The sequence below is a fragment of the Stenoxybacter acetivorans DSM 19021 genome (assembly GCF_000745895.1).
GTDB lineage: Bacteria > Pseudomonadota > Gammaproteobacteria > Burkholderiales > Neisseriaceae > Stenoxybacter > Stenoxybacter acetivorans.
Genome location: NZ_JQKE01000021.1, coordinates 1 through 42,999 on the forward strand (window position 1 = coordinate 1; position 42,999 = coordinate 42,999).

Below are 42,999 nucleotides of genomic sequence, written 5' to 3' on the forward strand. Positions count from 1 at the left end.
ATATATCAGCAGCTTATCAAACAATGCCGAATTGTTGAATCACGTCATACGCCTGCATTGGCGCATTGAAAACAGTTTGCATTGGTGCATGGATATTGCTTTTAAAGATGATCAAATGCGAGCCAGAAATGGCTTCGCTGCTCATAACTTAGCCATATTACACCGCATATCTCTTAACCTAATCCGCCTATCACCTGTGAAGCGCAAAGGTGGCATTAAAGTACAGCGATTACTGGCGGCTACCTCTGATAATTACCGTGAGCAACTACTGAAATTGAGTTAAATTTTTCATGCGATTGCCCTGATTGCCTTAGCGGGAATTTATCTTATTACCGTGCTTTCTTTCATCAGCGAACCGCCATGCTGTTGAACTTCCTTATACCACCTTCACGGTAATCGGGCTTAAACCGTCGATTTCAGCGTGCATCACATCACCTTTCACTACTGCGCCCACGCCTTCAGGTGTACCGGTAAAAACCAAATCCCCCGCTTTAAGTTCAAACAATTCAGACAATTTCGCGATGGTTTCTGCCACACACCAAGTTAAATGACTGATATTGCTGTGCTGGCGCGTTGTGCCGTTCACCATTAAAACAATATCGGCTGCCTGAATATTCTGTGAATCAGCAACCGTGTGCAATTCTCCAATCGGGGCGGAAAAATCAAAGGCTTTGGCAATCTCCCAAGGGCGTCCCATTTCTTTCATGCTGGTTTGCAAATCACGCCGAGTCATGTCTAAGCCAACGGCATAGCCGAAAATGTGCTTATCGGCATCGGCAACCACAATGTTTTTACCACCCAACCCAATCGCAACCACCAACTCTACTTCATGGTGATAGTTTTGGGTTGCCGTCGGATACGGAATTTCAGCGATTTCATCGGCTTTAATCGGCACAATTGACTGCGCATCATTGGCTTTACAGAAGAAAAACGGCGGCTCTCTATTGGGATCAAAGCCCATTTCCCGCGCATGCGCCGCATAATTGCGCCCGACACAATAAACTCGGCGCACCGGATACAAATCATCGCTGCCGTGAATCGGCAAACCCACAATCTTCATGGGTTCAAAAACATAAGGCATTTCTTTTTTCCTTTAACAATTGAGCAATAAACGATATATTACCTGTAAAAACATTGTTTTTGCGCATCAAATAATCTGTATTTCAAACCCGCGCCGCATCACTCATGGTGTTGATTAAATACGGCTTGCTGTTACCAATCGGTTTGATTGGCAGAAAAATAACATGAAATTAAAAATATCCTATTTTACTGTTTTATTTTCTCTTCAAAAAAATTCCGTAATATTACTTAGCATGCTTTCCTTTCGGCGGCTTAAGTCAATAGTAAACCTCAGTAGAAATTTTTTTCACACATCAACCATCGACAGTTGTTTTTGCGCTATTCTTTCGCGATTCAAAACCGAACCGATAATAAACTGCCATGTCTGATTTTTTTGCGCCCGCCGCTTTAAGCGTTTCTGAATTAAATGCCCTTGCCAAACAATTATTGGAAGATAATTTATTCGGTTTGTGGGTAACGGGTGAAGTATCCAATTTCACTCGCGCTGCCAGCGGGCACTATTATTTTTCGCTGAAAGACAACCAAGCTCAAGTACGGTGTGTGCTGTTTAAAGGAATTGCGGCACAACTGACTTCGCCCTTAAAAGAAGGCGATCACATTGAGGTATGCGGAAAAATCAGTTTGTATGAAGCGCGCGGAGAGTTCCAGATTACTGTGAACGCAGTGCGTCAAAAAGGTTTGGGGCAGCTTTATGAGGCTTATGAACGATTAAAGCAACAATTACAAACTAAAGGTTTATTTGCGCCGGAAAAAAAACGCAGGCTGCCTGAATATCCCGCGGCAGTGGGCATTGTTACCAGTTTGGCGGCGGCCGCTTTGCGTGATGTAATCAGCACTTTACGGCGGCGGCACAGCGGTTTACAGGTGATTGTGTATCCGACAGCGGTACAAGGTGCAGGCAGTGAACATCAAATTGCCAAAGCAATTCAAACCGCCTCGGCGCGCTCGGAAGTTGACGTGTTGATCGTGTGCCGAGGCGGCGGCAGTATTGAAGACTTATGGGCATTTAATGAAGAAGCCGTGGTGCGCGCCGTTGCCGAATGCCGCATACCAACCATCAGCGGTGTGGGACACGAAACCGATTTCACCCTTACTGATTTTGCTGCCGATGTGCGCGCACCCACACCCACCGCCGCCGCCGAGTTGGTCAGCCCCGATGCTGCACGCTTGCGGCAAAAAATTAATCAGCAGCAACACGTTTTGAAACAAAGCCTGCATCAGCGTTATGCCAATGCCAGCCAAAAACTGGACTGGCTGACACAGCAACTGCGGCATCCGCGCCAAAACCAAATTTTACAGCAGCAAAAATTGACTCAATGCAGCCAACAGTTACAGCACGGCTTTTATCAAAAATGCCGTCAATACCGCCAGAATCTGACGCTTGCCTTGTCTGCATTACAATACACACGCCCCAATCTTACTTATTTCAGGGAACATTTACAGCACCAATGCCAACAGCTCAATCAGTTTCGCGTACAGTATTTTCAGGCAGCCGACAATCGTTTACAGCAACAGCAAACCTTGCTTAATGCGGTATCGCCGCAAACCATTTTGGCACGCGGCTACAGCGTAGTCAGCGATGCTCGCGGGCGGATAATACACGATGCCAATCAATTGCGTTTCGGGCAAACCCTGCGCGTTCGCTTTGAACACGGCGAAGTCGGTGTACAAGTGAATACCCATGCGGCTCAATCGGATTTATTTGAATAAGCCGCCAAAAACGCTTCCAATTGTTGCCGCGTGGTCAGTTGTTTGTCTATTTTCAAATAAACACCGCCCTCATCTGCCGCCACCAAGGCTTGGCAAACACCTGCCTGTTGCAGCAGCTGCCGTTGTAAATCTTCCGCATCAACCCATTCGTTTGGCAATGCCAAACGAACATTTGCCAAATACGGCGGCTCTCGCATGGATACACAGACAACACCCCACAGCACGCACAAAAACGCACCTGCCAAAAACACAGCAGATACTGCCAAATGTTCAGCCAACCAACCGGAAATAATACCGCCCGCCGCAACACCCAAAAACTGGCTGGTGGAATACACACCCATTGCGGTGCCCTTATAACCTGCGGGTGATTCTTTGCTCACCAGTGACGGCAATAAAGCCTCTACCAAATTAAAGGCAATAAAAAATAACTGCACCCCCGCCACCAAAAACCACAATCGCGCACTCGCCTGCCACAGCACGCACTCAGCCAGCAACAAAACGCCCACGCTGCCAATCAATACCCGCCGCATTCGGTGTGCTTTTTCTGCATAAATAATCAGCGGAATAATGGCAATAAAACCAGCCAGCATGGTAATAGAATACACCAGCCAATGTTTTGATACAGGCAATCCACTCGCTTGCAGTTCAATGGGTAAAGCCACAAAAGTTGCCATCAGCAATACGTGCATACAAAAAATACACACATTTAACTTTAATAATTGCGGATTGGTCAGCACCAGCCGAAAACCGCCGCTCACCATACCGGATTCACGATTTAAAACATGCTGACTGCTGTTTGGCACCAAAAACAAAGTAATCGCAATACCCACCAAAGAAAGCAATGCAATCAGCCAAAACAAACCGTTTAACCCAAAAGCATGAGTGATAACAGGACCCAAACCCATGGCAACCGCAAACGTAATACCAAAGCTCACCCCAATAAAAGCCATGGCTTTGGTGCGGTTTTGTTCACGGGTTAAATCCGATAATAATGCCATCACTGCCGCCGCAATTGCCCCGCTTCCCTGCAATGCCCGTCCCAAAATCACGCCCCAAATGGAATGGCTCACAGCAGCCAATACACTGCCCAGTGCAAATAAAATCAAGCCAATAACAATCAAAGGTTTACGACCAATTTTATCCGACCATAACCCAAATGGAATTTGAAAAACGGCTTGCATCAGCCCGTAGATACCAATTGCCAAGCCGATTAAAGTTTCAGAAGCACCTTGCAAAGCCATGCCGTAAGTCGTGATAACCGGCAAAACCATGAACATACCCAGCATACGCAAAGAATAAACGCTGCCCAAACCCAAAGTGGCGCGGCGTTCAAGCGGGGTCATGCGTTCATCGGCGGCTTGAGAAAAAGAAGAAGATGTGTTCACGTTTTATGGTACTTACCAATTTGGAATAACAAAGAATAAAATCGAAAAAAATAATATCTCTTAATCGCCGTCTATTTTTCTGGATACTTTAATTTTGCATAAAGAACCGGATCGTTTTCCCGCCAGCACAGATGTTTGATATAGCTCGGGAATTTCCGAATCAATACAATCATTGATTCTCAAATCATTATAAGCGGTCAAACCACTCATTACTAAGTGAACTTAAGCAAGTTTGATCTGCACCATGAATAAAACCGGATAAGCAGCAATAAATTGCCTCCATCTCTATATTCAAATCCGAATTTTTGATATTTAACTAAATAAATTAACCCAGTTTCGTTCTGATCAACAGAAAATCTCATTTCTTCACAGCAAAAATGTTTCTTTCTCTACACTCATAACTCACCTCTAAATTTTACGCCTCAGAATAAAACTGGCTGAACCGTTCATAAATGGATACATAACGGGTTAGAAATTCTATTTGCGTAATATCCTTTTGATGTATTTTTATAATTCCCATGTCTTCGCAGAGCGTGGAAACAGTTTTCACAAACAACGATTTCCTTGAAATTCGATTTATACTGCCAACCCATACAGTGTCCAAATATTTAAACTCAGGATGAATTATCACAAAACTCTTTTTATGGTAAAGTTGATTCACAATAGCGTCAAAGCAATCTACATTCAAACCATTGGCTATATTTATCAGTCGTTTTGAAATCCTATTGGCCAAAATTTCCGAGTAGAATTTTTTGTACTTGAAATCAAATTTAAAATTTAACCTCTGCCACATTGGAAGAATTACAAATCCATTTAATACAAAAAACTCCTGATCAAATACGCTGACCAATGCAAAAGTATCTGTTGCCAACCAAAGATGCACGATCACATCAGGCATTTTACCCTCTCTAGTAATACAAACTAAGCGCAGGTTATCGGAATATTGAAAACAGTTTTTCATCTTAAATATAACCTTCTCTATATTTCTGATTATGAACCAGCACACCGTTTTCCTGATGAAGAAGATATAAGAGTTAGCAGCCCTAAGTTAAAGACCTGAATGGTTTTCTGTTCGGTACGAATGTCGGCAATGGTAGCTGTATGCTCACCTAATAGTGCAATTAATACAATTATATCACTAAACTTATTGCTAAAACCGAAGGCTGTTTTCAGGCAATATATTAAGCAGCCTTTTTTCGTCAAACTACCTATCGATTAAATTCGCTGGTCCATTTCCTCTGCCGGAATATGACAGTCACCTGTTTTAATGACGCGGGCAGGAATGCCCACAGCAGTGCTGCCCGCCGGAATGTCTTCCACCACCACGCTGCCCGCGCCGATTTTGGCGCAGGCATGAATGCGAATATTACCCAAAACAGACGCATTCGCTCCAATCATCACGCCATTATCAATTTTTGGGTGGCGATCACCTGTTTCTTTACCCGAACCGCCTAAAGTAACCCCATGCAACATGGAAATATCGTTACCCAAAACGGCGGTTTCCCCAATAACAACGCCGGTAGCATGGTCAATCATAATACCGTATCCCATTCGTGCGGCAGGATGAATGTCTACACCGAATACTTCAGACGCACGGTTCTGCAGAAAATACGCCAAGGTTTTGCGTCCTTGCCGCCACAGCCAATGATTAATCCGATGCGCTTGAATGGCGTGAAACCCTTTGTAATACAACAAGGGAAGGTTGTAGGCATCACATGCGGGGTCGCGTTCGTAATAAGCGATAATATCGGCTTGGGCTGCCTGAATAATATCGGGGTTATTTCCCAGTGCTTCTTCATAGGTTTCAAATAAGGCGCGGGCATCCATCACCGAGCTGGATAATTTACTGGACAAATGAAACGCCAGCACTTGCGCCAAATTGGGATGCCGCAGCACCGTTAAATGCAAGAAACTTGCCAGTGCCGGTTCTTGCAGCACCGCCAATTCGGTTTCCATCCGAATGGTTTGCCACAAATATTCCGGTGAAATGGTTTTATTCATATTGTATTTTGCTGCCTTTGATTAACTGTGGATTGCGGCTGATTTTATTGCTGCGGCCATTCCACTGTATTATTCAGAAGATAACCGTGTCTATTATCAACAAGCAGTTACATCACCCGCCTTCATTTACCGAAGACTTAAACTTTCATCAGCACCACATCATATTGTTCTTGGGTGTAGCAGCTTTCCACCGCCAAAGAAATCGGCTTGCCAATAAAATCAATCAGCATTGCCAGTGATTGTGATTCTTCATCTAAAAACAAATCAATCACTGACGGAGATGCCAGAATGCGAAAGCTGTGTGCATCAAACCGCCGTGCTTCCCGCACAATTTCGCGTTGAATTTCATAGCACACGGTTTGTGCGGTTTTTAAACGCCCGCGCCCTTTACACACAGAACACGGTTCACACAAAATATGACTTAAGCTCTCGCGGGTGCGTTTGCGGGTGAGCTCCACCAATCCCAAGCTGGTAAACCCATTGAGCGTAACGCGGGTGCGGTCATAGCTCAATGCTTTAGCCAGCTCTTGCAGCACCGCATCTTGATGCTCGGTATTGGTCATATCAATAAAATCAATCACGATAATCCCGCCCAAATTGCGCAGCCGCAGTTCTCGGGCAATGGTATAGCACGCTGCCAAGTTGGTTTTAAAAATGGTTTCATCAAAATTACGCGCACCCACAAAACCGCCGGTATTGACGTCAATGGTGGTCATCGCTTCGGTGGCTTCAACAATCAGGTAGCCGCCGGTATTCAAATCAACACGCGGCTGTAAGGCTTGGTTAATCTCACTTTCCACTTCATGCGCTTCAAACAATGGCCGCTCACCCTGATACAACTCGAGTTTATTAACCGCACCTTGAACGTATTGTGCGGCAAAGGCGTGCATACGCTCATAATTTTCTTTGGAATCCACCAACAAACGGCGGGTATTGTCGCTGAACATGTCGCGCAATACCCGCAAACCCAAAGATAAATCCTGATACAACATACTTCCCGCCGGGCTGGTTTTTGCCAAATACTGAATGTTCTTCCACACCTTGCTCAAATAATCAATGTCGGCTTGCAATTCACTGTCGCTGGCGGTTTCCGCACTGGTGCGGATAATATAGCCTCGGCAAGAATCGGGCGGCAGTAATTGCTCAAGACGAGTACGCAAATGGGCGCGGTCTTCTTCACCTTCAATACGCTGCGAAATACCGATGTGCTCGTCTTGCGGCAAATGCACCAAAAAACGCCCTGCCAATGAAATTTGGGTGGAAAGCCGCGCGCCTTTGCTGTTAATCGGGTCTTTAATCACTTGCGCCAAAATGGTTTGCCCCTCAAACAGCATGTGTTCTATTCGCTGATTTTCTTCGGGTTTTTGCCGCTGTTCCAATACATCAACAATGTGCAAAAAAGCCGCTCGCTCCAAGCCAATGTCAATGAACGCACTTTGCATGCCCGGCAACACCCGCCGCACAACACCCAAATAAATATTGCCCACCAAACTGTGTTCGCTGTTACGCTCAATGTGGATTTCACAAACAGTATTTTCCTCCAATACCGCCACGCGGGTTTCCTGCGGGGTAATGTTCACCAACACCGTTTCCGGCGGGCGCACAATGTCTTTGGGCAAAGGAATGCAATTTTCTGCAGATAACATGAAAGGCTCTCTGAAAGATACAAATATTTTTGGCGGATAATCAACACCACTATTGGGCAGTTAACCGACAAAAACACCTGAAAGGCAGACAATATAGCAAAATAAAGCCATAAAGGGTATGCGCAATAACGCACCGCGGATACATATTCCTTAAGCAAATATCGGCTTTTATCGTACAATTCGCACATGGAAAAAGAAACGTGTTTTCACTGCGGGCTTGATGTGCCTGCGAATTTAAATCTGCCCATTGTCCTTGACAACGAACAGCATCACGCTTGCTGCGCCGGCTGCCAAGCGGTGGCGCAGAGCATTATCAATGCGGGGCTGGGTTCGTATTACCGCCGGCGCACTGCCGAAGCACAACAAGCCATCCTGCCGCCGCAGGAAGTGCTGGATCAAATCAAACTGTATGATTTGCCTGAGGTACAAGCGGAATTTGTTACCCGCCGTTCAGAGCACGAGCGTGAAGCGGTATTGATGTTATCGGGCATTACCTGTGCTGCCTGTATTTGGCTGATTGAGCAGCGTTTACTGCGCTTGAAAGGCGTGTTGCGTGCGGACATCAATTACAGCACCGAACGGGCGAGGGTAACATGGGACAGTAGCCAAACCGAATTATCCGCTATTTTGCGGTGCATACGCGATACCGGCTATCAAGCAACTCCTTATGATGCGGAAAAAGTAGAAGTTCACGCTCAAAAAGAACGCAAACAAGCCTTGGTACGCCTGTGGATTGCCGGCTTATCAATGATGCAGGTCATGATGTATGTTGTGCCGACTTATCTTTACGGCGATGAAATTGAAACACCGTTTCTGTGGCTTTTGCATTGGGCAAGCATGGTATTGACTCTGCCCGTAATGCTGTTTTCCGCCGTACCATTTTATAAAGGTGCGTGGCGTGATTGGAAAAACCGCCGTGCGGGCATGGATACACCGGTGGCCATTGCCATTGTAACGGCGTTTGCCGCCAGTTGTTACGCACTCTTCAGCGGGCAAGAACACGGCATTTATTTCGATTCCATTTCCATGTTCGTGTTTTTGTTGCTAGGCGGACGTTATCTCGAACAAATGGCGCGGCGTAAAGCCGCCGGTGCTGCCGAACGTTTGATTAAACTGGTTCCCGCCTTTTGCCACTTATTACCCGATTACCCCAACAACGAACCTGTTCAGGAAGCCGTGGTTGCCAAATTACAAGCGAATGATGTGCTGTTGGTAAAACCCGGCGAAGTCATTCCCGTGGACGGCGAGATTGTCAGCGGCAGCACAACAGTCAACGAAGCCATGCTCACCGGTGAGAGTATGCCGATTGCAAAAAGCACGGGTGCATGGGTTACAGCGGGAACACTCAATCACGACAGCCCCATTTGCGTGCGTACCGCACAAGTGGGTGGCAACACGCGCTTGGCACATATTGTGCGTTTGCTGGATCGTGCGTTGGCACAAAAACCGCGCATGGTTGCCGTTGCCGACCGCTATGCTTCGTGGTTTGTCGCGACTCTGCTGATTTTGGCGGTATTGGTGTTTTCGGTATGGGCCTATCTCGCCGGCAGTGAGCGCGCTTTGTGGGTTACTGTGTCGCTGCTGGTTGCCACCTGTCCGTGCGCCTTATCACTGGCAACACCTGCGGCATTGGCAGCAGCCAGCGGCCATTTGGCAAGCAAAGGCGTGTTAATCAGCAGCGGACACAGTTTGGAAACTTTGGCACAAGTCAATGACGTGGTGTTCGATAAAACCGGCACACTCACCGAAGGGCGGCTCACTGTGTCCTCGGTTATCATCGCCGCGCCTGATGCGGATAAAAACACTTTATGCGCCGTTGCCCGCGCTTTGGAAGCCCAATCCGAACACCCTGCCGCACAAGCGATACTCAGGCTGCCTGAAAAAAATCACCTCACGGTAACTGCCGAACAATACATTCAACGCGCAGGCTACGGCATTCGCGCCGACATCACCTTAAACGGCAAAACCGCTGTATGGGCGATCGGGCGGGCAAATTATGTCGCTGAAATTGCGGGCAAGCTGCCGCCTGAATTGGCAGATATTGCGCACAGCGGCAGTGTGGTGTATTTGGGTAACGAACAAGGTTTTCAGGCAGCCTTCTTGTTGGCAGACACCATCAAAGACGGCGCGGCGGCGTTGTTGTCCCGCTTAAAGCAGGCGGGCGTACAGCGGCATTTACTCAGCGGCGACCGTGAAGTGGCTGTTGCCGATTTATCAGCCCAATTGCAGTTGGATCACTACCGAGCCGAGGCTTCGCCAGAAGACAAATTGCGCTATGTGGGTGATTTGCAGCGGCTGGGTCATAAAGTATTGATGGTGGGCGACGGCATCAACGATGCACCGGTATTGGCGCAGGCCGATGTATCCGTTGCCGTTGCCGAAGGCGCGGACGCGGCACGCGACGGCAGCGATGTGGTATTGCTGAATAAAGACATCGGCACAGTGTCCGTTTTGCTGAACACAGCGCGGCGCACCCGCAACATTATTCGGGAAAACCTGCTGTGGGCAACCGCCTACAACGCCATTGCCGTACCTTTGGCGGCATTCGGTCATGTAACGCCGTGGCTGGCGGCTCTGGGCATGAGTTTGAGTTCACTGTTGGTACTGCTGAACGCGCTGCGTTTGCTGAAATAATGGCTTAAATTTGAAACCGCATCATTTATTAAAAATGGACAATCATTATTGATTTAGCTTAAGTATATTACTTTATGTTATTTAACTGAATTGCCACACAGTATGTACCATACATATCGGCAATGGGCGTGGCTTACTTGAATGAAGTTGCCATGCCTTTATTTTCTTTGACTTAAAATGGAGAAGCAATGCATATTTATTTAATCATCAACATATTGGTATTTATTGCCTTATTATTTTTGCTGCGGCAAACCGGTAAAAAGCAGTGGAGTTTATCGAAAAAAACACTGGCGGGTTTACTTATCGGCGTGATTTTCGGCTTCGGTTTGCAATGGATTTACGGCGTAGATAATGCTGTGATTTCGCAGTCCGTTGCTTGGTTTAATGTTGTCGGCAACGGCTATGTGCAATTGCTGCAGATGATTGTGATGCCTTTGATTTTTGTGTCCATTCTGAGCGCGGTGGCAAAGCTGCATAATGCCGCCTCTTTGGGCAAAATCAGCTTTTTAACGATTGGCACATTGCTGCTGACTACGGCAATCGCCGCTGTTATCGGAATTGTGATGACATTGTTATTTGGCTTGAGTGCGGAAGGCTTAGTGCAAGGCGCAAAAGAAACCGCCCGCTTGGACGCGATTCAATCCAATTATGTCGGCAAAGTGTCTGATTTATCCCTGCCGCAATTTATTTTGTCTTTGATTCCAAAAAATCCTTTTGCCGAATTGGCCGGTGCAAATCCCACTTCTATCATCAGCGTGGTCATTTTTGCCGCTTTTTTGGGTGTGGCGGCATTACGCTTACTCAATGACGATCCGGAAAAAGGAGAACGCGTATTGCGTGCCATTGATGCGGCGCAGGGTTGGATGATGAAATTGGTGCGTTTGGTGATTCAATTAACGCCCTACGGCGTGTTGGCATTGATGACCAAAATGGCAGCATCATCGAATATTCATGATTTGATTCAATTGGGCGGTTTCATCGTGGCATCATACTTAGCGATTGCCTTAATGTTTGCCGTTCATGGGATATTAATTGGCTTCAGCGGTTTAAATCCCTTTCGGTTTTTCAAAAAAATTCTGCCTGTTTTGACCTTTGCATTTACCAGCCGCTCCAGTGCTGCCAGCATTCCCTTCAATGTAGAAACGCAAACACAAAAAATTGGCGTACCCGAAGTGATTGCCGGTTTTTCAGCTTCTTTCGGAGCAACCATCGGTCAAAATGGCTGTGCGGGTATTTATCCGGCAATGTTGGCAGTGATGGTCGCACCGACAGTAGGCATCAATCCATTTGATCCAATGTGGCTGGCAGTATTGGTTGGGGTAGTAACCATTAGCTCTGCCGGTGTTGCCGGCGTGGGCGGCGGTGCCACATTCGCGGCATTGATTGTACTGCCCGCCTTGGGTTTGCCGATTACTTTGGTGGCATTACTGATTTCGATAGAACCTTTAATTGATATGGGCAGAACCGCATTGAATGTAAGCGGTTCAATGACAGCGGGTACTGTAACCAGCCAAATATTAAAAGAAACTGATAAAGCAGTTTTTGAGACAGAATAAACTGGTTTTGTGTGTGTACCAAAAGTTTTCAGGCAGCCTTTAAGGCTGCCTGAAAACGCAAAAAAGCATCTTTAATTCAGTATTAAAGATGCTTTATAAATCAAACAAGCATTTAAGCCATGGCTTTGACGCGTGCAGACAAGCGGCTTTTATGACGAGCCGCTTTGTTTTTGTGAAACACACCTTTATCGGCAATGCGGTCAATCACTTTGCTGGATTCTTGGTAAACGGCAGCGGCAGCTGCTTTATCACCTGCTTCAACGGCTTTAATCACTTTTTTCACCGCTGTGCGAAAAGCAGTTCGCAAGCTGGCGTTGTGAGCACGCTGTTTCAGTGATTGGCGTGCGCGTTTGCGGGCTTGTGCGCTGTTGGCCATACAATATCTCCTACAGAAATCAAAATAATTTGTAAACCGTGTATTCTAAAAGATAACACGTTGTAAAGCAAGCATCATTCCACAGGTATATTCAAAGAATCAGCCGTTTTGGGCGGACCGTTCAAAACCATATTATTCATGCTCATGGCGCAGATTAAGCGTTGATTTTCATCACGCACTTCCATTTCGGTATAGTGCATGGTGCGCCCTTTTCGTTTTAACACCGCCTTGCAAGTTACTTCACCGCTACGTATTGAGCGTAAATGATTGGCTTGAATATTCACGCCCACCGCTATTTTTCCCAAAGGCTTAACCACCCAGTTGGACAGCGATGAAGCCACACTTTCTCCCAAAACCGCACTCGCGCCGCCGTGTAAAATTCCGATTGGCTGATGCACAATGGCATTCACCGGCATTTTCGCCACCAAATAATCTTCTCCAATATCAATAAATTCAATAGACAATACCGCCATTAAAGTATTTTTGGCACGTATATTCAGTGCGTCCAATTCCGCTTGCTTGTCTTCCATTTTGTATTATCCTTGATTTAAAACAATCTATTTGCAGATATTATGCCGAAAATTGATGCCATTGGGTGAAACCCTAACAGAAACTGCCGACTTTGTCGGCAATTTCTGTTAAAACGATGCAGAATGGTTTTAAAAACAATAGGGTTGTTGTGATGTTTTTATAAATACGCTCGCATCACGCCAATCTATTTTCAAAAAACCAAGCCTGATTTCTTCAATATTTTGATAAATATGGCTTATAATTGCTGGGAACAAAGATACTTGATATTCTCAATAACGATTTTATTCATCACACCTTGTACTTTACAATAAAACACCCCTATTTTTCAGGCAACTTTTTAATCAGGCTGCCTGAAATACCCACGGCAATAGGACAACAGCATGGCAACAGCAACAAAAGAAAACGGTAAACGCTTCAGTTTTGAAGGTAAAAATATAGAAACAGAATCAATGGTGCGCGGTGAAATCGTTGCCAAAGATGAAGCCGATGCCCGTGCCAAACTCACACGGCGAAAAATCAAAGTAGTACAAATCACCAAAGTCAAAACCAAACGCCAAAAGAAAATCACCCAAGCCGACATTACGGTATTCACCCGCCAGCTCTCCACCATGATGAAAGCGGGTCTGCCGCTGATGCAGGCCTTTGATATCGTGGCAAAAGGACATTCCAATCCTGGCATGACCAAATTATTGATGACGATACGCAGTGATGTGGAACAAGGCACTTCTCTTGCCAATTCTTTTGCCAAACACCCCAAAGAATTTGACCGCTTTTATTGCAATTTAGTGGCAGCCGGCGAAGCCGGCGGTGTATTAGAAACCCTGCTCGACAAGCTGGCTGTGTATAAAGAAAAAACCCAAGCCATTAAGAAAAAAGTGAAAAGTGCCTTAACTTACCCCATTGCCGTAGTGGTGGTGGCAGTGATTTTGGTGATTGTGATGATGATGTTCGTGCTGCCCGAATTCGGTAAAGTGTATCAAGGTATGGGGGTGGCACTGCCTGCACTCACCCAGGTGATGATGAATATTTCCCAATTTTTTGTCTCCTATGGCTGGATGATTATTTTGGGCTTAGTCGGCAGCGTGATTGTCTTTGTCAAAATGTTAAAAAGCTCTCACAATCTGCAAACCCGTGTTGATGCGCTGCTCTTAAAAATGCCGATTTTCGGCAATATTGTGCGCACTGCCACACTGGCGCGCTGGGCGCGAACCACCGCTACTTTGTTTGCCGCCGGCGTGCCTTTGGTTGAAGTTTTGGATTCGGTTGCTGGTGCATCAGGCAACATTATTTACGAAGAAGCCACCAAAGGCATTCGTACTAAAGTTAATCAAGGCGTATCGCTTACATCCAGCATGATTGCAACCGATTTATTCCCCAATATGATGATTCAAATGACCTCTATTGGTGAAGAATCGGGTGCAGTTGATGACATGCTCAACAAGGTGGCAGAATTTTACGAAGAAGACGTGGATACTGCCGTCGGGCAGCTGTCTTCATTGATGGAGCCGATTATTATGGTGGTGCTGGGCAGTATTATCGGTGTTATTTTGGTGGCAATGTATCTGCCAATCTTCAATATGGGTAATGCTGTCGGCGGATAATGTTGTCTGATTTTTTGCAGGTATTATCGTGGTTTGATTTCGGCAGGTTTCAACAACAACACTGTATCAAGTAAATACGACAATGGTGAAGAGACAGCGCGGTAACCAAAAACCGCAGCCATAATTTAAAAAACACTAAACCAAAAATTTTTAAACAGGGATATGTACATCAATGTTGTTTATTTATGTTGTTTTCGCTGCACTGTTCGGCTTGATGGCCGGCAGTTTTTTAAATGTGGTGATTTACCGTCTGCCGATTATGCTGGAACGCAGTTGGCAGCGTGAAGCACGACAGGTATTGGATATTGAAAACACCGAAGCTGAAACGCCGTTTAATTTATCAATTCCGCGCTCTGCCTGTCCAAAATGCCGTGCGCCGGTTAAAGCGTGGCAAAATATTCCCGTAATCAGTTTTCTGTTGCTACGAGGACGCTGCGCTAACTGCCATACCCCCATTTCTTGGCGTTACCCCTTAGTAGAACTCATCACCGCCGCAGCCTTTGCCACTGTGGTTTGGCGTTTCGGCTGGACACCGACCGCATGGTTCGGCTTGGCATTAACCGCCGCACTGATTGCCTTATTTTTTATTGATGCAGACACTCAGCTCCTGCCAGACAGCATCACCTTGCCTTTATTGTGGCTGGGATTATTATTTAACTTGTTTTTCTCATTTGTTTCATTGCAGCAAGCCGTACTCGGCGCGGCGGCAGGTTACTTGAGTTTATGGCTATTGTTTCAAGCATTCAAACTCATCACCGGCAAAGAAGGCATGGGCTTTGGCGACTTCAAACTTTTAGCCGCGCTGGGCGCGTGGCTGGGCGTCTCTGCTTTACCGCTCATTATATTGATGGCGGCATTGGTGGGCATTGCCGCTTCAATTGCATTAAAAATAGGCCGCGGACAACCCATGGCATTTGGTCCCGCGCTCGCCTTTGCCGGTTGGATTATCTTCCTGTTCCATCAAGAAGCAGGGCAAGCCATTCATTGGTGGTTGGCTTCATCGGGATTCGCAACATGACCCTGTGGGTTGGTTTATCCGGCGGCATTGGCAGCGGCAAATCCACCGTTGCCGACTGTTTCCGTCAATTCGGCGTGTTGGTTTTAAATGCCGATGACATCGCCAAAACATTAACCCAAATAGACGGAGCGGCTCTGCCCGCCATTCGTACCACTTTCGGTGATGCCGTGTTTCACCCCAACGGAGAACTCAACCGCCAAGCCCTGCGCGAACTGATTTTCAGGCAGCCTGAACAAAAACAGCAATTGGAAAACATCTTACACCCTTTAATCTACCACACTTTGGACAACGCACGGCAACAAATATTGCCGTTTGGCTACGGCATCATGGAAATTCCCTTGCTGATCGAAAAACCACTGTTTCAGCAATTGGTTAATCGCATTTTAATTATTGATGCGTTTGAGCAAACACAAATTAATCGAGTAAAACAACGCAATGCACTCTCAGACAGCGACATTCATGCTATCATGACACAGCAAGCCTCACGGCAGGCGCGTTTAGCCATTGCCGATGATGTTATTGCCAACAACGGCGATTTGGCGCATTTACAGCAAGCTGTAACAAAACAACATCAAATTTATCTGGCTTTAACCGGGTTCACTTCATGAACAGCTTTATTCATTTTGAGTATCCTTTACATGAACGCATACGCAGCTTTCTGCGTATTGAGTTTCTGTTTCACCGCTTTGATGAAACCTACCCTGCCAACAACGTTCACACACAGCACTTGGCTTTGTGTACACTGTTTGAAATCATGGAAGCCGCTGCCCGATCCGATTTAAAACTGGATATTCTGCAAGAATTAGACCGCCAAACGAGCTTACTGCCTCAATACTGCCGATTGTCTGAAGAAGAGAAACAAGATCGTGCTGAAAAATTGTATCAAGCCAAGCTGGGTTTACAAAACATTCAACAAAAACTCGGGCAGCACCTGCGTGAAAATGAATGGTTAATGGCGATTAAACAACACATTCATATCCCCGGCAGCACCAGTCCTGTTGATATGCCGTCTTACTACTTCTGGCAAAATTTGCCTGTAGATGTTCGTAAACAGCAATTGCAAACATGGCTGCAAAATTTCTTACCCACACGCAACGCCATTCACTTACTGCTCAGCATTCTGCGTCAAAACGCATACTCAACGGAATGTATCGCCCTAAAAGGTGATTATCGTTGCAACCTTGCTGTGAAAAATGCAAAACTTTTAGCCATTGACGTTGCTTCCTCATATGCCGTCTGCCCCGATATTTCCTCCAATAAATACCTAACCTACATACGTTTTTTAGCCGCCTCTCAACAACACACCCACGGCAAGCTCATTAATATTGATATTCCGTTTACCCTCACTTTGTACAGTTTTGATCCGGTTAATCCCTAAATGAATTCCCCAACACCCACCGTTATTTGCCCTGTTTGCGGCAAATCCGTTCAATGGCTGCCTGAAAACCGCTTCCGTCCGTTTTGCAGCGAACGCTGTAAACTCATTGATTTGGGTGCATGGATAAATGAAAACTATCCGCTTAAAGCCGAAGAATTACCCGCGCAAGACTCAAGCGTACACGACTAAATCAATTTATCATTGCACACGAAAAATTCATGCTGCCTGAAATACATCACAAAAATTGCCTGAGCTATTGTGATGGCTAAACGGCTGTTTTTTACACATGGATACGGCTTTTTATTTCGGTTTCTACCATACAAGGCTTGATTGTTTTGGATTGCTGCGTGATAAAAAAAGGGGCTATAGCAGCATAACAAGTCAATCTGTTTTGATGCTCCGCAGCTTAGCCAAAAATTTATTCTCGGCTTCACGCTTTCGCAATGACGGCTGCTGATGTACCAACTGTTTTCAGATAACCTCAATCCCAAACAATCTTATCGGCAAATCATAAAACAACGCAGCAATCGTGTGCCTCAATATTCAATAACACAAAACAATAAATAACCACGCCGCACACAAAAAATACAGTGGCGGCGTGTATAACAATCTAATATCTCGGCATTATTTATTCAATGCTTCTTTAATTTTGCCAATATCGGTTTGCAATTGCTGCACGCCGCCGGATGCCAAATAAGATGCACTGCTCAAATAGACCACATGCCCATTTTTCCAAGCCTTGGTTTGGCGCACCAAGGGATTATCCAACAACACCTGTGCTGATTTTCCTTCCTGACCAATCGCTGCACCACGGTCCATCACAAACAACCAATCCGGATTGGTTTTTTGTAAATATTCAAACGATACCGATTGACCATGCCCTTTAGAATTGATGTTCGCATCTGCCATGGGAAAACCCAAATTGGTATGAATCCAACCAAAACGGGAATCAGGACCAAATGCCGCCATTTTGTCGCCGTTCACCAAAATCATCAGCCCATTGCCTTTGTTTTTTGCCAAAGCCACTGTTTCATTAATCAATTGCTGCAAATTTGCATGAAGTTTTTCCGCTTCCGCTTGTTTACCAAATAATTTTCCATAATTATCAATCAAATGAAATGCGTTATCAACAATACCATTGCTGTTGGCGGTTACATCAATCGTTGGTGCAATTTTGATCAATTCATCGAATTTTGGTGCAGTGCGGTGTGAAATAATAATTAAATCGGGATGTAAAGCGTGCAATGCCTCATAATCAGGTTCAAACAAAGTACCAACATTTGCTGTATCACGAATGGCTGCCTGCAAATAAGGAATATGCACCTTTTTTGGTGTGCCTCCTGCTTTCACACCCAGCGCGGTTAAAGTATCCAGCGATGACAAATCAAATACCGCAATATTTTTGGGTACAGCTGAAAAATTCACTTCTCCGCGAGCGGTGGGCATGTTTACTTGCACACCACCCTCACTCTGCTTAACTGCATTTTGTGAATGACCGTCGGCGGGCGAACAAGCCGCCAAAATTGCCGCACAACCCAAGCCTGTCAAAAACTGTTTAAACATACAATCCTCTCTTACAAAATAAGTAATCAAACCACATGAGGCATCAATTCAATAATGCCGCCAGTATATAATATAAATGATAATCAATATCAATTGAAGTAAGAATATCATATTTGACATGCCTTTCAAATAAAATTATTTCTTTATTTGTGCCAAAACGCAGAAAAGGAGATTTTTATACTTAACACGCCATAGGGTTATTTGTATAATTGGCAACGGTTTAGAATAATGACACTGTTTGAATTAAAGGCATTTTTCTTGATTGTTCGCCCATATCAAACACGTACAGAATAATCGGTGTATTCTCTTTCTTACCGATTATTTTGAGCAGAATAATTGATGCAGCTTCCGATACAACACTTTAAAAGCAAGCCCTTTGCGGGCTTATTTTTTTGTTGGTATCTTTTAAAAAAAGGAAAAAATATGCTGATTCAGCGTGCTTTAGCAATATTGACGGGTATCTGGCTGGGAGCGCAGCTGATTGTCGGCTACGTGGTTGCACCAATTTTGTTTCAGCATCTGCCGAAAATGACAGCCGGTAATCTGGCGGGGGAATTATTTACCTTATTGTCTTACTTTGGACTGGCAGTATGGTTTGGCTTTGTAGCATTTCTCAGCCACCGCATTCAGGCAACTGCTGTACGCGTGTTATTGGCTGTGTTGTGCTTGTTGATTGCCGCAAACCAATGGCTGATTACGCCGGTAATTGAAGCCTTAAAAACCCAAGGTCAAAATTGGCTGCTGTCTTGGCTCGGCGGCAATTTTGGTATGTGGCACGGTATTTCCGCCGTTGTTTATTTGCTGGTAAGCCTAATCGGCGGTTATCTTGTGTGCCGTTTTTTGCGTTTGAAAATGCACTAAAGGTTTGCGCTGCCAATAGGGTTGATGCGCAATCGAACTTTGCCATTCAGCCCCATTTTTATCCAGCTTTAGCCGAAGCCCGCCCATGGTATCGGTGCGCAATAACTCAATGTGCCGAGCAGATAAAATGGCTTGTATTTCCTTGTGGGGGTGTTTGTAGCGGTTGTCCCAGCCTGCCGATGCCACTGTCCACTGCGGCGACACCGCATTCACAAAAGCAGCAGAATTAGAAGTGCGGCTGCCGTGATGACCCAATACCAGCACTTGGCTGTATAAATCATCACCATATTTTTCAAGCAAAACTGCTTCACCTCCTTTACCCAAATCACCTGTTATCAATACCGCCTGATCTGCTGCCACCACGCGCAAGACACAACTCAAATCATTGTCTTGATAATGCGACAAAGGCGGCGGTGTCAGCCACTCCAGCCATACCCCGTCCCACTGCCAGTACATGCCGCCGGCACAATATTGTGTTGCAAACGGATACGCATTCGGTTGTCCGCCATAAATCTGATTGGGTTTCATTGCAACTTGCAGCAATGCTGCGCCGCCATCGTGATCAATATCATTGTGCGACAGGGTCAGCGCATCTAATCGGCGAACACCCTGTGCACGAAGTTCAGGCAGCACCTGCATTTGCGCAGCATAGTGTGTACCGGTATCAAACAGCAGATTGTGGCGGTGTGTTTGCAGCAATACCGATAAACCCTGCCCCACATCTAAAAAAGTAAGCCATGCTTCACCTGCTTTCGGTTTGGGCGGTTGATAGCAAAACGGCAATAAAAACAACAGCAATGCCAAGGGCTTTAAACCCAAGCCGCGCGGTGTCCACAACAACAGTACACCAATAATTGCCGCCAAATACACAGGTAAAGGCGCATGTGCCACGGCATACTCCGGTGCGTATTCAGCCAGCCGTAGCAATACACGCATGGTATATTCCGCCGTTGCGGCGGCAAATTGTGAAAACCAAGAAAACGGCAATAATAATGCCAGCAGCGCAAACGGCACCAATACCCAAGAAAACCAAGGAATTGCCGCCATATTCACCAAGGGTGATAACAACGGTACTGTGCCAAAAAAATACGCAGTGAGCAGTAAACCGGCTGCCAGCACCACGGCTTGAGCCCGCACAAGTGTGCGCCAAGCCGATTGACGCACACCATTACCCGCCCACAACAGCATCGCCACCAACAAAAACGACAACCAAAACCCTGCTGACAAAGCCGCAAATGGGCTAATCAACAACACTGCCGCCATTGCCAACCACCATGCCGTCCACGCACCGTAAGACCAATGACGCCACCACGCCCATGCCGCAAAAGCCAACATCAGCAATGCGCGTTGTGTTGGCACGGCAAAACCCGACAAAGCAGCATAAGCAAAAGCCGCACCCGCACCGCCAAGCAAAACCCAAAGGCGCGGTTTTCTGACGGCAATCGGCACAACACGCAAAATTTTTGACAATAGCCAACCTGCCAAAAGAGCGACCATACCGATGTGCAAACCGGAAATACTGACCAAATGATTTAATCCCAAAGGACGAAACGTCTGCCATGCCGTTTCAGGCAGCCCCGATTGGTCGCCCACACTTAAGGCCTGCATTAAACCCGCCCCCAAAGGATATGTTTCAGCCAGCCCTTGCCACTGTTTGCGTAAGGCTTCACGCGGCTTTTGCCACAATCCGCTTAAAGAGAAAGCAGCATAACCGTCAATACTTTGCCGATTGCGCCCAATGGCGGCTGAACCGTCCAAACCGTGGCTCAATGCCCACGCTTCACGATTCCAACCCACTCCATTCACTTCTCCCAGCAGCGGGCGAATACGCAAACTGCTTTGCCAGTGTTCACCAACCTGCCATTCACGCAAATGATAATCAGACAATTGCAAACGGTATTCACGTCCGCTTTCAGGCAGCCTGACTTCTGCGGTAAAACGCACACGTTGCGGCAAAATTTGCGGCGGTGAAATTACCGTAAATACAGCTTGATGCACACGGGCAGGCTCAACCTGCCAAACATGCCGCATGGTTAATTCTCCGCGCCACCAACCATAATTGATGCCCAGCAGACACGCCAGCATCAATAACAAATGAGAAGACCGCCAACGAATATAAACAAGAAGCAATACGAAAAATACAGCCAAGCCCCAAATCCACATCGGCGCGGGCGAAGCCAAAGACAACAACACACCAATGACCCAAAACGGCAAAGCGGGCAAGACAAAGCGCGATTGATTATGCGAGAGCAGCTGATATGACATAAAAAAGAGAATAGCGTATGAATGGATTGGCTACCAGTGGTTTTGTCTCAATGATGAATACAGATGGTTGTTATATGGTATCCGAACAACAATCCAATCTCAAATAACTTCCTCATAAAAATAAGGAGCTTCTCTAACTTTTCGGATTGTTTTAAACAAATTTATCCTACAAAGACAAAATATAACAGAAATAAATATTTCAAAACAAAACAAAACAAAACAAAACAAAACAAAACAAAACAAAACAAAACAACCTAGAGTAACTATTTCGTTATTTTTTCATTTAAAATAAATATCATTATTTTACCTTTTATTCCATTAAAAAATATTTTCTGCATCACTTTTGATGACATGCCCTGTCCAAGCCCGATGTTAGACTAATGCCATAACAATCCAGTTATCCATTTATTCCTTGAGGGGGATCAAAAATGTTTGCAGTCTTCTTAATGGCATGTGTCGCCGTATTTTTTGCTTACCTGTATGGTAAAGCAAGCGGCGGCAAACAATAACGGCTTTGTCAAATTTTCAGGAATCCCCGTAATGTCCGAAAAACAAAATGAAAAATTGGCAAACCGTTTGTCAGCAATACTTATCCGCCTGAACGACGGCGAGCGTTTAAACATAGACGAATTGGCAAGAGATTATTCGTGCAGCACGCGCACCCTGAAGCGTGATTTTCATGATCGGTTGATTATGATGGATTTTCAGGAATACGGACCGAAATATTATCGGCTGGATAACCGCAAACTCGGCTATTTGAGTGATAAACACATTCAGCGTTTTGCCCGCTTTGCTGCCGTGCAAGATTTATTTCCGAAAATCGACCGTGATTTTTTTCAGGAAAAACTGCGCGAAAGCGTATTGGTAAAAGGTTTTCAATATGAAGACATAAAAGGCAAACAAAACGACTTTGATTTATTGAGCCAAGCCATAGCCGAATGCCGCTTGGTTGAATTTCACTATCAAAAAGTAATCGACAAGCCCGAAAGCGGCAAAGATTACCGCATCGCCCCGCATCGGCTGCTCAACAAAAACGGTGTGTGGTATTTAATCGGCACAGAGCAAAGCAAAGTAAAAACCTTTTGTTTCACCCAAATCAGCCGTTTACAGCTGCAAGAAGAACATTTTGAGCGCGATGAAACTTTGCTGGCAGAGATTAACACCACCGACAGCATTTTCTACGGCAATCAAATCAGTGAAATTTTGATTCAGGTGAATGCCGTTGTTGCAGGCTATTTCAAACGCCGCAATTTACTGCCCAATCAAGAAATCATTCACAAAGCAGACGACGGCAAATTATTGCTGGCATGTAAAAACGTAAACTCTGCTGAAGTTGTGCCGATTGTTCAGTATTGGCTGCCGCATCTGCGCATCATCAGCCCTGAATCAATCCAGCAGCAAATGGAAAACGGGCTGCATGAGTATTTAGGCAAATTGCTTTAAACACAGCAAACCATAAATTGATTTTTCACCCACCACCGGAGCTTATCATGTTTGTACAAAATCTAAATCCTGCCCAACAAGCAGCCTTATTGCATTTAGCAAAAGAAATCATCAATGCCGATAATCAATTGGCAGATGAAGAAACGGCAATGCTGGCTGCCGCCTTAAAAGAGCAAACGGCTACCGATGTAACAGCGCAAGCGATTACGGCTGCCGAGCTGCCTGCCCTATTCAGCAGCGAACGCGCCAAATGCTCTTTATTGCTGGAATTATTGGGCTTCGCTCATGCCGACAGCAATTATCACCCCAGTGAACGCAATTTGATTAGCCAGTATGCCCAAGCATTAAATATCGGCTCAGAAAAATTAGCCCAAATGGATAATTGGGTGGTGCAGCAATTGGCTTTAATGCAGCAATCAGAAAATTTTTTTCATTAATGTTTCACGAGAATAAAAGGAAATAAACCATGCCATTACCATTTATATTAGCAGCCGCTGCGGTTGCCGCCGCAGGATATGGCGCAAAAAAAGCCTACGACGGCTATACCGATAAAGAAGCAGCAGAACGTATTGTATCTGGTGCAAAACGGAGGTATGAAGCCGCCAAAGATAATTATGACTTTACCAGAGAGAAAGTGGATACAGGATTGGAAGAATTGGGGCAGTTGCAATTAGATATTGGGCAATCCTTTACAGAATTTGAACGTCTGGCAAAAGATCTTTCGGAAAAATTAAATACCCATAATCCAAAGAATGCCAGAAAATTTGAATTGCCGTTATCTCAACAAAAGCTGGACAGAATGAAGGCTTTGGAAATTTCAACCACTTCTTTTTTAGCCACTGCCGGTGTGGCAGGTATTGCCGGTATCGGTGCGGCATATGCTACTTATGGCGGAGTGATGGCATTGGGGGCAGCCTCAACCGGCACTGCGATTTCCGCACTCTCCGGCGTAGCCGCCACAAACGCCACTCTGGCGGCTTTGGGCGGCGGCAGTTTGGCAGCCGGCGGTTTTGGCATGGCTGGCGGAACACTTATATTGGGTTCGGTTGTCGCCGCCCCCATTCTCGCCATTGCCGGCTGGGCTTATGCTAACCACGGTGAAGAAGCCCGCTCTAAAGCAAGAGAAATCGATCGTGAAGCCAATAAAGCCGTCAAAAGCTACCACGCGGCAAAAAGCAAGCTGGAGAGAATATCGAGTTATATTTCAGAAATTGATCATCACACCCGCAAGTTATTTGCAGAATTCAAGGTAGATTACTTTGATGAACTGAAAGAAATCAGCTTTTTTCTGGAAAATGTCGAAAATAAAGAAGACAGGAAAATACACCTAGACAGCCAAGGAAATGAAATCATAAAACGTCTTGAGAATGGCTATATTTTAGCTGCGATTCTCACCGATTTGGTATTAACCCCATTATTCAAAAGTGAAACCAATGATGACGGCGAACCGGAATTGGAAAAAGACAATCTGGGTTTACCGATATTAAATGATGAAGCCTTAGATGCTGCCATTGAAAAAAAAGACAATGAGTTAGATGATTTTGAAAAATAAAAAGCAATTGTATGATTAGACAATAATGCAACCCGGAAAACCCCATGCTGAGTATTCTAACTTCCGGGTTGCACGCTATCTATTTCGCCGTATTTAACCTTTATTACAGGAAACCGCATCATGAATACCCATATCCCGAATGAGCAAGAATTTAATCCTGTGGCAGAATTACACCAAGTTATGGTAAAAAGTTTGACTACCTCTTTTGGTTTGGATTTTTTACTGTTACAGGATAAAGAGGGCGGTGATGTGGATACGGTACACAATGTCCGCAAAGGCATCTATGCAACAGACGAAGAAAAGAAAGCATATGATGACAGAGGGGATTATGATTCCAAACTTTATCATCAAGATAAAAACTATATAGAAAAGGGCAGGCAAGATAAAAAAGAACAGATTAATGGAACATTATATGACTCCTATAGCGGTCAAACCATGAAAAGCAATGATAAGCGCGATTTGGATCATATGATTTCTGCCAAAGAAATTCACGATGACCCGGGCAGAGTATTGGCAGGATTGGACGGCGTGCAATTGGCGAATCAAGAGAGCAATTTAAACTCCACTTATGAATCCATTAATCGCTCAAAAAAAGCCATGCCTGCCGATCAATTTGTGAATGAATTTTGCCCAAAGAAAGTGGAAAACCTGAGCCGACAAATAGAAAAAGACACAGCCCAATTGGCAAACATGCCAAATACAACGCCGAAACAGCGGGATCAACGCAGGAAAATGGAAAGTAAAATCAATAAAAATAAACAAGATAAAGAAAACTTTGAAGCCGTGATCAATAATAAAGAAGAATTTTTGGCAGCAGATAAAAAAGCAAGGAAAAATTATAACCAATCTGTTAATACATATTATTCCAGCTTCAAATTTTTAAAAAACAGTGGATTGGCTGCTGCCAATACCGGTTTACGAATGGGGGCTAGGCAAGCAATGGGCTTAGTGTTGGCAGAGATTTGGTTTGAATTGAAAGAAACCTTAACCGATATTTATCAGCAATGCAAACAGGGTTTTGACTTAGGTGATTTTTTACAACGTATTAAAGCCAGTTTAAAAAATATTTGGCGGCGGGTAACAAACCGCTTTAAAGACATGCTGGCTGCATTTAAAGATGGGGCTGTCGGCGGTATTCTCAGCAGCATCAACACCACTTTAATCAATATTTTCGCAACCACAGCAAAACAATCAGTCCGCCTGATTCGTGAATTATGGAATAACTTGATTCCGGTAATCAAACTTTTGGTATTTAATCCAAAAGGATTAAGCGGTGCTTCATTGGTACAAGAAGTTTTTCATATTCTGGGAGCGGGCTTGGCGGTACTCACGGGCGTTTTCATCAATGAGGCATTGAATAAATTTATGGTTGCCATACCGTTTGGCACAGAAATTTCCGCTTTTTTAAGTGCATTGATTACCGGCGTGCTTACTTTAGGCGTGGTGTATTTTCTCTACCACAGCCCAACCATGAAAAAATTATGGGCTTGGTTGGAAAACACATTGAAAAGCCAATACCAAAAAATATTGGAAGAATATCAAGCGATCAACGCCGAATTAGATCGGCATTTGCTGGAATTGGCAAAAATTGAATTTAATTTAAACACCGACGAATTGAAACAATTTTCCGACAGCTTAATAGTTGCCAATGATGAATTAGCACGTTCATCGATTTTAATCGCAGAAGCCAACCGCCGTAATTTGAATTTACCGTTTGAACCGGATAATTCGGATAGTACCCGCAGCTGGCTGGTAAAATGCTGAATCCGCCATTTCCTTGCAATCAATGTGGGCAATGTTGTCGTCATGTTCACTTCAGCAACGAAACCATTTACCTGAACCGCGGCGACGGTGTATGCCGATATTTTGATGAGGCAAGTAATTTATGCACGATTTATGCGCAGCGTCCATTGATTTGCCGTGTGGAAGATTATTACCGCATTCATTATTTGAAACAATATTCATGGGAGCAGTTTATTGAATTAAATCTAACAGTCTGCAAAACATTACAAAAAGCGGCAGATTAGTTTTCGCAGCAACAGCGCACTCAAATGAAATTGGGGTAAACCATTTTATCTAAAGGATAATAACATGATACCTATTCCGCCGCGCACTTTCCGTTGCGCCGATTGCGGCTGGTCAAAAACAGTTGAACGAAGCAGTGATGTAGTGACAGAGGGATACAATATTTTCAGCAGCTGTCCAAAATGCCGCAGTAACAATATTATTTCACACAAACACCTCAGTTTCGCGGCAATCATTGTTGATTTTTTAACGCAGTTAAAAAAGTAATGGGCTCAGTGCCGATTTTTCATGGCTGACCAATACAGGGCAGGCTTGCCATTTATGCGGTCAATTGCACATTTTTTAATGATGATTTAATTTCGCCTCCGACAAAACAATATTATTTGCATCAGCAAAAAAATCAGCCAACGACGCAGCTGATTTTTACAGATCAATCAATGATTTTATGTATATGCAAAGCTACCGGATATTTTATTCCGTTCTGCCCATTTAAGCTGCCTGAAACAACCACGGTTGCTGTGCTTTGTGTTTATTTTCAAAGGCTTTGATGTCGTCAGCGTGTTGCAAGGTTAATCCAATTTCATCTAAACCATTGAGTAAACAATGTTTGCGGTGTTCAGTGATGTCAAAAGCAAAACTTTTTCCATCAGGCGTGATCACTGTTTGCTTTTCCAAATCAATACGCAAACGATAGCCTTCTTGCGCTTCGACAGCATGAAATAAATCATCAACCGCTTCTTCGGGCAAGACAATTGGCAATAAGCCATTTTTGTAGCAATTGTTGAAGAAAATATCGGCAAACGAGGGCGCAATAACGGCACGAAAACCGTAGTCGTCCAAAGCCCACGGCGCGTGTTCACGGCTGGAGCCGCAGCCGAAATTTTTACGTGTCAGCAAAATTTGTGCGCCTTGATAGCGCGGCAAATTTAAAGAAAAATCGGGATTAAGCGGGCGTTGGCTATTGTCGATACCCGGTTCACCGTGATCTAAATAACGCCATTCATCAAAGGCATTGGGACCAAAACCGCTGCGTTTGATTGATTTCAAAAATTGTTTGGGAATAATGGCATCGGTATCAACATTGGCGCGGTCTAAAGGGGCAACCAACCCAACAAGCGTGGTAAAAGATTTCATGCGGGCTTCCTGTATCTGCTTTGATTTAAATATCTGCTTTGATTTAAAAAATTATTTTTCAATGCGTTGAAGATAAAATTAAGATGGCTTGATAAAACAGCAATCAATGGCTTATGTTGTTTACAGGCAAAGCGATTGCATTCGGCAACCATTGATATTGCAATCAACAGCATCATAAAAGTAAGCTGTTTCAACCCTCAGCCGCAATACACAACGTACTTTTCAGGCAGCCTGAAAAGCAGCAATTGGCGAGTGTAGGCAACAATACGGTAATCCATTTTTAAAGTGATTAGACCGTAAGACAGACTGCCGTGCCATTTTATAGAACCCGAAACAACCGCATTTAAAATTCAGCTTTAAAGGCTGCCTGAAAATAACAACAGCCAAAATCGCTGTGATTAAAAAAACAACGCAACGTTCTATTGCATCTTCGCTTTAACTTCTTCAGCGGTATTACTCATTGCCTGACCACCGGCTTTTAAATCCTGACCGATACCGGAAACAGTATTGCATGCAGTCAATAAAGCAGCACTCGCAACAAAAACAAACAATAATTTTTTCATCATTCTCTCCTTACGGTTGATTAAGGCAATACATATCACATCGGCATCTGCCGCACATCAATAAATCGCCCTGCTATGGCGGCAGCGGCTGCCATAGCAGGGCTGACTAAGTGGGTACGCCCGCCGTTGCCTTGACGGCCTTCAAAGTTGCGGTTAGAAGTGGAAGCGCAGCGTTCTTGCGGATTCAAGCGATCGGCATTCATTGCCAAACACATGGAACAACCCGGTTCGCGCCACTCAAAACCCGCATCAATAAAAACCTTATCCAAGCCCTCAGCTTCGGCTTGGCGTTTCACCAAACCGGAACCGGGCACAACCAATACACGACTAACATTATCGGCTTTCCTACGCCCCCTAGCAACGGCGGCGGCGGCGCGTAAATCTTCAATGCGGCTGTTGGTACATGAACCGATAAACACCACGTCAACGGCAATGTCGGCTACCAATGTATTCGGAGACAACCCCATATATTTCAACGCTCTATCCATGCCTTCTCGTTTAACAAGATCGGTTTCATCAGCAGGATTAGGCACTTTGCCGTCAATCGCAATCACCATTTCCGGCGACGTACCCCAAGTAACTTGCGGCTGAATATCAGTAGCATTGAATTTGATTACTTTATCAAACACCGCGCCCTCATCAGACACCAGCGTTTTCCAGTAAGCAACCGCTTTATCCCAATCGTTGCCTTTGGGTGCGAATGGGCGGTTTTTTACATAATCAATGGTGATGTCGTCCACCGACACCAAGCCCGAGCGCGCACCGGCTTCGATTGCCATATTGCATAAGGTCATGCGCCCTTCTACAGACAGGCTGTGTATGGTATCTCCGCCGAATTCAATGGCATAACCCGTGCCGCCTGCCGTGCCGATTTGTCCAATGATATAAAGGGCAATGTCTTTGGCAGTAACCCCTGCATTCAGGCTGCCTGAAACCTCAATCAGCATGGTTTTGGATTTTTTGGCAGTAATACACTGTGTTGCCATCACATGCTCTACTTCAGAGGTACCAATGCCGTGCGCCAACGCACCAAACGCGCCGTGTGTTGACGTATGCGAGTCGCCGCAGACCACGGTCATGCCGGGCAAAGTTGCGCCTTGTTCCGGTCCCATCACATGCACAATGCCTTGACCAATGTCTTGAAACGGAAAATACGCCAGCGCACCGAATTCTTTAATGTTTTGATCTAAGGTATCCACTTGTAATTTAGAAATCGGATCTTGAATACCCGCTTCCCAATGATCTGTGGGGGTATTGTGGTCGGCAGTAGAGACGATGCTGTCTTTGCGCCACAACACACGATTTGCCAGTTTCAAACCTTCAAAGGCTTGCGGGCTGGTTACTTCATGCACCAAATGGCGGTCAATATAGAGCAACACCGTGCCGTCGGCTTCTTCGCGGACGATGTGGCTGTTCCAAAGTTTGTCGTAAAGGGTTTGTGCGTTCATGGATTATTCTTTATTAAAGGGGATTTGTGCTGAAAAACAGCAAATTCAAATAAAACCTTTTTCAGGCAGCCTGTCATTTAAGGCAAACTCAACGCAAAAAATAAGGTATTGCCACCGCGTTTAACCAATAACGGAATATTGTTACCGGCATCTTGAACCGCTTTTTTTATTTCATCTTCATTGCTGACCAATATTTGCCCCACACGCACAATCACATCGCCGCGGCGCAAACCCGCTTTGGCGGCAATACCCGTGCTTTGTACAATATACAAGCCGCCGTGAACAGCTTGCAAGCTCAAACCCAAGGGTTCGATAGTAAAACCGGGCTGCGTTTGCGCCAGTGCACCTGCTTGCTGCGGCACGTCATCGGCAACGCTTAAATTCATGCCGTCCAAAACCACTTTGATATTTTCACTTTTGCCGCTGCGCCATACGGAAAGAGTAACTTCTTTACCGGGCGGCAAAATACCCACCATCACCGGCAAATCACTGGAATTTTTCACTTCTTCACCGTTCACGCTTTGCACAATATCACCCACTTGCAAACCGGCTTTGGCGGCGGGGCTGCCCGGTAATACCTGTGAAATCAATGCACCGCTGGCACGTGCCAAACCAAATGATTTTGCCAAATCATAAGACACTTCCTGAATAATCACACCCAAGCGGCCGCGCTCCACTTTGCCGGTGGTTTTTAATTGATTTGCCACATTCATCGCCACATCAATCGGAATCGCAAAAGAAATGCCCATAAATCCGCCGCTGCGGCTGTAAATTTGCGAATTAATGCCCACCACCTGTCCTTTAAGGTTAAATAAAGGACCGCCGGAATTTCCGGGGTTAATCGCCACATCGGTTTGAATAAACGGCGTGTAGTTCTCATCGGGCAAACTGCGTCCTTTTGCCGACACAATACCGGCAGTAACGCTGTTATCAAAACCAAACGGCGCACCAATCGCCGCAACCCATTCACCCACTTTCAAGTCTTTGGGGTTGCCGATATGCACTGCCGGTAAATTATCAGCATCAATTTTAATCAATGCGACATCGGATTGCGTGTCCATGCCAATCAATTTGGCGGCAAATTCACGCTTGTCGTTGAGCAAAACTTTAATGCTGCTCATGCCGTTTAATACGTGTGCATTGGTGAGAATATAACCATCGTTGCTGATGATAAAACCCGAACCAAAGCTGTAGCCTTCGTCTGATTCCTGCGGCACAGGCGGCATATTCGGTAATAACCGCTTGAAAAATTCATAAAACGGATCGTTTTCCGGATACCGGTTTTGATCGCCGCTCTGAACATTGCCGGCGGCGGTGCTACGTGAGGCTTGAATATTCACCACAGCCGCACCTTCTTGCGCCACCAGCTGGGTAAAGTCAGGCAAAAGCATAGATACGGCATTACCATTTGCCTCACCGGGCGGTATGGTTTGCACAAAACCTGCGTCTGAAGCAGCCGGTGATTCTTTGTTATTCGGCTGATTTATTTTGTCGCAAGCACCCAAACCCAGCAGAGCAAAAATGGCAATTAAAGCTATTTTTTTATTATTTATCATATTGTTAATCCTCGGTAAATTGCGTACCATCATGTGTGTTTTGCTGCCCGATAAAAGCAATAACGGCAAGCATCAGCAACGCGTCATTGTATCGAAAAGATTTTTTTGATACAACGGCTTAATCTTTCAGGCAGCCTCTACGGTTTTAGCGGCATATTCACACAAATCATCTATCAAACACTGTTCACACAATGGCTTGCGGGCTTTACACACATAACGCCCGTGCAAAATCAGCCAATGATGCGCATTCAATAAATAGGGTTTGGGAATAACTTTTAATAATTTATCTTCCACTTCACGCACGGTTTTACCGGGAGCCAAACGCGTTCGGTTGGCCAAACGGAAAATATGGGTATCCACCGCCATGGTCGGTTCACCGAAAGCCGTATTCAAAACCACATTGGCGGTTTTCCGCCCCACACCGGGCAAGGCTTCCAAGTCTTCACGGCAGCGAGGCACTTCACCGTGGTGTTTTTCCACCAAAATACGGCATGTTTGTATGACATGACGCGCCTTGGTTTGGTATAAACCAATGGTTTTAATGTAATTTTTTAACTTATCCTCACCCAAATCCAGCATCGCCTGCGGACTATCGGCAACAGCAAACAAAGGCGCAGTGGCTTTGTTTACCGACACATCAGTTGCTTGTGCCGACAGCAATACGGCAATCAGCAGTTCAAACGGATTGCGGTACACCAGCTCAGTAGTCGGGTGTGGATCGGCTGCCTGAAAACGGGCGAAAATTTGTTCACGTTTTTGCTGATTCATGCCTCTTGTCCTGCAACTTTACGGTTGCCGATGCCGAAATTGCCACGGCGGCACGGCTTGGTTTGATTGCCACAAGCCCGCTCGTGCGGCTTGTGCCTGTGTTTGAATGCGTTGATAAACCGCATAGTCCCAATCATTTTGTTCGCGTTTGGCAATACTTTTGTAGTGCCAAGCCCAGCCGTTTTCAATCAGCCACGCATTAATGTCTTCTTTATTTAACACAATTTTAGCGATTTCCCGTTGATATTGATCTTTGCCAAAATACACCACATCAACACGTTTTCCTTGAACTTTGCCGCGCAAAGCATCACGTGCGGCAAAACCGCCTGCTTGCTGTAATTCGGGCGCATCAATATACGCCAAGCGAATTTTGTGCGTGTAGCCCTTGTCATCACGCACCCGCAAGGTATCGCCGTCGTGTACCGACAATACTTTGCCGCTGTAATCAATACGCAAAGCGGTTACAACGTTTTGCGCGGCGGTTTTAACGGTATCCCACTTTGTTTGCGCAGAAAGCAACGCACTGCACAGCATGACGGCAATACAAAAAAGGCAATGGTATTTTCTGAATCTGAATAAAGACAAAACGTTCAAACGGCAAACCTTTTTTTCTTATGGCGGCTGATGGCTTCAATTAACAAGGTATGCGGCAATTGTACCGCAGCGGCGGCAGACAACATGATGCCCAATCCTGAAGAAATCAAGTCTTGCCTGTTTCAATCCGATAATAGCCGTTACAATAACCGCCCCTCTACCAACAGGCTACCTGAATAACATGAAAATCGTGATTCTTGGCTGCGGACAAGTCGGTTCTACTGTAGCACAAAATTTGGCGGTTATTCCCAACAATGACGTTACCATTATTGATGTTGATGAAAATACACTGAAAAACCTAAGCAACAAACTTGATGTGCAAACCATTTTGGGCAATGCCGCTTCGCCCGTTATTTTGGCATCTGCCGGTGCCAATGACGCCGATTTACTGTTGGCACTGACACGCAGCGATGAAACCAACTTGGTTGCCTGTAAAATTGCCGCCACTTTGTTTAACGTTCCCGGTTGTGTGGCACGCATCCGCCGCAGTGAATATTTGGAATACAAAACCGGACTTGAAGACCACCCCACAAGTTTGAGTTTGTTTGATATAACCGAATCCATCAATCCGGAACAATTGGTAACCGAACAATTGGTTGGTTTGTTAAAACACACGGGTTCTTTGCAAGTATTGCGTTTTGCCGATGATAAGGTACGCATGGTTGTGATGCGGGCAACAAAAGGCGGCTTGTTGGTGGGCAAGCCCCTGTCGGATATTCCTGCACACTTACCCGTTGGCGTGGATTGTCAAATTTGCGCGGTGTACCGCAACAATCGATTGATTATTCCTTCAGCTCAAACCGTATTGATTGAAGGCGATGAAGTCTTTTTCCTCGCCGCCACTGACCGTGTATCGGAAGTGATGCGTGAACTGCGTCCCGACGGTCAGCGCACCCGCCGAGTCATGATTGCCGGCGGCGGCAATATCGGTTTCAGACTGTCCAAACAAATAGAAAATGATTTTGACATCAAAATCATCGAATTAAATCCCAAACGGGCTGAATGGCTGGCTGAAAACTTAAACAGCACTTTGGTGCTGCAAGGCAGTGCCACCGACGAATCTCTGCTGGAAAATGAATATATTGATGAAATTGATGTCTTTTGCGCCCTCACGAACGATGATGAAAACAACATCATGTCGGGCATGTTGGCAAAAAATCGCGGTGCAAAAAGAGTAATGTCATTAATCAACCGCTCCAGTTATGTGGATTTACTGGAAGGCAACACCATTGATATTGTGATTTCACCGCATTTAATCACCATAGGATCAATTCTCACGCATGTGCGCCAAGGCGATATTGTGGTGGTTCACCCTTTGCGGCGTGGTGAGGCGGAAGCCGTGGAAGTGGTGATACACGGCGACAAACACACGTCCCGTTTAATTGGACGCGCCGTAGAAGAGCTGGTGCTGCCTGAAGGTTGTTACGTGGGCGCGGTCGTGCGCGGCAACGAAGTATTTATGGGACACAAAAACACAATACTGGCAGACGGCGATCATTTAATTTTCTTTATGTCCCGCCGCCATGCCATTCACGAGTTGGAAAAATTGATTCAAGTAAAAATCGGCTTTTTTGGTTAGATTCGATTGAATTATCAAGGCTTAAAATATGTACAAAATTGCGCCCATTATTCACGTTATTGCCAAAATCGGCTTTTTGTTTTGCCCGATATTATTGATTCCGGCATTGGTGTCGCTGCGGTATCACGACGGTGTTTTTTCGGCTTTCGGCAGCGCGGCATTGATTACCTTATTGCTGTCTTTTGCCGCTTGGTTATTAACCATACGCCACCGCCGAGAAATGCGTACCCGTGATGGTTTTACATTGGTGTTTTTAATGTGGATTGGTTTTTCAGTATTGGCGTCTTTGCCCTTTTATTTATTTTTGCCGAATTTAAGTTTTACCGATGCGTTTTTTGAAGCCATTTCCGGTTTAACCACCACCGGTGCCACCATTTTTACTGATTTAAACCACCTTGCGCCCTCTTTGAATTTTTGGCGGCACATGCTCAATTGGCTGGGCGGCATGGGCATTATTGTATTGGCAGTCGCCATTTTGCCGATGCTGGGCGTAGGCGGTACACAGCTGTTCAAAGCAGAAATTCCCGGCATTAACAAAGACAGTAAAATGGCACCGCGTATTTCACAAACGGCCAAAAATCTGTGGATTATCTATGTATTTTTCACCTTAATCACCTTTATTGCCTTGCGTTTGGCGGGTATGGGCTGGTTTGATGCCATTTGCCATGCCATGTCGGCGTTTTCTCTGGGCGGTTTTTCCACTTACGACAACAGCATTGCGCACTTTAATTCCATTGCCATCGAAATTGTTTTGTCAATTGCATCCATCATCGGTGCCATTAACTTTACCAACCACTTTTATGCTTTCCGTCACAAAACCCTGCGCCACTACTGGCAAGATGAAGAAGTACGCACCACTTTAACCTTGCTTTCAGCCAGCATTGTGGTGATTGCTTTGTATTTGTGGTTTAAGGATTTTTACAGCTTAGGTGAATCATTTCGCCACGTGGGTTTTAATGTTATCTCCATTGCATTGGCAAATGGCTATGCCAGTGTGGATTTTGCCCTGTGGCCGCTGGTTGCTTCGTTATGGATGTATTTTTTGGCAAACATCCTCGCCAATGCCGGTTCTGCCGGCGGCGGTATCAAAACCATACGCGCCATTGTGCTGTTTAAATTCAGTCTGCGCGAAATGATGATTATGATGCACCCCAACGCTGTGCGCACCGTTAAAATCAACGGTAAAAATATTTCCGACCGCATTGCATTGACGGTATTGGCATTTATTTTTGTGTACTTTATGACTGTAGTAATGTTCACCTTTTTGCTGATGATAAGCGGCTTGGATTTTATTTCTTCGATGACCGCAGTCATCGCCTGCATCACCAACGCCGGGCCGGGTTTGGGCGCAGTCGGTCCTGCCGGCAACTATGCTTTATTGTCTGACCTGCAAAAATGGTTGTGCACCGCCGTGATGCTGCTCGGACGGTTGGAAATTTTCACCGTATTTATCTTGTTTACACCCGCATATTGGCGCAAATAAAGGCTGCCTGAAAAAGCCATTAATCGTGTTAATGTCTTTCAGGCAGCCCAAAACAAACCGATAACAATTGCCTAAATAGTTTTAATAAATGGGTTAAATCAATTTAATCCATTTATCGCTTTATGCTTCATCGGGTTTGTGAAACACCCATGATGCCGCCACCGACAAAATCAATGCCGTAAAAATAACCGCCAAAGAAATGGTTACCGGAATATGAAACCAATGCGAAATCAGCATTTTGACACCAATAAAAGTCAGCACAAACGCCAAGCCGTATTGCAGATAAGCAAATCGTTCCACCACATTGGCAAGCAAGAAATACATGGCACGCAAGCCCAACACGGCAAATAAATTAGAAGTCAGCGCAATAAACGGATCGGTGGTTACCGCAAAAACGGCAGGAATGCTGTCCACGGCAAAAATCACATCGCTTAGCTCCACCATAATCAACACCAATAACAATGGTGTGGCAAGCCGTTTGCCGTTTTCAATGGTAAAGAATTTTTCTCGGTCTAAATTTTTACTGATGCGCATGTGGCGAGTCAGCCATTGAATAAGGCGATTGTGTTCAAAATCCGGATCTTCTTCTTTTGACGGCACCATCATTTTCAAGCCGCTGTATATCAAAAATGCACCGAAAAAATACAGTATCCATTTAAATTCACCCACCAATACCGCACCGAAACCCACTAAAATGGTACGTAAAATAATCGCACCAAACACGCCATACAGCAATACGCGATGCTGATACGCGGCAGGAATTTTGAAATAGCTGAAAATCATCACAAACACAAAAATATTGTCCACCGCCAATGATTTTTCCAGCACATACGCCGTGATAAACAGCAAAACATGATCTCGCGCCGATTCTGAACCAATGGCGGGGTTATCTGCGAACCTGAAATACAGCCACAATGCAAACGCCATAGATACCGTTACCCAAGTCACACTCCATATCAAAGCCTCTTTAGTGCTGACTTTATGTACACCTTCTTTTTTTAATGCCAGCATATCAATGGCAATCATCACCAAAATAACGGCAAAAAATACCGCATAAAACATCGGAGTACCCACAGTGTGTACGTGGTGTTGCATGGTGTTGTCTTTCGTTAATCAATTGAATAAAATAAAATTTTCATTCTGAGCCACTGTAAAAAAAGACTGCTGTAACAGCAGTCTTTTTCAGGCAACAAACGATTACCCCCGTTTGAACATATTGCCGAATTTCTGGTTGAATTTATCCACTCGTCCGGTTGAGTCAACAATTTTCTGTTTGCCGGTATAGAAAGGATGGCATTCAGAGCAAACCTCAATATTGAAGTGGTCTTTTCCCATTGCTGAACGGGTAGTGAATGTATTGCCGCAAGAGCAGGCAATGGTTACATCGTGGTAATCGGGGTGAATATCGGTTTTCATCAAAAATCCTTTCGGTCAGCGGGCACAGGGGTTTTGCCTGCGCTTCATTAGCAATCATGGCGAATAGCCAAACGTTGGATTATACACAAATATTCTTTGCCAATCAAGTTGGCAGCAGATGGTCTCATTCTGCTTTCGCAACATCACTCATTAACACTGTTCCTGCCAAATAATCATACAAAAATTGACGTTGCAGATTAAAAAAAGCAAAGCCCCAAGGCAAAATCCACCACAGTAATGCCGCAAATACTGCCTGTTTGGCGGCAATATCCGCATGGCGTAATGCCCAATAAGCCAATAATGGTATCAGCACCAAAAACAAACACGCCCAAATAAAACGCATACGCAGCTGCAATCTGTTTGGCGGTTGCCCTGCCGTATTTTGCAAATGAATACGCCATACTTTCATTGGTAAAGTTTGCCCGCGCCGCCAATTGGTTTGGCAATACCACCACCAAGCGGCCAGAAAAGACACGCTCACCGCCAATTTAGCCAACACGGGAACATCGGGCAAAAATGTAACCAATACACCGCTGAACACCGCCGCTGCCGCACTTACTGCCGCCAGCAGCAAACCTTCGTAGCACAGTGCAGCAAAACGGCGTTTCAGTGAAGCAGGCGCAGAATACAACATATTATTTCTTCTGTTTATTTTAAAAATCGATATTAAAACAATTGGTTATTTCAAACCCAAAACATCTTGCATATCAAATAAACCTTGACGGCATTGCCTCAACCACACAGCCGCACGGACAGCACCGTTGGCAAAAGTAGCACGGCTGGAGGCTTTGTGGGTAATTTCCACACGCTCACCATCAGCGGCAAAAAGTGCCGTATGATCGCCCACAATATCGCCGCCGCGCACAGTAGCAAAGCCAATGGTTTTCGGATCACGCGCACCGGTTTGTCCTTCCCGCCCGTAAACCGCACATTGTTTCAAATCACGTCCGAGTGTATCGGCAATCACTTCACCCATGCGCAAAGCAGTGCCGGATGGCGCATCAACTTTGTGCCGATGGTGTGCTTCAATGATTTCGATGTCGTATCCCTCATTTAAAACTTTGGCAGCGGTTTGCAGCAAGGCAAAAGTCAGATTCACGCCCACGCTGAAATTGGGCGCGGATACCACGCCGATTTTTTGAGCAGAAGCGGCAATCCGTGCCTTGCCTGCGTCATCAAAACCGGTGGTGCCAATCACCATATTCACTGCATATTGTTCGCAAACTGACAAATGAGCCAAGGTACTGTCGGTGCGTGAAAAATCAATCAATACATCACAGTTGCGTACCACTGCGTCAACATCACTGCTGACAACAACATTGGTTTGCAAGCCGACAGCAAAACCAGCATCCATGCCAAGCGCGGGCGATTGATCATGCTCCAATGCACCGCTCAAAACACAATCGGTTCGGCGGGCAATGGCTTCCACCAAAGCACGTCCCATACGTCCATTGACACCGGCAACAGCAATTTTTAATACAGGTTCAGACATGGCGGTTCAGTACTTTCTTTCATTTTTATCTGATTGAATAACAAAATTATCATTACAACGATTTGCCCGTATCGGCTGCGGGAGCAATTTTAGGCATTGCATCACCGCTGAATTCAGTTAATACATCTTCTTCATTGAAAAATAAGGTGAGTGAACGCTCTTCTTCAACCACACCGTTTCGTGAAACGGTAAACACATAATCCCAGCGATTGCGGTGAAGTGGGTCTCGCAATAGCGGTGTACCCAGCAATATTTGCACTTGCTGGCGAGTCATACCGATTTTGAGTTGGCGCAGCGCATCGGCATCCAACTCATTACCTTGTATTACTTGCAGTTTGTAGGAAGGAAAATTCGACACCCGATCGGCGGAACACGCACTCAAACCCAGAGCCAATACGACCGATAAGCAAAGACTTTTGTTCACGGAAAACCTCAATTCAGAAGAAAGCGGCAACCGCACCTTGCCAGACAAGAATGAAGTGCAATCACCCAAAAATGTGCGTATTATAACGGCTATTGACCAATATGGGACGATTGTCCATGAATGAAAACATTACCCAATTAAAAGACAGCGGCTTGAAAATCACCGGACCGCGATTAAAAATTTTGGATTTGTTTGAAACCCGTCCTGATGAACACATGAGCGCAGAAGACGTGTACCGTGTTTTGCTGGAAGAAGGCATTGAAATTGGTGTAGCTACCATTTACCGCGTGTTAATGCAATTTGAGCAAGCGGGTATTTTGCTGCGCCACCACTTTGAAACCGGCAAAGCCATCTACGAATTAAACCGCGGCGGGCATCACGACCATATTGTGTGTATTAAATGTGGCAAAATCACTGAATTTTGCAATAACGAAATCGAAGTCCTGCAGAAAAAAATTGCCAAAGACAACGGTTATCGAATTGTGGACCACGCGCTTTATATGTATGGCGTATGTACTGATTGTCAGCAGCAAGGAAAATATAATAAATTTTAACGTTTTCAGGCTGCCTGAAACAGTATTACCGATCAATGCTTTCATATTACTTATTAGCCGATTATAAATAACCCTTCAGGGCGGTAGCCTAAAAATCGGTGAGTCAATTTTTGTGTCATCACCGCGCAGTATGAATTTTTCAGTATCTTGTGCTGATAGATGCGGCGGCATAACCGCAAACTTTTAAATTCTGCAAAAGAGGAAATAACAATGTGGAGTATTATTTTAATGTTGGTACTGCTGGGTGTCGCTGCTTATTGGCGGGCCGGCGGCTGGACTATGGCAGTTGCCGCCATTGTTGGTTTGGCTTTGGGCGGCGGTAGCCTTTGGTTTGTGGGTGCAGTATTGGTGGCAGTCATCGCCGTATTGTGTTGTTACCCGACGGTGCGCCGTTTCATCACCGAACCGATTTTTGCTCTGTTCAAAAAAGTAACACCCGCCATGTCAGAAACCGAGCAAGAAGCCATCAATGCCGGCACGGTTTGGTGGGACGGTGAATTGTTTTCAGGTAGCCCAGACTTCAATCAATTACGCGCCTACCCCAACCCCGTATTAAGTGAAGAAGAGCAAGCATTTCTGGATGGTCCGACAGAAGTTCTGTGCCAAATGCTCAATGACTGGGACATTACCCATACTCGCCGTGATTTACCGCCTGAAGTGTGGCAATTCATCAGAAACAATGGCTTTTTGGGCATGATTATTAAAAAGAAATATGGCGGCTTAGAATTTTCCAATTATGCCCATGCCAAAGTGGTTACTAAAGTTGCCACGCGTTCCGCTACCGCCGCAGTAACGGTGATGGTGCCGAATTCTTTGGGACCGGGTGAGTTATTACAACACTACGGTACAGACGCCCAAAAAGACTATTATTTACCGCGCTTGGCGAAAGGCATTGATATTCCCTGCTTTGCCTTAACCAGCCCTTATGCCGGCTCTGATGCCAACAATATTCCCGATTTCGGCGTGGTGTGCAAAGGTGATTTTACCGACCCCATCAGCGGTGAAGAGCGCAAAGATATTCTCGGTATTCGCGTGTCATGGGAAAAACGCTGGATTACCTTAGCTCCGATTGCCACCGTATTGGGGCTGGCATTCAAAATGTACGATCCCGATGGTTTATTGGGCGATAAGAAAGACATTGGCATCACCTGCGCCTTGGTGCCAACACAAGTAGCGGGTGTGAACATTGGGCGGCGGCATTACCCTGGCGGTTGCGTGTTTATGAACGGACCAACTTGGGGCAAAGACGTATTTATTCCGCTGGATTATGTCATCGGCGGCGTGGAATACGCAGGGCGCGGCTGGCAAATGCTGATTGAATGCCTGTCGGTTGGCCGTTGCATTTCTTTGCCTGCCAATTCTGTGGCAGCCGGCAAAACAGCCAGTTATACCACTGCTTTGTACGCCCGTATCCGAGATCAATTTGGGTTGCCTATTGGTCGGTTTGAGGGTGTTGATGAAGCCATTGCCCGCATCGGTGCATATACCTATCAAATGGAAGCGGCACAAGACTTGGCGCTCACCGCCTTAGATTTGGGCGAAAGACCAAGCGTGATTTCAGCAATACTGAAATACCACAACACCGAACGTTACCGCAAAGTAATCAACGATGCCATGGACGTACACGGCGGACGCACCGTGGTTTTGGGACCGCGCAACTATTTGGCGGGCGGCTACCAAAGCATACCGATTGCCATTACCGTAGAAGGCGCAAACATTCTTACCCGCAGCCTGATGATTTTCGGACAAGGAGCAATTCGCTGCCACCCGTTTGTATTAAAAGAAATGCAAGCGGCGCAAAGCAACGATTTCAAATCTTTTGATCAATTGCTTACCGATCACATTCACTTTGCGTTTTGTAACAGCTACCGCAGTTTTTGGCTGGGCTTAACCAACGGCTATTTCAGCAAATCCCCCACACGGGGTGTAACTGCCCCGTATTACAAACAAATGACACGTCTTGCTGCCAACTTTGCCCTGCTGGCAGACATGTGCATGTTGAGTTTGGGCGGCAAACTGAAATTCAAAGAAAAATTATCTGCACGTTTGGGCGATGTGTTATCACAACTCTACATCTGCAGTGCCGTACTGAAACGTTTTGAACGCGATGGTAGCCCCAAAGCCGATGAACCATTAATGCGTTATGCCGCTCAACAAGCCTTGTACGATGCGCAAACCGCCATTGACGGCGTATTAAAAAACCTGCCCTTGCGCCCCTTGGCATGGAAACTGCGCATACTCATTTTACCGCTTGGTTTACACATCACCCCGCCAAGCGACAAATTGGGCAGTGAAACAGCAAAAGTGATGATGCAAGGCGATGATACCTTGGCTCGGCTGACTCAAGGCATGTTTATACCAAAAGACGAAAGCGATCCTGTGGGCGTGTTAAAAACCGCACACGAAGCCGTTATTGCCGCCGAACCCACAGAGAAAAAACTGCACAAAGCACTGCGCAGCGGCGAATTAACTGCACCATCACCTGCCGCTCAATTGCAAGAAGCATTGGATAAAGGATTGATAACACAAGAAGAGTTTGAACAGCTTACTCGCTCACGCCAATTGAAACGCGATTGCATTATGGTGGACGACTTTGATATGCAGTTACAGCAACACGATACTGACTTACTTAACCGCCATGTGTTCTAAATCAACTAATTGATTATTCTGAAAACTTCCAACGCTGTTGGAAGTTTTCCTGTTTTTTTATTGAAGCATTTTTCAAGAAACTGACGGTATCATTTTAATGAAAGAAAACGATGAGTCATAAAATTCGTATCGTTTTTCGTGGAGAAATAATTGAAGGAAAAGCGAAAGCAGAAGTTAAAGCGCATGCTGCCCAATTATTTAAAATTTCACCTGAACGGATTGATCGGATTTTTTCCGGCAAACCGATTGTGTTGAAAAAAGATCTATCGGCAGATGAGGGGTTGCGTTACCAAAATGCACTGGAAAAAATTGGTATGCGTGCTCATATTGAAACAATGGAAGAAATATTGAAACCAGTAAATACATCTTCACAATCGCACAATAAAAAAGAGGCGAACTCTATTTCGAGGGCGTTCAAAATTCTGTGTCAGTGTTAAATCCTACAGTTTGATTATATCATCGAGTCTTCCTTCGAAATAAATGGAAAATTGGCTGACCGCCTGCCCCCAATTCTGTATGGGCATCGTCCATTTTTCTGATGCCTTATTGATGCCGACATACAAAAGCTTCAGCAGACTGTCCTCATTGGGAAACGCACCTTTGGTTTTGGTCAGCTTGCGGAATTGACGGTGTACCGCTTCCACCGCATTGGTGGTGTAAATCGGTTTGCGTATCGCTTCAGGATAACGGAAATACGCCGACAAAAGCGGCCAT

At 45.4% G+C, this 42,999-nt stretch carries 43 protein-coding genes; 21 read left to right on the forward strand and 22 right to left on the reverse strand.

The features are described 5' to 3' along the window. Window positions 1-283: ISAs1 family transposase (locus Q384_RS03705; RefSeq protein WP_037586046.1), on the forward strand; the 283-nt coding region annotated here is incomplete at its 5' end. A 93-nt stretch (window positions 284-376) separates the two neighbouring features. Here Q384_RS03705 and Q384_RS03710 read toward each other — a convergent pair. After that, window positions 377-1,081: a fumarylacetoacetate hydrolase family protein gene (locus tag Q384_RS03710; RefSeq protein WP_037586047.1), complete on the reverse strand. Its 705-nt coding sequence runs from the start codon at window positions 1,079-1,081 to the stop codon at window positions 377-379. 359 nt (window positions 1,082-1,440) lie between these two features. Between Q384_RS03710 and xseA the strand changes: the two genes are divergently transcribed. After that, entirely contained in the window at window positions 1,441-2,790 is a 1,350-nt protein-coding gene (xseA, locus tag Q384_RS03715; RefSeq protein WP_037586048.1) for an exodeoxyribonuclease VII large subunit, read from the forward strand. On the opposite strand, the gene Q384_RS03720 is transcribed toward xseA, so the two are convergent. The 5 genes from Q384_RS03720 to rng all read right to left on the reverse strand — a co-directional run bounded on the left by Q384_RS03720 (window position 2,769) and on the right by rng (window position 7,822). Beyond that, window positions 2,769-4,175 carry an MFS transporter gene (locus Q384_RS03720; protein ID WP_211251077.1) on the reverse strand — a complete coding sequence of 469 codons (1,407 nt, stop codon included), beginning with the start codon at window positions 4,173-4,175 and terminating at the stop codon, window positions 2,769-2,771. The two genes, xseA and Q384_RS03720, sit on opposite strands and share 22 nt — an antisense overlap. 60 nt (window positions 4,176-4,235) lie before the next feature. Next, complete coding sequence (locus tag Q384_RS13200) at window positions 4,236-4,376, reverse strand: hypothetical protein (RefSeq protein ID WP_156956439.1); 141 nt, start codon at window positions 4,374-4,376, stop codon at window positions 4,236-4,238. A 214-nt stretch (window positions 4,377-4,590) separates the two neighbouring features. After that, window positions 4,591-5,073 (reverse strand): hypothetical protein, encoded by a 483-nt coding sequence (locus Q384_RS03725; protein WP_156956440.1) that lies wholly within the window; start codon window positions 5,071-5,073, stop codon window positions 4,591-4,593. Window positions 5,074-5,390: 317 nt separating this feature from the next. After that, complete coding sequence (gene cysE, locus Q384_RS03730) at window positions 5,391-6,176, reverse strand: serine O-acetyltransferase (protein WP_037586051.1); 786 nt, start codon at window positions 6,174-6,176, stop codon at window positions 5,391-5,393. Between the two features lie 137 nt (window positions 6,177-6,313). Beyond that, window positions 6,314-7,822 (reverse strand): ribonuclease G, encoded by a 1,509-nt coding sequence (rng, locus tag Q384_RS03735; RefSeq protein ID WP_037586052.1) that lies wholly within the window; start codon window positions 7,820-7,822, stop codon window positions 6,314-6,316. A 186-nt stretch (window positions 7,823-8,008) separates the two neighbouring features. On the opposite strand from rng, the gene Q384_RS03740 reads away from it, so the two are divergent. Both Q384_RS03740 and Q384_RS03745 read left to right on the forward strand, forming a co-directional pair. Continuing rightward, window positions 8,009-10,456: a heavy metal translocating P-type ATPase gene (locus tag Q384_RS03740; RefSeq protein ID WP_051940405.1), complete on the forward strand. Its 2,448-nt coding sequence runs from the start codon at window positions 8,009-8,011 to the stop codon at window positions 10,454-10,456. A gap of 188 nt (window positions 10,457-10,644) precedes the next feature. Beyond that, window positions 10,645-12,012, forward strand: coding sequence for an L-cystine transporter (locus tag Q384_RS03745; protein ID WP_037586053.1), 1,368 nt, complete (start codon window positions 10,645-10,647; stop codon window positions 12,010-12,012). A gap of 112 nt (window positions 12,013-12,124) precedes the next feature. Here the strand turns inward: Q384_RS03745 and rpsT are convergent, their stop codons facing one another. Both rpsT and Q384_RS03755 read right to left on the reverse strand, forming a co-directional pair. Continuing rightward, complete coding sequence (gene rpsT, locus Q384_RS03750) at window positions 12,125-12,388, reverse strand: 30S ribosomal protein S20 (protein ID WP_037586055.1); 264 nt, start codon at window positions 12,386-12,388, stop codon at window positions 12,125-12,127. Window positions 12,389-12,462: 74 nt separating this feature from the next. Then, window positions 12,463-12,918 carry a PaaI family thioesterase gene (locus tag Q384_RS03755; protein WP_051940408.1) on the reverse strand — a complete coding sequence of 152 codons (456 nt, stop codon included), beginning with the start codon at window positions 12,916-12,918 and terminating at the stop codon, window positions 12,463-12,465. A 381-nt stretch (window positions 12,919-13,299) separates the two neighbouring features. On the opposite strand from Q384_RS03755, the gene Q384_RS03760 reads away from it, so the two are divergent. From Q384_RS03760 to Q384_RS03780, 5 genes are all read left to right on the forward strand, one after another. Beyond that, entirely contained in the window at window positions 13,300-14,520 is a 1,221-nt protein-coding gene (locus Q384_RS03760; protein WP_037586056.1) for a type II secretion system F family protein, read from the forward strand. A gap of 172 nt (window positions 14,521-14,692) precedes the next feature. Then, entirely contained in the window at window positions 14,693-15,538 is an 846-nt protein-coding gene (locus tag Q384_RS03765) for a prepilin peptidase (protein ID WP_037586057.1), read from the forward strand. Next, complete coding sequence (gene coaE, locus Q384_RS03770; protein ID WP_037586058.1) at window positions 15,535-16,146, forward strand: dephospho-CoA kinase; 612 nt, start codon at window positions 15,535-15,537, stop codon at window positions 16,144-16,146. The genes Q384_RS03765 and coaE overlap by 4 nt, the downstream gene beginning before the upstream one ends. Further along, on the forward strand, window positions 16,143-16,916 hold the full coding sequence (gene zapD / locus Q384_RS03775) for a cell division protein ZapD (RefSeq protein WP_037586059.1): 774 nt from the start codon (window positions 16,143-16,145) through the stop codon (window positions 16,914-16,916). The genes coaE and zapD overlap by 4 nt, the downstream gene beginning before the upstream one ends. Then, window positions 16,917-17,105, forward strand: a complete 189-nt coding sequence (locus Q384_RS03780; protein WP_037586060.1) for a DNA gyrase inhibitor YacG — start codon at window positions 16,917-16,919, stop codon at window positions 17,103-17,105. Between the two features lie 435 nt (window positions 17,106-17,540). On the opposite strand, the gene Q384_RS03785 is transcribed toward Q384_RS03780, so the two are convergent. Beyond that, window positions 17,541-18,479, reverse strand: coding sequence for a siderophore ABC transporter substrate-binding protein (locus tag Q384_RS03785; RefSeq protein ID WP_084224381.1), 939 nt, complete (start codon window positions 18,477-18,479; stop codon window positions 17,541-17,543). Window positions 18,480-18,902: 423 nt separating this feature from the next. Between Q384_RS03785 and Q384_RS03790 the strand changes: the two genes are divergently transcribed. Further along, window positions 18,903-19,340 carry a DUF4149 domain-containing protein gene (locus Q384_RS03790; RefSeq protein WP_037586085.1) on the forward strand — a complete coding sequence of 146 codons (438 nt, stop codon included), beginning with the start codon at window positions 18,903-18,905 and terminating at the stop codon, window positions 19,338-19,340. On the opposite strand, the gene Q384_RS03795 is transcribed toward Q384_RS03790, so the two are convergent. Beyond that, entirely contained in the window at window positions 19,290-21,605 is a 2,316-nt protein-coding gene (locus Q384_RS03795; protein WP_051940409.1) for a DNA internalization-related competence protein ComEC/Rec2, read from the reverse strand. The genes Q384_RS03790 and Q384_RS03795 overlap by 51 nt on opposite strands. 540 nt (window positions 21,606-22,145) lie before the next feature. Between Q384_RS03795 and Q384_RS03800 the strand changes: the two genes are divergently transcribed. From Q384_RS03800 to Q384_RS03820, 5 genes are all read left to right on the forward strand, one after another. Further along, the gene (locus Q384_RS03800; protein WP_037586088.1) at window positions 22,146-23,048 is read left to right on the forward strand and encodes a helix-turn-helix transcriptional regulator; all 903 of its coding nucleotides are present in this window, start codon (window positions 22,146-22,148) and stop codon (window positions 23,046-23,048) included. 47 nt (window positions 23,049-23,095) lie between these two features. After that, a complete protein-coding gene (locus Q384_RS03805) occupies window positions 23,096-23,485 on the forward strand; it encodes a tellurite resistance TerB family protein (protein WP_037586061.1) in 390 nt (129 codons plus the stop codon). Window positions 23,486-23,514: 29 nt separating this feature from the next. Next, window positions 23,515-24,600, forward strand: a complete 1,086-nt coding sequence (locus Q384_RS03810) for a hypothetical protein (protein ID WP_037586062.1) — start codon at window positions 23,515-23,517, stop codon at window positions 24,598-24,600. Between the two features lie 120 nt (window positions 24,601-24,720). Continuing rightward, window positions 24,721-26,364, forward strand: coding sequence for a hypothetical protein (locus Q384_RS03815; protein WP_037586063.1), 1,644 nt, complete (start codon window positions 24,721-24,723; stop codon window positions 26,362-26,364). Continuing rightward, on the forward strand, window positions 26,358-26,627 hold the full coding sequence (locus Q384_RS03820; RefSeq protein WP_037586064.1) for a YkgJ family cysteine cluster protein: 270 nt from the start codon (window positions 26,358-26,360) through the stop codon (window positions 26,625-26,627). Before Q384_RS03815 ends, Q384_RS03820 begins: the two co-directional genes overlap by 7 nt. A gap of 487 nt (window positions 26,628-27,114) precedes the next feature. Here the strand turns inward: Q384_RS03820 and leuD are convergent, their stop codons facing one another. From leuD to Q384_RS03855, 6 genes are all read right to left on the reverse strand, one after another. Next, entirely contained in the window at window positions 27,115-27,759 is a 645-nt protein-coding gene (leuD, locus tag Q384_RS03830; protein ID WP_037586066.1) for a 3-isopropylmalate dehydratase small subunit, read from the reverse strand. Between the two features lie 419 nt (window positions 27,760-28,178). Then, window positions 28,179-28,322, reverse strand: a complete 144-nt coding sequence (locus tag Q384_RS12590) for an entericidin A/B family lipoprotein (RefSeq protein ID WP_051940411.1) — start codon at window positions 28,320-28,322, stop codon at window positions 28,179-28,181. A gap of 35 nt (window positions 28,323-28,357) precedes the next feature. Continuing rightward, window positions 28,358-29,770 (reverse strand): 3-isopropylmalate dehydratase large subunit, encoded by a 1,413-nt coding sequence (gene leuC / locus Q384_RS03840; RefSeq protein ID WP_037586068.1) that lies wholly within the window; start codon window positions 29,768-29,770, stop codon window positions 28,358-28,360. A gap of 77 nt (window positions 29,771-29,847) precedes the next feature. Then, window positions 29,848-31,326, reverse strand: coding sequence for a DegQ family serine endoprotease (locus Q384_RS03845; protein ID WP_084224382.1), 1,479 nt, complete (start codon window positions 31,324-31,326; stop codon window positions 29,848-29,850). Window positions 31,327-31,452: 126 nt separating this feature from the next. After that, complete coding sequence (gene nth, locus Q384_RS03850) at window positions 31,453-32,094, reverse strand: endonuclease III (protein ID WP_037586069.1); 642 nt, start codon at window positions 32,092-32,094, stop codon at window positions 31,453-31,455. An 18-nt stretch (window positions 32,095-32,112) separates the two neighbouring features. Then, on the reverse strand, window positions 32,113-32,628 hold the full coding sequence (locus Q384_RS03855; RefSeq protein WP_051940413.1) for a thermonuclease family protein: 516 nt from the start codon (window positions 32,626-32,628) through the stop codon (window positions 32,113-32,115). Window positions 32,629-32,718: 90 nt separating this feature from the next. On the opposite strand from Q384_RS03855, the gene Q384_RS13205 reads away from it, so the two are divergent. The 3 genes from Q384_RS13205 to Q384_RS03865 are packed head-to-tail and all read left to right on the forward strand — an operon-like array spanning window position 32,719 to window position 35,750. Continuing rightward, entirely contained in the window at window positions 32,719-32,868 is a 150-nt protein-coding gene (locus Q384_RS13205; RefSeq protein ID WP_156956441.1) for a hypothetical protein, read from the forward strand. Window position 32,869: 1 nt separating this feature from the next. Further along, on the forward strand, window positions 32,870-34,267 hold the full coding sequence (gene trkA, locus Q384_RS03860) for a Trk system potassium transporter TrkA (protein WP_037586070.1): 1,398 nt from the start codon (window positions 32,870-32,872) through the stop codon (window positions 34,265-34,267). A 28-nt stretch (window positions 34,268-34,295) separates the two neighbouring features. Further along, window positions 34,296-35,750, forward strand: coding sequence for a TrkH family potassium uptake protein (locus Q384_RS03865; RefSeq protein WP_037586071.1), 1,455 nt, complete (start codon window positions 34,296-34,298; stop codon window positions 35,748-35,750). Between the two features lie 120 nt (window positions 35,751-35,870). Here Q384_RS03865 and Q384_RS03870 read toward each other — a convergent pair whose 3' ends face one another. The 5 genes from Q384_RS03870 to Q384_RS03890 all read right to left on the reverse strand — a co-directional run bounded on the left by Q384_RS03870 (window position 35,871) and on the right by Q384_RS03890 (window position 39,082). Further along, entirely contained in the window at window positions 35,871-36,845 is a 975-nt protein-coding gene (locus Q384_RS03870) for a TerC family protein (RefSeq protein ID WP_211251078.1), read from the reverse strand. A 102-nt stretch (window positions 36,846-36,947) separates the two neighbouring features. Beyond that, window positions 36,948-37,166, reverse strand: a complete 219-nt coding sequence (gene rpmE, locus Q384_RS03875) for a 50S ribosomal protein L31 (RefSeq protein WP_037586073.1) — start codon at window positions 37,164-37,166, stop codon at window positions 36,948-36,950. A 124-nt stretch (window positions 37,167-37,290) separates the two neighbouring features. Further along, entirely contained in the window at window positions 37,291-37,800 is a 510-nt protein-coding gene (locus Q384_RS03880; RefSeq protein ID WP_037586074.1) for an RDD family protein, read from the reverse strand. Between the two features lie 45 nt (window positions 37,801-37,845). Further along, on the reverse strand, window positions 37,846-38,658 hold the full coding sequence (gene dapB / locus Q384_RS03885; protein WP_037586075.1) for a 4-hydroxy-tetrahydrodipicolinate reductase: 813 nt from the start codon (window positions 38,656-38,658) through the stop codon (window positions 37,846-37,848). Window positions 38,659-38,710: 52 nt separating this feature from the next. Next, the gene (locus tag Q384_RS03890; RefSeq protein ID WP_037586077.1) at window positions 38,711-39,082 is read right to left on the reverse strand and encodes an outer membrane protein assembly factor BamE; all 372 of its coding nucleotides are present in this window, start codon (window positions 39,080-39,082) and stop codon (window positions 38,711-38,713) included. A 116-nt stretch (window positions 39,083-39,198) separates the two neighbouring features. Here Q384_RS03890 and fur point away from each other — a divergent pair, with 116 nt between their 5' ends. From fur to Q384_RS03905, 3 genes are all read left to right on the forward strand, one after another. Next, window positions 39,199-39,636, forward strand: a complete 438-nt coding sequence (gene fur / locus Q384_RS03895; RefSeq protein WP_037586079.1) for a ferric iron uptake transcriptional regulator — start codon at window positions 39,199-39,201, stop codon at window positions 39,634-39,636. A 210-nt stretch (window positions 39,637-39,846) separates the two neighbouring features. Further along, window positions 39,847-42,285 (forward strand): acyl-CoA dehydrogenase, encoded by a 2,439-nt coding sequence (locus tag Q384_RS03900; protein ID WP_037586080.1) that lies wholly within the window; start codon window positions 39,847-39,849, stop codon window positions 42,283-42,285. Window positions 42,286-42,395: 110 nt separating this feature from the next. Continuing rightward, on the forward strand, window positions 42,396-42,722 hold the full coding sequence (locus Q384_RS03905) for a hypothetical protein (protein ID WP_051940417.1): 327 nt from the start codon (window positions 42,396-42,398) through the stop codon (window positions 42,720-42,722). Window positions 42,723-42,725: 3 nt separating this feature from the next. Here the strand turns inward: Q384_RS03905 and Q384_RS03910 are convergent. After that, window positions 42,726-42,999, reverse strand: a 274-nt coding sequence (locus Q384_RS03910; RefSeq protein WP_037586081.1) for a transposase, incomplete at its 5' end; no start/stop codon positions are given.

Excerpts from the sequence above, each read along its gene's own strand:
- leuC (WP_037586068.1), bottom strand. The coding sequence starts at position 29,770 with ATGAACGCACAAACCCTTTACGACAAACTTTGGAACAGCCACATCGTC.
- Q384_RS03710 (WP_037586047.1), bottom strand. The coding sequence starts at position 1,081 with ATGCCTTATGTTTTTGAACCCATGAAGATTGTGGGTTTGCCGATTCAC.
- xseA (WP_037586048.1), top strand. The coding sequence starts at position 1,441 with ATGTCTGATTTTTTTGCGCCCGCCGCTTTAAGCGTTTCTGAATTAAAT.
- Q384_RS03745 (WP_037586053.1), top strand. The coding sequence starts at position 10,645 with ATGCATATTTATTTAATCATCAACATATTGGTATTTATTGCCTTATTA.
- Q384_RS03760 (WP_037586056.1), top strand. The coding sequence starts at position 13,300 with ATGGCAACAGCAACAAAAGAAAACGGTAAACGCTTCAGTTTTGAAGGT.
- Q384_RS03785 (WP_084224381.1), bottom strand. The coding sequence starts at position 18,479 with ATGTTTAAACAGTTTTTGACAGGCTTGGGTTGTGCGGCAATTTTGGCG.
- zapD (WP_037586059.1), top strand. The coding sequence starts at position 16,143 with ATGAACAGCTTTATTCATTTTGAGTATCCTTTACATGAACGCATACGC.
- Q384_RS03805 (WP_037586061.1), top strand. The coding sequence starts at position 23,096 with ATGTTTGTACAAAATCTAAATCCTGCCCAACAAGCAGCCTTATTGCAT.
- Q384_RS03810 (WP_037586062.1), top strand. The coding sequence starts at position 23,515 with ATGCCATTACCATTTATATTAGCAGCCGCTGCGGTTGCCGCCGCAGGA.
- Q384_RS03765 (WP_037586057.1), top strand. The coding sequence starts at position 14,693 with ATGTTGTTTATTTATGTTGTTTTCGCTGCACTGTTCGGCTTGATGGCC.
- coaE (WP_037586058.1), top strand. The coding sequence starts at position 15,535 with ATGACCCTGTGGGTTGGTTTATCCGGCGGCATTGGCAGCGGCAAATCC.
- rpmE (WP_037586073.1), bottom strand. The coding sequence starts at position 37,166 with ATGAAAACCGATATTCACCCCGATTACCACGATGTAACCATTGCCTGC.
- Q384_RS13205 (WP_156956441.1), top strand. The coding sequence starts at position 32,719 with ATGGCTTCAATTAACAAGGTATGCGGCAATTGTACCGCAGCGGCGGCA.
- rpsT (WP_037586055.1), bottom strand. The coding sequence starts at position 12,388 with ATGGCCAACAGCGCACAAGCCCGCAAACGCGCACGCCAATCACTGAAA.
- Q384_RS03800 (WP_037586088.1), top strand. The coding sequence starts at position 22,146 with ATGTCCGAAAAACAAAATGAAAAATTGGCAAACCGTTTGTCAGCAATA.
- Q384_RS03740 (WP_051940405.1), top strand. The coding sequence starts at position 8,009 with ATGGAAAAAGAAACGTGTTTTCACTGCGGGCTTGATGTGCCTGCGAAT.
- Q384_RS03780 (WP_037586060.1), top strand. The coding sequence starts at position 16,917 with ATGAATTCCCCAACACCCACCGTTATTTGCCCTGTTTGCGGCAAATCC.
- Q384_RS03725 (WP_156956440.1), bottom strand. The coding sequence starts at position 5,073 with ATGCCTGATGTGATCGTGCATCTTTGGTTGGCAACAGATACTTTTGCA.
- Q384_RS03790 (WP_037586085.1), top strand. The coding sequence starts at position 18,903 with ATGCTGATTCAGCGTGCTTTAGCAATATTGACGGGTATCTGGCTGGGA.
- Q384_RS03900 (WP_037586080.1), top strand. The coding sequence starts at position 39,847 with ATGTGGAGTATTATTTTAATGTTGGTACTGCTGGGTGTCGCTGCTTAT.
- Q384_RS12590 (WP_051940411.1), bottom strand. The coding sequence starts at position 28,322 with ATGAAAAAATTATTGTTTGTTTTTGTTGCGAGTGCTGCTTTATTGACT.
- Q384_RS03905 (WP_051940417.1), top strand. The coding sequence starts at position 42,396 with ATGAGTCATAAAATTCGTATCGTTTTTCGTGGAGAAATAATTGAAGGA.
- Q384_RS03755 (WP_051940408.1), bottom strand. The coding sequence starts at position 12,918 with ATGGAAGACAAGCAAGCGGAATTGGACGCACTGAATATACGTGCCAAA.
- Q384_RS03855 (WP_051940413.1), bottom strand. The coding sequence starts at position 32,628 with ATGCTGTGCAGTGCGTTGCTTTCTGCGCAAACAAAGTGGGATACCGTT.
- Q384_RS03820 (WP_037586064.1), top strand. The coding sequence starts at position 26,358 with ATGCTGAATCCGCCATTTCCTTGCAATCAATGTGGGCAATGTTGTCGT.
- leuD (WP_037586066.1), bottom strand. The coding sequence starts at position 27,759 with ATGAAATCTTTTACCACGCTTGTTGGGTTGGTTGCCCCTTTAGACCGC.
- Q384_RS03880 (WP_037586074.1), bottom strand. The coding sequence starts at position 37,800 with ATGTTGTATTCTGCGCCTGCTTCACTGAAACGCCGTTTTGCTGCACTG.
- trkA (WP_037586070.1), top strand. The coding sequence starts at position 32,870 with ATGAAAATCGTGATTCTTGGCTGCGGACAAGTCGGTTCTACTGTAGCA.
- rng (WP_037586052.1), bottom strand. The coding sequence starts at position 7,822 with ATGTTATCTGCAGAAAATTGCATTCCTTTGCCCAAAGACATTGTGCGC.
- Q384_RS03795 (WP_051940409.1), bottom strand. The coding sequence starts at position 21,605 with ATGTCATATCAGCTGCTCTCGCATAATCAATCGCGCTTTGTCTTGCCC.
- Q384_RS03845 (WP_084224382.1), bottom strand. The coding sequence starts at position 31,326 with ATGATAAATAATAAAAAAATAGCTTTAATTGCCATTTTTGCTCTGCTG.
- fur (WP_037586079.1), top strand. The coding sequence starts at position 39,199 with ATGAATGAAAACATTACCCAATTAAAAGACAGCGGCTTGAAAATCACC.
- Q384_RS03870 (WP_211251078.1), bottom strand. The coding sequence starts at position 36,845 with ATGCAACACCACGTACACACTGTGGGTACTCCGATGTTTTATGCGGTA.
- cysE (WP_037586051.1), bottom strand. The coding sequence starts at position 6,176 with ATGAATAAAACCATTTCACCGGAATATTTGTGGCAAACCATTCGGATG.
- Q384_RS03865 (WP_037586071.1), top strand. The coding sequence starts at position 34,296 with ATGTACAAAATTGCGCCCATTATTCACGTTATTGCCAAAATCGGCTTT.
- dapB (WP_037586075.1), bottom strand. The coding sequence starts at position 38,658 with ATGTCTGAACCTGTATTAAAAATTGCTGTTGCCGGTGTCAATGGACGT.
- nth (WP_037586069.1), bottom strand. The coding sequence starts at position 32,094 with ATGAATCAGCAAAAACGTGAACAAATTTTCGCCCGTTTTCAGGCAGCC.
- Q384_RS03815 (WP_037586063.1), top strand. The coding sequence starts at position 24,721 with ATGAATACCCATATCCCGAATGAGCAAGAATTTAATCCTGTGGCAGAA.